This window comes from Methanobrevibacter sp., assembly GCF_030539875.1.
GTDB lineage: Archaea > Methanobacteriota > Methanobacteria > Methanobacteriales > Methanobacteriaceae > Methanocatella.
The window spans coordinates 57,672-115,342 of record NZ_JAUNXI010000003.1; the positions used below are offsets into that span (position 1 = coordinate 57,672).

56 protein-coding genes and 1 pseudogene (2 of these 57 cut by a window edge) are annotated in these 57,671 nt (G+C 32.0%); 38 read left to right on the forward strand and 19 right to left on the reverse strand.

Annotated features, from left to right (window positions below; genetic code table 11):
* Nucleotides 1–3,204, forward strand: partial view of a C1 family peptidase gene (locus Q4Q16_RS01710; RefSeq protein ID WP_303345747.1) — the 3' portion only. 438 nt of this gene lie to the left of the window's left edge; 3,204 of the gene's 3,642 nt are visible here — the last part of the coding sequence; the start codon falls outside the window, past its left edge; the stop codon is at nucleotides 3,202–3,204.
* A 14-nt stretch (nucleotides 3,205–3,218) separates the two neighbouring features.
* Here Q4Q16_RS01710 and Q4Q16_RS01715 read toward each other — a convergent pair whose 3' ends face one another.
* Nucleotides 3,219–3,917 (reverse strand): thymidylate synthase, encoded by a 699-nt coding sequence (locus Q4Q16_RS01715; protein ID WP_303345749.1) that lies wholly within the window; start codon nucleotides 3,915–3,917, stop codon nucleotides 3,219–3,221.
* 247 nt (nucleotides 3,918–4,164) lie between these two features.
* On the opposite strand from Q4Q16_RS01715, the gene Q4Q16_RS01720 reads away from it, so the two are divergent.
* The 11 genes from Q4Q16_RS01720 (at nucleotide 4,165) to Q4Q16_RS01770 (ending at nucleotide 14,018) form a co-directional block, all read left to right on the forward strand.
* Nucleotides 4,165–4,737: a helix-turn-helix domain-containing protein gene (locus Q4Q16_RS01720; RefSeq protein ID WP_303345750.1), complete on the forward strand. Its 573-nt coding sequence runs from the start codon at nucleotides 4,165–4,167 to the stop codon at nucleotides 4,735–4,737.
* A 168-nt stretch (nucleotides 4,738–4,905) separates the two neighbouring features.
* Entirely contained in the window at nucleotides 4,906–6,570 is a 1,665-nt protein-coding gene (locus Q4Q16_RS01725; RefSeq protein WP_303345752.1) for an AMP-binding protein, read from the forward strand.
* A 61-nt stretch (nucleotides 6,571–6,631) separates the two neighbouring features.
* The gene (locus tag Q4Q16_RS01730; protein ID WP_303345754.1) at nucleotides 6,632–7,474 is read left to right on the forward strand and encodes a pantoate kinase; all 843 of its coding nucleotides are present in this window, start codon (nucleotides 6,632–6,634) and stop codon (nucleotides 7,472–7,474) included.
* Nucleotides 7,467–8,009 (forward strand): SAM-dependent methyltransferase, encoded by a 543-nt coding sequence (locus Q4Q16_RS01735; protein WP_303345756.1) that lies wholly within the window; start codon nucleotides 7,467–7,469, stop codon nucleotides 8,007–8,009. Before Q4Q16_RS01730 ends, Q4Q16_RS01735 begins: the two co-directional genes overlap by 8 nt.
* Before the next feature lie 112 nt (nucleotides 8,010–8,121).
* On the forward strand, nucleotides 8,122–8,913 hold the full coding sequence (locus tag Q4Q16_RS01740) for a 2-amino-3,7-dideoxy-D-threo-hept-6-ulosonate synthase (RefSeq protein WP_303345757.1): 792 nt from the start codon (nucleotides 8,122–8,124) through the stop codon (nucleotides 8,911–8,913).
* 8 nt (nucleotides 8,914–8,921) lie between these two features.
* On the forward strand, nucleotides 8,922–10,052 hold the full coding sequence (locus tag Q4Q16_RS01745; protein ID WP_303345758.1) for a 3-dehydroquinate synthase II: 1,131 nt from the start codon (nucleotides 8,922–8,924) through the stop codon (nucleotides 10,050–10,052).
* A gap of 9 nt (nucleotides 10,053–10,061) precedes the next feature.
* Entirely contained in the window at nucleotides 10,062–10,619 is a 558-nt protein-coding gene (thpR, locus tag Q4Q16_RS01750) for an RNA 2',3'-cyclic phosphodiesterase (RefSeq protein ID WP_303345760.1), read from the forward strand.
* Nucleotides 10,620–10,623: 4 nt separating this feature from the next.
* Nucleotides 10,624–11,988: a CCA tRNA nucleotidyltransferase gene (gene cca / locus Q4Q16_RS01755; protein ID WP_303345762.1), complete on the forward strand. Its 1,365-nt coding sequence runs from the start codon at nucleotides 10,624–10,626 to the stop codon at nucleotides 11,986–11,988.
* Nucleotides 11,989–12,285: 297 nt separating this feature from the next.
* Entirely contained in the window at nucleotides 12,286–12,837 is a 552-nt protein-coding gene (locus Q4Q16_RS01760; RefSeq protein WP_303345764.1) for a DUF2284 domain-containing protein, read from the forward strand.
* Nucleotides 12,838–12,845: 8 nt separating this feature from the next.
* Nucleotides 12,846–13,532, forward strand: a complete 687-nt coding sequence (gene npdG / locus Q4Q16_RS01765; protein ID WP_303345766.1) for an NADPH-dependent F420 reductase — start codon at nucleotides 12,846–12,848, stop codon at nucleotides 13,530–13,532.
* Nucleotides 13,533–13,541: 9 nt separating this feature from the next.
* Nucleotides 13,542–14,018, forward strand: coding sequence for a hypothetical protein (locus Q4Q16_RS01770; protein ID WP_303345767.1), 477 nt, complete (start codon nucleotides 13,542–13,544; stop codon nucleotides 14,016–14,018).
* 6 nt (nucleotides 14,019–14,024) lie between these two features.
* On the opposite strand, the gene Q4Q16_RS01775 is transcribed toward Q4Q16_RS01770, so the two are convergent.
* Nucleotides 14,025–14,648 carry a CatA-like O-acetyltransferase gene (locus Q4Q16_RS01775; protein ID WP_303345769.1) on the reverse strand — a complete coding sequence of 208 codons (624 nt, stop codon included), beginning with the start codon at nucleotides 14,646–14,648 and terminating at the stop codon, nucleotides 14,025–14,027.
* Nucleotides 14,649–14,722: 74 nt separating this feature from the next.
* Here Q4Q16_RS01775 and Q4Q16_RS01780 point away from each other — a divergent pair, with 74 nt between their 5' ends.
* Both Q4Q16_RS01780 and Q4Q16_RS01785 read left to right on the forward strand, forming a co-directional pair.
* Nucleotides 14,723–16,054 (forward strand): FAD-dependent oxidoreductase, encoded by a 1,332-nt coding sequence (locus Q4Q16_RS01780; RefSeq protein WP_303345770.1) that lies wholly within the window; start codon nucleotides 14,723–14,725, stop codon nucleotides 16,052–16,054.
* Nucleotides 16,055–16,079: 25 nt separating this feature from the next.
* Nucleotides 16,080–17,060 (forward strand): Mrp/NBP35 family ATP-binding protein, encoded by a 981-nt coding sequence (locus tag Q4Q16_RS01785; protein WP_303345772.1) that lies wholly within the window; start codon nucleotides 16,080–16,082, stop codon nucleotides 17,058–17,060.
* Between the two features lie 110 nt (nucleotides 17,061–17,170).
* Here Q4Q16_RS01785 and msrA read toward each other — a convergent pair whose 3' ends face one another.
* Nucleotides 17,171–18,031 carry a peptide-methionine (S)-S-oxide reductase MsrA gene (gene msrA / locus Q4Q16_RS01790; RefSeq protein ID WP_303345774.1) on the reverse strand — a complete coding sequence of 287 codons (861 nt, stop codon included), beginning with the start codon at nucleotides 18,029–18,031 and terminating at the stop codon, nucleotides 17,171–17,173.
* Nucleotides 18,032–18,110: 79 nt separating this feature from the next.
* Between msrA and Q4Q16_RS01795 the strand changes: the two genes are divergently transcribed.
* Together Q4Q16_RS01795 and Q4Q16_RS01800 are read left to right on the forward strand one after the other, a co-directional pair.
* A complete protein-coding gene (locus Q4Q16_RS01795) occupies nucleotides 18,111–18,305 on the forward strand; it encodes a hypothetical protein (protein ID WP_069574740.1) in 195 nt (64 codons plus the stop codon).
* Between the two features lie 9 nt (nucleotides 18,306–18,314).
* Complete coding sequence (locus Q4Q16_RS01800) at nucleotides 18,315–18,590, forward strand: hypothetical protein (protein WP_303345781.1); 276 nt, start codon at nucleotides 18,315–18,317, stop codon at nucleotides 18,588–18,590.
* On the opposite strand, the gene Q4Q16_RS01805 is transcribed toward Q4Q16_RS01800, so the two are convergent.
* The 4 genes from Q4Q16_RS01805 to Q4Q16_RS01820 form a co-directional block, all read right to left on the reverse strand.
* The gene (locus Q4Q16_RS01805) at nucleotides 18,582–18,860 is read right to left on the reverse strand and encodes a hypothetical protein (RefSeq protein WP_303345782.1); all 279 of its coding nucleotides are present in this window, start codon (nucleotides 18,858–18,860) and stop codon (nucleotides 18,582–18,584) included. The genes Q4Q16_RS01800 and Q4Q16_RS01805 overlap by 9 nt on opposite strands.
* A gap of 8 nt (nucleotides 18,861–18,868) precedes the next feature.
* The gene (locus Q4Q16_RS01810) at nucleotides 18,869–19,312 is read right to left on the reverse strand and encodes a hypothetical protein (RefSeq protein WP_303345784.1); all 444 of its coding nucleotides are present in this window, start codon (nucleotides 19,310–19,312) and stop codon (nucleotides 18,869–18,871) included.
* A 2-nt stretch (nucleotides 19,313–19,314) separates the two neighbouring features.
* On the reverse strand, nucleotides 19,315–19,803 hold the full coding sequence (locus Q4Q16_RS01815) for a hypothetical protein (RefSeq protein WP_303345786.1): 489 nt from the start codon (nucleotides 19,801–19,803) through the stop codon (nucleotides 19,315–19,317).
* A gap of 195 nt (nucleotides 19,804–19,998) precedes the next feature.
* Nucleotides 19,999–20,949: a ketopantoate reductase family protein gene (locus Q4Q16_RS01820; RefSeq protein ID WP_303345787.1), complete on the reverse strand. Its 951-nt coding sequence runs from the start codon at nucleotides 20,947–20,949 to the stop codon at nucleotides 19,999–20,001.
* 386 nt (nucleotides 20,950–21,335) lie between these two features.
* Here Q4Q16_RS01820 and Q4Q16_RS01825 point away from each other — a divergent pair, with 386 nt between their 5' ends.
* Nucleotides 21,336–23,069, forward strand: coding sequence for a Na+/H+ antiporter NhaC family protein (locus Q4Q16_RS01825; protein ID WP_303345789.1), 1,734 nt, complete (start codon nucleotides 21,336–21,338; stop codon nucleotides 23,067–23,069).
* A 22-nt stretch (nucleotides 23,070–23,091) separates the two neighbouring features.
* Here Q4Q16_RS01825 and Q4Q16_RS01830 read toward each other — a convergent pair whose 3' ends face one another.
* Complete coding sequence (locus Q4Q16_RS01830; RefSeq protein ID WP_303345791.1) at nucleotides 23,092–23,799, reverse strand: PD-(D/E)XK nuclease family protein; 708 nt, start codon at nucleotides 23,797–23,799, stop codon at nucleotides 23,092–23,094.
* A 201-nt stretch (nucleotides 23,800–24,000) separates the two neighbouring features.
* Between Q4Q16_RS01830 and Q4Q16_RS01835 the strand changes: the two genes are divergently transcribed.
* Nucleotides 24,001–24,543: a flavodoxin family protein gene (locus tag Q4Q16_RS01835; RefSeq protein WP_303345793.1), complete on the forward strand. Its 543-nt coding sequence runs from the start codon at nucleotides 24,001–24,003 to the stop codon at nucleotides 24,541–24,543.
* An 87-nt stretch (nucleotides 24,544–24,630) separates the two neighbouring features.
* Nucleotides 24,631–24,870, forward strand: a complete 240-nt coding sequence (locus tag Q4Q16_RS01840; RefSeq protein WP_303345795.1) for a hypothetical protein — start codon at nucleotides 24,631–24,633, stop codon at nucleotides 24,868–24,870.
* A gap of 81 nt (nucleotides 24,871–24,951) precedes the next feature.
* Here the strand turns inward: Q4Q16_RS01840 and Q4Q16_RS01845 are convergent, their stop codons facing one another.
* Entirely contained in the window at nucleotides 24,952–25,248 is a 297-nt protein-coding gene (locus tag Q4Q16_RS01845) for a putative quinol monooxygenase (RefSeq protein WP_303345797.1), read from the reverse strand.
* 121 nt (nucleotides 25,249–25,369) lie between these two features.
* Here Q4Q16_RS01845 and Q4Q16_RS01850 point away from each other — a divergent pair, with 121 nt between their 5' ends.
* Genes Q4Q16_RS01850 through Q4Q16_RS01860 form a run of 3 tightly spaced genes read left to right on the forward strand, consistent with a single transcriptional unit; the run spans nucleotide 25,370 to nucleotide 27,529 of the window.
* A complete protein-coding gene (locus tag Q4Q16_RS01850) occupies nucleotides 25,370–26,062 on the forward strand; it encodes an iron-sulfur cluster assembly scaffold protein (protein ID WP_303345799.1) in 693 nt (230 codons plus the stop codon).
* Between the two features lie 2 nt (nucleotides 26,063–26,064).
* Nucleotides 26,065–27,066 (forward strand): GGGtGRT protein, encoded by a 1,002-nt coding sequence (locus tag Q4Q16_RS01855; protein WP_303345800.1) that lies wholly within the window; start codon nucleotides 26,065–26,067, stop codon nucleotides 27,064–27,066.
* 43 nt (nucleotides 27,067–27,109) lie between these two features.
* Entirely contained in the window at nucleotides 27,110–27,529 is a 420-nt protein-coding gene (locus Q4Q16_RS01860) for an NUDIX domain-containing protein (RefSeq protein WP_303345801.1), read from the forward strand.
* Between the two features lie 20 nt (nucleotides 27,530–27,549).
* Here Q4Q16_RS01860 and Q4Q16_RS01865 read toward each other — a convergent pair whose 3' ends face one another.
* The gene (locus Q4Q16_RS01865) at nucleotides 27,550–28,347 is read right to left on the reverse strand and encodes an amidohydrolase family protein (RefSeq protein ID WP_303345802.1); all 798 of its coding nucleotides are present in this window, start codon (nucleotides 28,345–28,347) and stop codon (nucleotides 27,550–27,552) included.
* Nucleotides 28,348–28,613: 266 nt separating this feature from the next.
* Between Q4Q16_RS01865 and Q4Q16_RS01870 the strand changes: the two genes are divergently transcribed.
* The 6 genes from Q4Q16_RS01870 to ung all read left to right on the forward strand — a co-directional run bounded on the left by Q4Q16_RS01870 (nucleotide 28,614) and on the right by ung (nucleotide 34,084).
* The gene (locus Q4Q16_RS01870) at nucleotides 28,614–29,564 is read left to right on the forward strand and encodes a malate dehydrogenase (protein WP_303345803.1); all 951 of its coding nucleotides are present in this window, start codon (nucleotides 28,614–28,616) and stop codon (nucleotides 29,562–29,564) included.
* Nucleotides 29,565–29,643: 79 nt separating this feature from the next.
* Nucleotides 29,644–30,087: a D-aminoacyl-tRNA deacylase gene (gene dtd, locus Q4Q16_RS01875; RefSeq protein ID WP_303345804.1), complete on the forward strand. Its 444-nt coding sequence runs from the start codon at nucleotides 29,644–29,646 to the stop codon at nucleotides 30,085–30,087.
* Between the two features lie 101 nt (nucleotides 30,088–30,188).
* The gene (locus tag Q4Q16_RS01880; RefSeq protein WP_303345805.1) at nucleotides 30,189–31,331 is read left to right on the forward strand and encodes a toxic anion resistance protein; all 1,143 of its coding nucleotides are present in this window, start codon (nucleotides 30,189–30,191) and stop codon (nucleotides 31,329–31,331) included.
* Nucleotides 31,332–31,401: 70 nt separating this feature from the next.
* Nucleotides 31,402–32,112 carry an alpha/beta hydrolase gene (locus tag Q4Q16_RS01885; RefSeq protein ID WP_303345806.1) on the forward strand — a complete coding sequence of 237 codons (711 nt, stop codon included), beginning with the start codon at nucleotides 31,402–31,404 and terminating at the stop codon, nucleotides 32,110–32,112.
* Between the two features lie 205 nt (nucleotides 32,113–32,317).
* Complete coding sequence (locus Q4Q16_RS01890; protein ID WP_303345807.1) at nucleotides 32,318–33,397, forward strand: acyltransferase; 1,080 nt, start codon at nucleotides 32,318–32,320, stop codon at nucleotides 33,395–33,397.
* Between the two features lie 27 nt (nucleotides 33,398–33,424).
* Nucleotides 33,425–34,084 carry a uracil-DNA glycosylase gene (ung, locus tag Q4Q16_RS01895; RefSeq protein ID WP_303345808.1) on the forward strand — a complete coding sequence of 220 codons (660 nt, stop codon included), beginning with the start codon at nucleotides 33,425–33,427 and terminating at the stop codon, nucleotides 34,082–34,084.
* Nucleotides 34,085–34,090: 6 nt separating this feature from the next.
* Here ung and Q4Q16_RS01900 read toward each other — a convergent pair whose 3' ends face one another.
* Complete coding sequence (locus tag Q4Q16_RS01900) at nucleotides 34,091–34,657, reverse strand: hypothetical protein (protein ID WP_303345809.1); 567 nt, start codon at nucleotides 34,655–34,657, stop codon at nucleotides 34,091–34,093.
* 114 nt (nucleotides 34,658–34,771) lie between these two features.
* Between Q4Q16_RS01900 and Q4Q16_RS01905 the strand changes: the two genes are divergently transcribed.
* Nucleotides 34,772–35,800, forward strand: a complete 1,029-nt coding sequence (locus Q4Q16_RS01905; RefSeq protein ID WP_303345810.1) for an acyltransferase — start codon at nucleotides 34,772–34,774, stop codon at nucleotides 35,798–35,800.
* Nucleotides 35,801–35,863: 63 nt separating this feature from the next.
* On the opposite strand, the gene Q4Q16_RS01910 is transcribed toward Q4Q16_RS01905, so the two are convergent.
* From Q4Q16_RS01910 to Q4Q16_RS01920, 4 genes and pseudogenes are all read right to left on the reverse strand, one after another.
* Nucleotides 35,864–37,222 (reverse strand): MFS transporter, encoded by a 1,359-nt coding sequence (locus Q4Q16_RS01910; RefSeq protein ID WP_303345811.1) that lies wholly within the window; start codon nucleotides 37,220–37,222, stop codon nucleotides 35,864–35,866.
* Nucleotides 37,223–37,239: 17 nt separating this feature from the next.
* On the reverse strand, nucleotides 37,240–37,395 hold the full coding sequence (locus Q4Q16_RS01915; RefSeq protein WP_303345812.1) for a hypothetical protein: 156 nt from the start codon (nucleotides 37,393–37,395) through the stop codon (nucleotides 37,240–37,242).
* 36 nt (nucleotides 37,396–37,431) lie between these two features.
* Nucleotides 37,432–37,503: pseudogene (locus Q4Q16_RS09270) on the reverse strand (hypothetical protein); the annotation flags it as partial.
* Nucleotides 37,503–37,676, reverse strand: a complete 174-nt coding sequence (locus Q4Q16_RS01920) for a hypothetical protein (RefSeq protein ID WP_303345813.1) — start codon at nucleotides 37,674–37,676, stop codon at nucleotides 37,503–37,505. The pseudogene Q4Q16_RS09270 and the gene Q4Q16_RS01920, both read right to left, overlap by 1 nt.
* Before the next feature lie 152 nt (nucleotides 37,677–37,828).
* On the opposite strand from Q4Q16_RS01920, the gene Q4Q16_RS01925 reads away from it, so the two are divergent.
* The 3 genes from Q4Q16_RS01925 (at nucleotide 37,829) to Q4Q16_RS01935 (ending at nucleotide 40,364) form a co-directional block, all read left to right on the forward strand.
* A complete protein-coding gene (locus tag Q4Q16_RS01925) occupies nucleotides 37,829–38,137 on the forward strand; it encodes a hypothetical protein (RefSeq protein WP_303345815.1) in 309 nt (102 codons plus the stop codon).
* 87 nt (nucleotides 38,138–38,224) lie between these two features.
* Nucleotides 38,225–38,905, forward strand: a complete 681-nt coding sequence (locus tag Q4Q16_RS01930; protein WP_303345816.1) for a hypothetical protein — start codon at nucleotides 38,225–38,227, stop codon at nucleotides 38,903–38,905.
* Between the two features lie 4 nt (nucleotides 38,906–38,909).
* Nucleotides 38,910–40,364 carry an NAD(P)/FAD-dependent oxidoreductase gene (locus tag Q4Q16_RS01935; protein WP_303345818.1) on the forward strand — a complete coding sequence of 485 codons (1,455 nt, stop codon included), beginning with the start codon at nucleotides 38,910–38,912 and terminating at the stop codon, nucleotides 40,362–40,364.
* A 100-nt stretch (nucleotides 40,365–40,464) separates the two neighbouring features.
* Here the strand turns inward: Q4Q16_RS01935 and Q4Q16_RS01940 are convergent, their stop codons facing one another.
* Both Q4Q16_RS01940 and Q4Q16_RS01945 read right to left on the reverse strand, forming a co-directional pair.
* Nucleotides 40,465–40,941 carry a GNAT family N-acetyltransferase gene (locus tag Q4Q16_RS01940; protein WP_303345819.1) on the reverse strand — a complete coding sequence of 159 codons (477 nt, stop codon included), beginning with the start codon at nucleotides 40,939–40,941 and terminating at the stop codon, nucleotides 40,465–40,467.
* 66 nt (nucleotides 40,942–41,007) lie between these two features.
* Nucleotides 41,008–42,345, reverse strand: coding sequence for an NCS2 family permease (locus tag Q4Q16_RS01945; protein ID WP_303345820.1), 1,338 nt, complete (start codon nucleotides 42,343–42,345; stop codon nucleotides 41,008–41,010).
* A 401-nt stretch (nucleotides 42,346–42,746) separates the two neighbouring features.
* Here Q4Q16_RS01945 and Q4Q16_RS01950 point away from each other — a divergent pair, with 401 nt between their 5' ends.
* Nucleotides 42,747–43,172 (forward strand): universal stress protein, encoded by a 426-nt coding sequence (locus Q4Q16_RS01950; RefSeq protein WP_303345821.1) that lies wholly within the window; start codon nucleotides 42,747–42,749, stop codon nucleotides 43,170–43,172.
* A 70-nt stretch (nucleotides 43,173–43,242) separates the two neighbouring features.
* Here the strand turns inward: Q4Q16_RS01950 and Q4Q16_RS01955 are convergent, their stop codons facing one another.
* Nucleotides 43,243–43,473: a hypothetical protein gene (locus tag Q4Q16_RS01955; protein WP_303345823.1), complete on the reverse strand. Its 231-nt coding sequence runs from the start codon at nucleotides 43,471–43,473 to the stop codon at nucleotides 43,243–43,245.
* 198 nt (nucleotides 43,474–43,671) lie between these two features.
* Here Q4Q16_RS01955 and Q4Q16_RS01960 point away from each other — a divergent pair, with 198 nt between their 5' ends.
* The 5 genes from Q4Q16_RS01960 to Q4Q16_RS01980 all read left to right on the forward strand — a co-directional run bounded on the left by Q4Q16_RS01960 (nucleotide 43,672) and on the right by Q4Q16_RS01980 (nucleotide 50,222).
* The gene (locus Q4Q16_RS01960) at nucleotides 43,672–45,054 is read left to right on the forward strand and encodes an MFS transporter (RefSeq protein ID WP_303345825.1); all 1,383 of its coding nucleotides are present in this window, start codon (nucleotides 43,672–43,674) and stop codon (nucleotides 45,052–45,054) included.
* A gap of 397 nt (nucleotides 45,055–45,451) precedes the next feature.
* A complete protein-coding gene (locus tag Q4Q16_RS01965) occupies nucleotides 45,452–47,101 on the forward strand; it encodes an AarF/ABC1/UbiB kinase family protein (RefSeq protein WP_303345826.1) in 1,650 nt (549 codons plus the stop codon).
* A gap of 330 nt (nucleotides 47,102–47,431) precedes the next feature.
* Complete coding sequence (locus tag Q4Q16_RS01970) at nucleotides 47,432–48,874, forward strand: ATP-binding protein (protein ID WP_303345828.1); 1,443 nt, start codon at nucleotides 47,432–47,434, stop codon at nucleotides 48,872–48,874.
* Between the two features lie 286 nt (nucleotides 48,875–49,160).
* Nucleotides 49,161–49,601 (forward strand): thioredoxin family protein, encoded by a 441-nt coding sequence (locus Q4Q16_RS01975; protein WP_303345830.1) that lies wholly within the window; start codon nucleotides 49,161–49,163, stop codon nucleotides 49,599–49,601.
* Between the two features lie 9 nt (nucleotides 49,602–49,610).
* Nucleotides 49,611–50,222: a cytochrome c biogenesis CcdA family protein gene (locus Q4Q16_RS01980; protein WP_303345832.1), complete on the forward strand. Its 612-nt coding sequence runs from the start codon at nucleotides 49,611–49,613 to the stop codon at nucleotides 50,220–50,222.
* Nucleotides 50,223–50,914: 692 nt separating this feature from the next.
* Here the strand turns inward: Q4Q16_RS01980 and Q4Q16_RS01985 are convergent.
* A protein-coding gene (locus Q4Q16_RS01985; protein WP_303345834.1) for an isopeptide-forming domain-containing fimbrial protein crosses the window boundary here: on the reverse strand, nucleotides 50,915–57,671 show its 3' portion. 3,560 nt of this gene lie beyond the right edge of the window; 6,757 of the gene's 10,317 nt are visible here — the last part of the coding sequence; its start codon lies beyond the right edge, outside the window; its stop codon occupies nucleotides 50,915–50,917.

A 57,671-nucleotide genomic window follows, 5' to 3' on the forward strand; every position in this document is an offset into this window, starting at 1 on the left:
TCATCATCAAATGGAGTTTTAACTTTGAATTCAAAAACATTTCTTAATATAACTAATTGTACATTTACAAATAACTCTGTAAGTGATTATGGAGGAGTTATATGTGCAAACAATTCAAATATAAATATTTTCAATTCAGTTTTTGATGGAAATTCTGCAGAAAAATTTGCAGGAGCCATTTATTGCGATAACCGGTCAATGGTGACAATTAAAAATTCAAATTTTACTAATAATCATGCGAAAAATGATGCAGGTGGGGCAATATATGCTATAAACTCAACCATTGTAGCAGATTATTTAAATATTTCAAATTCTTCAGCTACTTTTGGCGGTGCAATAACTTCCCTTAATTCCAATCTGCATCTGACTAATTTCAAATCTTCCAATAATAAAGCAAAATATCGTGGAGGTTCTATTTATTCAATTTACGCCAATCAGACAATTGTAAATTCTACATTTGAAAATAACACTGCATTGGACGGCGGCGCCATATTTATTAATTATCCTTTTTTACTAAATCTAACTTCAAATAAACTGATTAAAAATAATGCTTTTAACATTGGCGGAGCTATTTACATATTGTCTGATAAAAATAATTCTATTTTCAACAATACCTTTTTAAATAATTCTGCTGTATTTAATAATGATTCATATGAAACTGAATTGCCTAACTTGGCAATTGGAAATGGTGACTATATTCTAATTTATCATAATCAGCCTTTCATTGGCGATTTGCCAAGTAGCTATGATTTAAGAACTCTAAATCAGGTAACTCCTGTTAAAAATCAGGGTAGCGGAGGTAACTGTTGGGCATTTGCAGCATTGGCCAGTTTGGAATCTTGCATTTTAAAAGCAACAGGTAAAACTTTTGATTTATCTGAAGAAAATATGAAAAATTTAATGGCATTATACTCTGATTATGGATGGAATATGAATCCTAATAATGGAGGTTTTCCTTCAATGGCAATTGGATATCTCACTTCCTGGTTAGGAGCTATAAACGAAAGCGATGATAAATATTATAGTTTATCTGCATTATCTTCAGTATTTAACAGTTTTATTCATATTCAAAATATTTTATTTTTAAACAGAAAGAATTATACTGATAATGATGAAATAAAAAGGGCAATTATCGAACATGGAGCTGTTTCAACCAGTATTTATTGGAAAACTGATTATCAAAATGGTAAAAGTTACTATAATGATAATGTTTCCAGTGCTAATCATGCAGTAGCCATTGTTGGATGGGATGATAATTATTCAAGAGATAATTTTAATAAACCTGCTCCTGGTGATGGTGCATGGATAATTAAAAACAGTTGGGGCAAGTATGCAGGAGAAAATGGATTTTATTACGTTTCATATTATGATTTAAGTATGGCCCGTATTAACGATCCATCAAAATCATATACTTTTGTTTTATCAGATTCAATTAAATATGATAAGAATTATCAATATGATATTTCAGGACAAACAGATTACTTATTTAGTTCATCAAGTTCAGTCTGGTATAAAAACAGGTTTACAGCAACTGATGAGGAATATCTAACTGCTATTTCAACATACTTCCAAAAAGAAACATCCTGGAATCTATATGTTTATGTAAATGGCGAGCTTAGATTAACTCAGTCAGGCAGTGCTGGTGCAAGCTATAAAACAATTGAATTGGACCAATTTATTCCTCTTAAAAAAGGGGATGTTTTTGAAGTTGCAATTAAATTAACTGCTGATGGTGATGTAGGTGTTCCAATTTCAGAATACTTCTCTTTAAGTCATTTGCTTTTTGGTAAAAATGTTTCTTATATAAGTTATGATGGTGAAAACTGGTTTGACCTGTTCGATTTTAAGGGAAAATATCTTAGTCATACATATCACGGCTTACAAGTGGCTTGTATTAAAGCATTTACTGTATTGAACAAAATCAATTCAACAATTGCACTGATTGTTGATGATTTAAATCCTGTTGAGTTAACTGCTATAATATTAAATCAATATGGAAATCCAATAAAAACAGGTAAGGTGACCTTCAATATTGAAGGAACCGACTATGCTGCTGATGTTATAAACGGTATCTCGAAGTTTTATTATAAATTTAAAAATAATGAAAGTAAAGTAATATCCGCTAGTTTTAGTGATGTAGGATATATTGGGTCTTCTTTTAATATGACCATTATTCCAAGACAAGGTTCAATAATGGCGGATGATTCTGTTTATTATTATAATGAAACCATTTATTATTCGGCTTTACTGCTTGACAATAACATGAAGCCTGTTTCTAATAGGGAAATTAAATTTAAAATTAATAATACTGAGTATGTTGCTTTAACTAATAATGAAGGTATTGCAACTGTTTCTCTTAAATTAGATTTAAACAGTTACGATATTGAAATTGGTCTTAAGCATGATGAATTTAGCTTAGCTAAAAAAATTACAGTCAAATCTTCAATTAAACTTCCAACCAACAAAAGATATGCTTACAATTCAAAATATTATGCTGCTCTTTTTGATGCAGAGGGCAATCCTATGTCCAATTGCAATTTAAAAATGATTATTAATGATGCATCTAAGTATGTAACCACTGACAGCAACGGTTATATTAACTACAATATTGCTTTAAATCCTGGGTCCTACTCAATCATTATCATAAATCCAAAAACCAATGAGCAGTCAACTCAAACAATCAGTGTTGTTTCAAGAATAACTCAGAATAAGGATTTGACAATGTATTATGGTGCCGGAAGCTATTATAAAGTTAAGGTTGTAGACGATAATGGAAAAGTTAAGAAGAATCTTAAGGTATCTTTTAAAGTAAATGGCAAGACATATTATAAATACACTAATGAAAAGGGATATGCATCAATTAAAATTTCGCTAAAATCGGGAAAATATACAATTCTAACTACATATAAGGGATATAAGGTATCTAATAAAATCACTGTTAAGCCAACAGTCATAACAAAAAATATTAAAATCAAAAAAGGAAAAACAGGCAAATTCACAGCTAAATTAATCAGCAGCAAAGGCAAAGTTTTAAAATATAAAAAGATCACTTTTAAATTTAAAGGCAAAACATACATTATTAAAACAAATAAATATGGAATAGCTACTTTAAAGATTCCTAAAATAAAATCGATTAAGAAGTATTCAGTAACTACAAGTTATGGTAGTCAGAAATATAAAAACACGATAAGCATTGTAAAATAAGGTTGGATATAACCCTATTTATTTGCTTTTATTAATTTACGGGCTGCTTTTAAGTCAGTATTGTAAATGTGGCCGGAGGTTGAGTGGTAGTGAACTCCGCCGAAGTTTAATTTTTCACCGACAATTTCTTTGTTGACCTCTTCTTTCATTTTAAGGCCCAAATATGCGATGAAAAACATGTTTGAGTAAAAAGCACCAAAAATGTCATTGCTTCTAAATATGCAATGGATAGTCAATTCATTGTCACGAACAATACATTGTAAAAACTGAAGGCATGGAATATCTTCTCTATCTGCATCAAGTTCAGGGTCAATTGTAACTGCAACTGCACGATTGGAACCGGTAGCAGTTAATATTCTTTCTTTCATGGTGTTAAATTGATCAACATCAAAATGTGCAAAAATACGGTTGGGATAAGTATAAACAAATCCCTGGTCGTCAGGATTTTCAGCAGATTTTACATACTCATAAAGAGCATCACTTTTAATGGGACAACCTTCTATGTCGAATTTGCCAGATTTAATATCACTTAACATCATGTCGGTAGTATAATGTTGATATTTGGCTCTAAATTTCAAATCTAACGGGTCATCAATAATATAAAAGTTACCTAAGCTTTCAATTAAGTGATGATTAGAGTCTTTATAAGTTTCATTTCCTTGTTTTAAGATTTTACTTACAAAATCTAAATAACATTGATTAATGGTTAGCATAATATCAGTCCTTTATTAAATAAATTTATGTTTTTAATAGTATAAATTAATATCTAGACAGACATGTGACAAAGCACTAACTAATCTATTTTTCAATGACAATTTTTGATAGAAAGTGAATATTTATTTTTTTATTATCTCGAAACCGATTATTTGTTTAGTTTTAAGATATGTTTATATATAGAATTGAATATAATTATAAATACTTAAATCTTTTTAAGTAAATCCAAATTTAAGATGTGAAAATATGACAAATGAAGATTTTGCAAAAAAAATTAAAGACATAAGAGATAGGCAGAATATGACTATTGAAGAACTTGCTGAGAGAAGTGGGGTAAAACTTGAAGTTTTACAAGCTATGGAATCTGGAGAAGTTATTCCCTCACTTACACCATTAACTAAAATGGCTAGAGCGCTTGGTGTACGTTTAGGTACTTTCCTGGATGATACTCCGGAACTCGGGCCGGTTGTTACCAGAAATGGTAAAACTGAAAATTCACTTTATTTCTCAGGAAGAGAAGATGTAACAAATTCATCTAATTTAGAATTCCACTCATTAGGTGCAGGTAAAATCGATAGAAACATTGATCCTTTCATAATTGATATTGATTATGAAGAGGGTGATAAGGAATTATCTTCTCACGAAGGTGAAGAATTCATTTATGTATTGGAAGGAGAAATTGAAGTAATTTATGGAAAAGACTCATATATTATTGGAAAAGGAGACACAATATTTTATGATTCAGTAGTGCCTCACCACCTTCACGCAAGTGGGGATGATAAGGCAAGAATCCTGGCTGTATTATACACTCCATATTAGATTAGAATAGATAGGACTTGGTAAAATGTTTGAGATAGTATTAAAACAACAAAAAATTGAAAAAAGGTTAATTGGATTTTTCACTCGTAGTTTGGATTTGCGTTATTTGTTGTTGTGTTTGCAAGAATATTTTACAAGTTTAAATGAAATTAAAATGGAGGTTTTCCAATGAGCGAATTATTTACAGAACTCCCGCTAGGGAAATTTTTTGAATCAATGGTTGAAAAACAACCAGATCATGAATTTATTATTTATCCGGATAGAAATTTAAGATTTACATATAAAGAATTTGATGAAAGAGTTGACGATTTAGCAAAAGGAATGCTGGCTATTGGGATTGAAAAAGGAGATCATGTTGGTATATGGGCTAAAAATGTGCCTGAATGGTTAACTTACATGTTTGCAACTGCAAAAATCGGTGCAACAATTGTTACAGTCAATACTGCTTATCAATCACATGAATTGGAATATGTTTTAGGTCAGTCTGATATGAAAGCATTGGCTATGACTGATGGATTTAGAGATACAAGCTATTTTGATATTATAAATGAGCTTGTACCTGAACTTAAAACTTGTGCTAGAGGTCATTTAGTAGCTGAAAAATTCCCTCATTTAAAATTTGTTTTCCATGTAGGTCAGGAAAAGCATCGTGGAATGTTTAATACAAATGAATTATTACTGCTTGGTCAAAGCTATGATGATGATAAATATCAGGAAATTAAAGATTCAGTTACTCAAAATGATGTAATCAATATGCAGTATACTTCCGGAACTGAAGGTTTCCCGAAAGGCGTAATGTTAACTAGCCGCAATATTGTAAACGACGGTTACTACATTGGGGAAAATATGAATTACACAGAAGAGGATAAATTACTGTTACAGGTTCCTCTTTTCCACTGTTTCGGAACAGTTCTTGGGGTAATGGCTATTATAACTCACGGTTCTACAATGGTTGTTCTTGAAGAGTATGATCCGTTATTGGCTATTTCTTCAATTCAAAAAGAACAGTGCACCTCCATTTATGGGGTGCCTACAATGTTTATCGGCATGATGAACCATCCGATGTTTGACATGTTTGACATGTCTTCACTGCGTACCGGTATTATGGCAGGTTCCACTTGTCCTGTTGAAACCATGAAAGATGCAATCGAAAAAATGAACATGAGGGAAATCACAAGTGTATACGGGCTTACTGAAGCTGCACCAGGTTTTACACAAACCAATGCATCTGATTCATTTGATAAAAAAATCAATACTGTTGGACGTAAATTCCCGAATATTGAAGTAAAAATCGTTGATCCTGAAACTGGTGAGGAAGTAGGTGTTGGTGAAACCGGTGAGATTATGTGCAGAGGATTTAATGTTATGAAGGGATATTATAATATGCCTGAAAAAACTGCAGAAACAATCGAACCAGACGGATGGCTTCACTCAGGAGACCTTGCAACTGTTGATGAAGATGGATATTACTCAATTGTTGGCCGTATCAAAGATATGATTATTAGAGGCGGGGAAAACATCTATCCTCGTGAAATTGAAGAATTTTTATTTACACATGAATGTGTGCAGGATGTTCAGGTAGCTGGAATTCCCGATGAAAAATACGGTGAAATCGTTGGAGCATTCATCATTAAAGAAGAAGGCTTTGATGATGTTACTGAAGGAGATATTCGTGATTTCTGCATCGGGTCTATTGCAAGGTATAAAGTGCCTAAATATGTGTTTTTTGTTGATGAATTCCCACTTACTACCAGTGGTAAAATCCAAAAATACAAATTAGGAGATATTGGCCTTAAATTATTAGATGAAAGGCGCCAGAGAGGAGAGTTATAAACTCTCTTAAACTTTTTTTTAAATAATAAATTTTAATTATTTTAATTTACAATTAATAATTATGAGTGTTTTTGTCCCCGGCCATATTACCGGTTTTTTTGATATTGAAAATCACGAGTCTAAATTAAAAAATGGATCTTGTGGTGTTGGTTTTTTAATAAATAGTGGTGTTAGAACCACAATTTCGGAATCTGATAACTTCAGTTATGAAGTTAATCAAGGCAATGGCATTATTATTGAGGAAGTTTTAAATATTTTTAATTTGGATGATATTGATTTTAAAATTGTTCAGGATATTCAGCTTCCTGTCGGAGCAGGTTTTGGAACATCAGCTGCTTCAGCCTTAAGCCTGGCCCTTGCTTTAAATGAATTTTTAAATTTAAACTATTCTAAGGAGTTGTGCGGTCAGATAGCTCACATGGCCGAAGTTAATTTAGGTGGAGGTTTAGGTGATGTTATAGCTCAAACAGGTCATGGATTGGTTTTAAGAACAATGCCGGGGGCTCCGGGAATCGGGGAGATTGAGTCATTTAATGAAGATGTCTATGTTGCTTTTAAAACATTCGGTTCAATTGAAACTTCACAAATCATCACCAACCCGGAACATAAAAAAATTATTTCAGATGTCGGATTAAAATATTTGGAGCTGTTTAAAAAAGACCCCTGTTTAGATAATTTTTTAACTTTTTCTAACAAGTTTTCTCATGAAACCGGCCTGGTGTCAGACGAAGTGAAAAATCAAATTGAGTATTTTAATTCTATAGATGATATTCTGGGAAGTTCCATGGCCATGCTTGGAAATACTGTATTTGCATTTGCATATGATGAAAAGGTATTTGAAAATTTAAATATTGATGGATTGCATATAGATAAACTAAACAATAAAGGTATCTTTTATGATTAAACTAAGTTATGATGTAATGGAATACAGATTACAAATCCTTGATTTAACAAAAAATGGAGATACAATAATAGAATTGGGATGTCATATTGGAAATACAACTAAAATACTGCTGGACAATTTTAAAGATTCAAAAATAATCTCTCTTGATAATTCTCCTGAAGCTTCTAAAAATATGAATAAACTGTCATGCGATAATCTGGATTTTATTAACGCAGATGTGCGGCTTCACGAAACACTTCTTGAAGTGTTTAAAAAGATTCAGAATTGTGATATTTTAGCTATTGATTTGGGCGGAGGATATCATCCGGATACAGTTTTTAAGGTTTTTTACATATGGTCCTCTACATTCAAACCAAAGCACACCATAATCAGAAACAGGGGAATTTTAGAATTTTACAATTCTGCCGACGGCAGCGGTGAAAAATATAAATCCTGCGAAGGTTATCTTGATTCATACCACGATTCCGGAATTCCTCCGCAAATCAAAGAATTTGAATTGTGGACACCATCACTTAAAAGTAAGCAGAACCTTTGAATTCAATTTTAATTTTAATAAAAACCATTGTTTAAATGGACTTTTTTTCTATAATTAAAATTATATACTTTAATCAAGAGATATATTATTCATAGTTAATGAGGTTAAAAAAATGATAGGTAAAAAGATTCGTTTAGAAAGAATCATAAACAGAAACACCGGAAGGACTGTAATTGCTCCAATGGATCACGGAGTATCAAACGGTCCGATTCCAGGCATAATAAACATGGACGAAACTGTTGATGAAATCTCTAAAGGAGGAGCAGATGCAATATTGATGCACAAAGGTATTGTACAGCAGGGACACCGTGGTTACGGTTGCGATATTGGGCTGATTGTACATTTGTCAGCAAGTACTTCTCTTGCACCTGACCCAAATGATAAGGTAACTGTAACTAGTGTTGAAAAAGCTATTCAGCTTGGAGCCGATGCAGTGTCAATCCATGTAAACCTCGGAAGTGAAACAGAAAGTCAAATGCTGCAGGAATTAGGTGAAGTTGCTGAAACATGTGACTACTGGGGTATGCCTCTTCTTGCAATGATGTATCCTAGAGGACAGAAAGTAGAAAATGAACATGATGTGGAATTTGTAAAACACGCTGCACGTGTAGGTTCTGAACTTGGAGTGGACATTGTAAAAACTAATTATACTGGGGATCCTGATTCATTTAGGGAAGTTGTTGAAGGAGCTATTGTGCCTGTTGTTATTGCTGGCGGCCCTAAAGTTGATACTGATGAGGAGTTATTGCAGATGGTTAAGGATTCTCTTGAAGTTGGAGGAGCAGGTGTTGCATTTGGACGTAATTTGTTCCAGGCTGAAAATCCAGGTAAAATTACAAGAGCCATATCTGAAGTTGTTCACCATGATCTGGATGTAGAAGAAGCTTTGGATTTCTTAAAATAGGTGGTTGAATGCAAGAGAAGTTCGCTTGGATAAGCACTCCTGATGAATTATGGGAAACCAAAAAAGAAATGATTACCACTGCGTTGGAATCAGGCATTAACTATGTTTTGGATTTGGATGACATTGAACAAATCAGAAAACTTGGAAATGTAAAAATTATTGCAAATACTGATGATGCAGATATCTTTTTGGTAGGCATTAATAGTGAAGGAGATGGCTTTGTTGAATTAAATGAGGATTTTAAAGATTCTATTGACATTGCCAATGCAAAAAAAGCAAAAAGCGAAGGAAAAACAGTTTGTGCATTTATAAAAATCACTGATAAAGCTCATGAACAATTGGCTGTTAAATTAGGTTCGATTGTAGATTATATTATACTTGTTGCAACTGACTGGACAATAATTCCTCTTGAAAATATTATTGCTGATTTGCAGAAATCAGACGTGGAAATTATTGCGGCAGTTCGTGATTTGGATAGTGCCCGTGTTGCTCTTGAAACATTGGAGCATGGAACTGACGGTATAATATTTGAAGCAAATGACTTTAACACAATCAAAAAAATAGCACAAAATGTTGTTGAAGCATCACAAGAAAAATATGAATTGCAAATAGCCACCATAACTAAAGTAAAATCTCTCGGTTCAGGTGATAGAGTATGTATCGATACTACTGACATGATGAAGCCTGGAGAAGGAATGTTAGTTGGTTCTTATTCAAAATTCATGTTTTTAATACATTCTGAATCACTTGAAAGTGAATATGTAGCTTCAAGGCCGTTTAGAGTAAATGCAGGACCGGTTCAGGCATATGTGATGGTTCCTGGAAACAAAACAAGATATCTGTCAGAATTGGTTGCCGGTGATGAAGTGCTAATCGTTAACAGCGAAGGTGAGACTAGAACTGCATATGTTGGAAGAAGTAAAATTGAGAGAAGACCTTTAATGCTAATTGAGGCTGAATATGAAGGCCAAACTATCAGGACACTTCTGCAAAATGCAGAAACTATCAGGATAGTTGATGAAAATAATAATCCTCTATCAGTAGCTGATGTAAAAGAGGGCGATAAAGTTAAAGTATATATTGAAACTAACGCGCGTCACTTTGGAATAGCTATTGATGAAACAATTATCGAACAGTGAGGTTGTAATATGTCGCAGGTACGGGCATTTTTAGCTATAGACTTGGAAGATGATTTAAAACCAAAAATTAACAAATTAATTAAAGAATTTAAAAAAATTGATACCAGAATTAATTATGTCGAATTAACAAACCTTCATTTAACCTTGAAATTCTTTGGGGAAATAGACACTAACGGTTTGGAATTATTGGAAAATAGAATAGCTAAGGTCATGTCTGAATTCAAACCTTTCAACATTAAAATTAAAGGTTGCGGAGCTTTTCCAAATAACAATCATATTAAAGTGATTTGGGTTGGAATTGATGAGGATTTCCTAATAAAAGAATTGCATGATAGGCTTGATAAGGAATTTGTTAAATTAGGTTTTGATAGTGACAAAAAATTTTCAACTCATTTAACCATTGGACGCATGAAATCAGCTAAAAATAAGAATCAAGTCAAATCAACCATTGAAGAGTATAGTGACTTTGAAATCGGTGAGATGACAGTTAACAGTATTTCATTAAAAAAATCCACTCTAAAACCTTCCGGACCAATATATGAAGATTTAACAGTATTTGAATTGTGATTTCATGGATTATAATTTAATTTTAAAAGATATAAAACCTACAATAGATGAAACAAACCAGATTGGTGAAGTTTCATCTGAAATTATTGATTTTTTACAGAACCTGTGTGACGATGATAATTTAAATGCTAAGGTAAATCTGGTAGGTTCGGTTGCAAAAAACACAGCGCTTAAAGGAAAATCTGACATAGACATTTTCATTGCTTTTCCCCTTGAAACTGATAAATATTATTTAAAAAAAATGGGTCTTGATTTGGCCCATAAATGTTGTGAAAACTTCAATAGCACTCCAGAACATCATTTTGCATCACATCCTTATGTTACTGCCCACATTAATGGATATGAAGTGGATATAGTACCTTGCTATGCAATTGATAACGGAAGCCAGATTAAATCTGCAGTGGATAGGACAATTTTACATACACGTTATGTAAAAGCAAATTTAGGCAAAAATCAGGAAAATGAAGTTTTACTCCTCAAACGGTTCATGGCAATGACTGGAGTATATGGTTCTGAATTTAAAACCGGAGGATTTGCTGGTTATTTATGTGAATTATTAATTATTAATTATGGCACTTTTGAAAACACTCTAAAAAAAGCTATCCATTGGCAATATGGTCATAGCATTGATTTGGAAAGTTATGACACATCAAAAAATTTCAATGACCCGTTGATAGTGATTGATCCAACTGACAGGAATAGAAATGTGGGAGCTGCTTTAAGATTGGACAAACTGGCAGAATTTATTCAATCAGCCCGTAATTATTTATTTTCAGATAATAAAAAAGATTATTTTTATCCATTGAATAGAAATTTAAATAAAAATGATATTATTAATGAACTTGAATTAAGAAATAGTGATGTTATAGCTATCAAGTTTAATATTCCCGATATTCCTCTTGATACTCTGCATCCTCAGCTTAGAAAAACAACCGAAGCTCTTGCCCGCAAATTAAATGAGGATGAGTTTAATGTTTTTAAAGCAGATTATTGGAGTGATGAAGTATCCGATTGTGTAATTTTACTTGAAATGGCTTCATCAAATCTCAATGATATTAAAATAAACATAGGTCCCAAAGTTTTCTTTAATAAGGCCTGTGAAAACTTTGCAGAAAAATATGGTCGTGAAAACTGCTATATTCAAAATGACTTTTTAGTCCACACGCAAAAAAGGGATTTTAATAATGCTTTAAGTTTGGTAGAATATATCTTTACCCGGGAGCATATTGGTCTAATAAAAGTTGGAAAAAACCTTAAAAACAATATAATCAATACATTTGAGTTTATCAGTATTGATGAGATTAATAATGATGAATTTTTAGAATTTTTAGATGATTTTATAAATCCCGGACAGCACATCGTAAGGTGAAGGCAATTAATAAATTGGTTTTGCCATTCATTACCACTAACTTCTTTATAATATATTTGAATGTATTTGTTTCAGATTTTTCCCTGTGGTCTCAGGTTTATGATACAGAGTTTTATCCGTATACTTTTTTTATATTTTTTCTAAAAGGTTTAATATATTTGACATTATATGTTGTTGGAAATAACAGAGATTCATACTGAATAAGTCTGTTGTCATCATTTTTTATCTGAACAAAGATTAGAATTAATTAAATTTACTTAGAAAGTTTTATAATGTCATTTTTATATAATAGTAATTATGTCTGAGATAACTAAACTCACTGCTGATGTTGATGTTCAAGAGTATTATGAGGAATATGTTGATTTTGAAAAGTTTTCAAAACTCTGTATAGAAGAACAGGAACTCTTGGGATATAACTGGAATTATCCTCCATTTGATTTTGATGTAGACGAGTTGTGGAACTCATATAATAAACTTAAGATTATTGCTTTTAAAATTGATTTTTCAAAAGAGGAATTGGATCATACTTTTGAAGAAAGAGAATTGGAAGCTATTTTAAAAAGGTTTGAACGTATTAAAGGCAGATTTATGAATGAAATCTACATGCTTGAAAATGAAGACTCTTTAGGATTATACATTGGGAAATGTAATTTATGTATGAGATGTACAAGAGATTTTGAAATGCCTTGTAAAATGCCTGTTAAAATGAGATATGCTATAGAAGGACTTGGTGCGGATATAGATAGAACTATTGAAGATTTGTTTGGATATAAAATTCTTTATGCTCATGATGGTAAATTACCGGAATATTTGATATTTGTTGGTGGTTTGCTGTATGATAAAAGATAGGTGATAATATGATTGTAAGTATTATTGGAGGAACAGGACCTCAAGGACTTGGAATTGCAGAAAGATTAGCTATCGCTGGTGTTGAAGTTATTGTAGGTTCTAGAAAAGAAGACAAAGCATTAGATGTTGTCGCAAAAGCTAAGGAAGAATTAGCAGATTATGACTTAAATATGAAAGGTATGGCAAATGAAGATGCAGCAAAAGAAGGGGACGTATTAATAATCACTGTACCGCTAGCAGCTCAAAAGCCAACAGTAGAGGGAATCAAAGAATTCTGTAAAGACAAGATTGTTATGGATGCAACAGTACCTCTTGAAACAGCAATCGGCGGAAAACCGTTTAGATTCATTGATCTAATGGAAGGTTCTGCTGCTGAGAGAACTGCTTCAATTCTTGAAGGCACTGGTGCGAAGGTAATCTGCGCATTCTGTAACATTTCAAACTCACACCTTTCAAACATTCCAGAAGACATTGACTGTGATTGTTTAATTGCAGGTGATGACAAGGAATCTAAAGAAATCGCAGCAGAAATCATTGATAAGATACCAGGTATAAAAACTATTGATTGCGGTATTTTAGAAAAAGCACGCATAATTGAGAAAATCACCCCATTGTTAATAGGATTAAACATCAAATACAGATCCCATTATGGTGGTTTGAGAATTACAGGAATTCCGGCTTTGGATAAAGAATAGCTGATCAACATGGATTCATTTGAGACATTATTGGATAAGAATATTAATGATGTCTCTTTTAATGAATCTTCTAATTTTTTTGTTGCGGCTATTGGATATTCCACAAAACTCTGCGGCAGAAAATATCCTGCAGTCAAATTTAAACTTGGAGTTATTGATTATTTTAATTTAATCTCATTTTCTGATTTGTTTAAACACGAAGCCATTCTGATTGTCTGGCATAACAATGACATCATCACTGATTTGGAACTATACTATCTAAGCAATGATTTTGATGTTTTGTTTAATGATTACATATTTATTAAAAAAGCTATTGATAATGGTGAAGCCCATAAATTAAGAGAAGGAGACACTTGCTATTTAGGCGCTTCAAGATTAAATGATAAAGTTTCCCAACCAAATTCAGACAAACTGGCTAATAAGCGTGAATTTGTCCTTAAAAAGAAATATTTGCAAAAAATTATTAATGAAATTGATTTTAAATAGGTTTGATTAAAATTTATCAAATTCCTTTTGAGCATTTTCATAAAAATATCCTAATTCTCTGCCATGGACAAAAATATGGCTGACTGTAATTGAAATGCTCATCTCATAATTTTCATTTACTTTTCCCCATGTAATCAACGGTTGAATGGCCTGTCCTTCAACAGTACAGGTAGTAACCATATCGAAATCAACCCAGGGGATACATGAGAAGTTTGCAATATTTTCCAAATCCCTCTTTTCCATCTCAACTGTAAATCCTTCCTTTTTACCATTTAAAATATCTTTTGAGAGGTCTTTTACATAATCATGCCATTTTATAATATCACTGAATTCTTGTGGCGTTTTGACTCTCATTTCATGATAACTAGAATTGTTTTCACCCATTATTGGACATACTCCGTCAAGATAGTCATATTCAATTGCTTTTTCATTAATTATTCTTCTTTTAAGTTCACTAACTGAATTAACGGAATTCATTAAGCAACCAAGACTCATTATAAAAAATGATTTATTGTTTTCATGACACCAATTCCATAATTTTTCCACATTGATTCTGGCATTCATTGCATAACGGGCAGATAAAAAATTAATAAAGGGATTTCCATCCAAATCAAATTCGATTTCTTTCATTTTAAAACCTTAATCTTTTTATATTATTTTTTAATATATATTATATTGTATAAATCATATGTGGTTATGTTAAAATGAAAGTTGTTATTGTAGGTGGAGGAGCTGGTGGAATTTCTACGGCTTCAAATATTCGTAAATTAAGTGAAGACATTGAAATTACTGTTCTCACAAGAGATAATAAGGTTGCATATTCTCCATGTGCCATTCCTTATGTATTGTCCGGTACAATCGAATCCTTTGATGATATTGTAATGAAAACTCCTGAAGATTATAAAAATAAAAACATTGATGTTATTATTGAGGCAGAGGTAACTGCTGTTGATTCTGATAAAAAAACTGTTACCTATCAAAAAGATGGTAAGGAAATAGTTATTGATTATGATAAATTGGTTCTTGCAACTGGCGGAAATCCTTTTATTCCTCCAATGCAGGGTGTTGAGTTGGACGGTGTATTTAGAATACGCAACATCGATGACGGTATTAGAGTTCAGGAAGCAATGAAAGATGCTAAAAGTGCAATTGTCACCGGTGCAGGTTTAATCGGAATCGAAATTGCATTCGCTCTTAAAAAACGTGGATTAAATGTTATTTTAAGTGAGATGCTGCCTCAAATTGTTCCAAGATCTCTTGATAAGGACATGTCTGATATTTTAGTGGAATACCTTGAAATGGAAGGTATTCAAGTAGTTTTAGGAAAACCTATTACTAAATTAATTGGAAATGGAAAAGTCGAAAAGGCATGTTTCGGTGATGAAGACATCTACGATGCAGATATGGTCATTATGGCTACCGGTGTTAGAGCTGAATTGGATTTAGCTGAAATGGCAGGATGTGAAATTGGAAGATGGGCAATTCTTGTAAATGATAGGATGGAAACTTCAGTTGAAGATGTATATGCTGTTGGAGACTGTGTCGAATCTAAAGATTTAATCTTAGGTTCAAATACTATTTCACAGTTAGGTACAACTGCGGTTCGCGAATCTAAAACATTGGCACGTACAATCTGCGGTAAAAAATCCAAATTCAATCCTGTTTTAAACTCTATGGTTTCTAAAGTGGGCAAACTGGAATTTGGTGCAGTAGGATATACAACTAGCTTTGCACAGCAAAATAGAATCAGGCCTGTAGTGCAAAAGGTACAGGCACTTACAAGAGCCCGTTATTATCCGAATGCTAAGCCAATGGATATTAAGGTTATATGTGACGGTAATGGAACTATTATAGGTTGTCAAATCATAGCAGAAGAAAGAGTGGCCGAAAGAATTGATACAATGACCTTGGCAATTACTGAAGGTTTAACCTGTTTTGATTTAAGCAATATGGAATTTGCTTATGCACCACCAGTTTCAATGGTTACAGACCCATTAATACTTGCTGTTGAAGAAGTAAGTAAAAAATTCACTTAAATAAATTTATTTTGGAGATGATAAAATGGCAGAACATGGACACGGTCATCATGGTCACGGAGGTCAGATGACACCTGAACAGCAAAGACAGATGATAGAGCAAGAGTTAAGACTTGCTAAAAATTTAGGACAAATCAAGCATAAAATTGTTGTTATGAGCGGTAAAGGTGGAGTTGGAAAATCTACCGTAGCAGCAAACATTGCTGAAACCTTACAGAAATTAGGTTATAAAACAGGTATTTTGGATGCTGATATACACGGTCCTAACGTCCCTAAAATGTTAGGTATTGAATTATACGGCGAATCTTTTAATGAATATCAGTTTAATGTATTTAAAGAAGTTACTGAAGAAGGACTTGAAAATCAGAATTTTGAAGATGATGAGGAAAAATTAGCATTTATCGAATCTAAAAAAGAGGAATATAAACATGCAATGTTTCCTGTAGAAGCTCCTAGCGGTCTTAAGGTAATGTCTATGGCATTTTTACTAGACAGTATTGATAGGCCTATTATTTGGAGAGGTCCTCAAAAAACCGGTGCCATAAAACAGTTAATTTCTGATGCCCACTGGGGATCACTTGATTATTTAATTATTGATAACCCTCCCGGAACCGGTGATGAGCCATTGACAGTTTTACAGACTATTCCTGATGCAGATGCAGTTATTATGGTAACCACCCCTAATATCGTATCTCAGGAAGATGTTTTAAAATGTGTAAAAATGGTTGAAATGATGAACATTAAAAAGATAGGTCTTATTGAAAATATGGCTTATTACGTTTGCCCACATTGCGGAGAAAAACTCAACATATTCGGTGAAGGCAACGGTAAGAAATTTGCAGAAGAAATGGAAATTACTTATTTAGGCGATTTGCCGATTGAAGAAAATGTTTCTGATGCACCAAATAAAGAAGGATCTATTTCAACAATTAATCCTGATGATGTGGTTTCAAAAAGATTTATTGAGATTGTTGAAGATATCCAAAACGAGTTTATTAAGGAGTAGGTTGATAATAACTTACTCTTACAGTTTTTATAGTGTATCCTAAGAAATTGGGATTTATTCTTATTTTTTTAAAATAATCTGTTTTTCAGTTAGTATTTAATTTTGATTGATTATTTTTTTGGTATGAATTTAAGTGCAGCTGAGTTTATACAGAATCTTGGAGATCCTCCTGGCCCATCATAAAACAGGTGGCCCAAATGAGAATTGGATTTTGCACTTCTAACTTCTATACGAGTTGCGCCATGGGAAAAATCTCTGTTTTTTATAATCACATCATCGGATACTGGTTTTGAAAATGCAGGCCAGCCGCATCCTGAATCGAATTTGTCTTCTGAAGAAAATAGAACTTCACCATTTACAACATCCACATATACACCATCTTCAAAAAAATCATCATATTTTCCGCTAAATGGTGGTTCTGTCATGCCAAGTTGTGTTATTTCGTACTCCTCTTTGGTTAAGTGGTCGAATTCTTCATCATCTATTAAATTTAAATCAACATGACAATAGCCGTTGGGATTTTTTTCAAGATATTTTTGATGATAATTTTCAGCTGTATAGAAGCATTTTATTGGTGAGGCTTCAATAGCTATTTCTTTTGCGGCATCTTTTTGTTTTTCTTTTAAGAAATTTAATACAGTCTCCTTTTGGGAATTTTCCTGCCAATAGATGCCTGATCTGTATTGAGTTCCAACATCAGGCCCCTGGCGATTTTTACTGTAAGGGTCAATTATTTTATAAAAATTTTCCAGTATTTCCTCTAATGAGATTATTTCTGGATTGTATGTTACTTTAACAGTTTCTGCATGGCCTGTTTTGCCGCTGCAAACCTTCTCATATGTTGGTGTTAAATCATTACCGTTAGCATATCCGACTTCGGTTTGATTTACTCCTTTTAATCTGGATATGAATGCTTCAACACCCCAGAAACATCCTCCTGCTAAATAGATAATTTGTTGATTGGTGAACATAATTATAGTTATATTGTTAAACATAAAAATATTTTTATTAGGTAATCTAAAGTTATATTATAGAATTGGAGGAAACTCTATGTTTTATAGTACAATAATGAAAATTGATTCAATTGATAGATTAAGAGATATTAGGGATGCATTACTTGTTGAGCAAGGTATTAATCCTACTCGTCAAGGAGAACAGGCAATTAAAGTTGTTGTTGAAAGAATTGATGAAATTCAAGCTACTTTAGACAAATCTGCAACAAAAAATTTAAATAGAAACAGATAAGTGATTTTTGTGTTAAGACGTGTAACTAGTGGTCGGCGTTTACTTAGAAAAAAAATGTACAAAGCACCACATAACCGCCATAAAAATACAATTTATTATCGTGAAAATAAGAATTATAATAAAGTTCATCAAAAAGAATTTAAAGACATGAATGGACCCAACATAAAACGTAAAAGAAGACCTAAACGTGAGGTTATTGAGGGTTTTAAAATGTCTTATAGATATAAATATTATAATAATGATATTGTAGAAGAAACAGATGAATCGGAAGAAGAATTAGAATAATTCTTCCAGCAACTCTTTTTTTGTAATAATTTTATTTTCACTGTGTATGTCTACAATAATTCCTGAGAAAGCATCATCATTTTTTGAAAGTTCTGTAAAAAGTTCCTTTGAAACTTCACATGGCTTGTGTTCGGTTAGTTTCAAATACTTAAAACCTTTTTCATATTGGTCCATATTTGAAAATACTATTATTTTAAAATCATCAATACTTCCAGTGACAAGAAAATCTTTCTTATAATCTTCACCGATTGCAGGACAAATAAAATTCATTTTAACACCTAAAAGCTTCCGTCCCTATCCATATTAAAGTTTTGTGAATGGGGATTGATTACAAAACCATGGAAATATTCATCTTCCTCGGCTATTTTTGATATGTCTTTTGCAGACAGGACTTTCATTTCCAGCTTATCTAAGAATAATTTGGAGATTTTTGCACTTCCGATTGCATATTCGCGAATATCTGTAAAAAGGGGAATAATATATTCTTTGCTTGATTCTGTTAAAGTTAATTTCACAGGTTTTTCAACTTCATCAACTAATGTAAAATAGATTTCATTAGGATAAGTTTCTCTGATATTTCCCTTTACGGCTTCAAGCTCAAGAGAATCTTCGCTCTTGAGTTTTTTAGCCATATCTGCATATATCTGAATATACTCTTTTAATTGACTTTTTGAAGCTTTAACATTGTGTTTTTGATAATCTTCATAATCTTTTGGATTCATATTTATTCACAGCAATCGTGGACATCTTCACTTGCAATTACAAAGTCCCATTGTGGAGCGTTGACTGCAACACCAATGAATTCTTCGTCTTCAGTGTGGTCTGCTACAATTTCGCTGCCTATTTTTTTCTCAAGTTCAAACTCAATATCTCCGAATTGGTTTTTAAATTCTTCAATAGCAATATCTGCTTCTTTTTCATCGGTAAAGATTGGAATTACAAATTCTTCACCTTCATCTTCCTCTTCAGAGATTATCAAAGCAACAATCTCTTTTTCTTCATTATTCATGTTGTAAACAATAAAGAACTCTTCATTATGCACTCCATGCTCAATTTCATGGTAAAGTTCATTTAATTCATCAATCTGTGCTTCATTTTCTTTTTCAAATTGTTCATCGATGTCTTCTGAAGTTTCGAGATATTTTTCTATTTTTTCACTTAAATCATCGTCAATTTCAATAAATTTTTCTATTAATGCTTTAATTTCGCTCATAATATCACCATAATGTCATAATCTTTAAAATAAGTATTTTTTTAAAACAAATGAACATTCTCTTCCTAAACACCACTAAAGGAATACAAACGAATGCTCATTTCAACCATCACCATTGTTCATATTATAAAAAAATAGTATATAACAATATGAACAATAATTATTTTTATTTTCAACCTATATAAAGGTTAAGGTTCAAAATTCACTTTCAATAGCTTTAATTAGGTTATAGATAATTTTATTTGTACTTACATCAACATTGTTTTCCTCACCAAGTTCAATGACTTTTCCAGTTAAAGAATCGATTTCTGTTTTTATTTTCTTTTGAATATCTTGATGGGTTGATGAAAAATGGTTATATGTGTCGGGCACAAGTTTTGAGTAGAATATATCCCGATATTCTTCCGGTTCATTCCAAAGGGTCGAATAACCGGAGGCTTTTATTACATTAAATATTTCAGTTATGATTTTGTTCATTAGTTCAATTGTATAATCATTTTCTGTAAGTTTTCCATAATTCACATTTAAAATGGCGCCCAGCGGATTTAATGTGCAATTATAAAGCATTTTTGCCCATAAATATTTGTCTATGTCATTTGTAAGTTCACATTTAATCCCTGATGAAGTTATCATATCGGCTATTATTTGAAGTTGTTTTGGATTTTCTTTTTGAAGTGATCCGATTAAAATGGGTTCTGTATAAACGGTAATTTCACTGATATTTCTTTCAGGCCGTCTAAATCCTGTAATTACACGTGCGCTGAATACATTTTTTTTATCAAAGTATCTTAAATAGTATTCATCATTTCCAAATCCGTTCTGGAATATTATGATTTTAAAGTTTTCCTTTAAGATTTCTTTGTTTTCATTTAGTTTTTGTGAAATATCTTCATTGGATGTGGTTTTTGATGTGATGAACACATAATCGAACGTATTTTTTGGAATTTTTGAATAATTGTCATATACAGTAATGTCGTCCTTTGAAAATGCATAATGTTTGAATAATCCTATTCTTTTAATTCCGTCTTCACGAATTTTTTTTGCAGTTTCGCCCCTTGCATAAATAGAGACATTGGCTTTTTGTGATAATATGGATGCGGCAAGTCCAATTCCCACAGCTCCAGAACCTATAACTAAAATATTCATTTTAAAAATCCCTTTATCTTATGATAATATATTTCATGAAAATATGATTTAAAGATTTATTTTTATTTAAGGAAGAGGATTATCAAAAGCAAATATTAAAATTATGTAAATTAAACAAAAAATCATTTATATTTTTGAAAAAAGTAATAATAAATTTGAATTTAATATAACTATTTCTTCTTAATTTCCATCTTTAAGGTATAATTTTCTTTAATATCTATCAGTTTATATAATAAATCTTTTTATATTATTAAAAACAATATAACTTTGTACATAATAAGATAATTTTAATTATTTCACATTAAAATCTATCTTATTAATACAAAATAGATTTTAAATTATATTAAAAATCTTTAATGGAATATTATAGGAAAATGGTGTTTTTTATGAATATTAATAATAATATGAAATTGGGTTTGGTTGCAGCTGTATCGATTATAGCTTTTTTTGTCTTATCCTTATTTATTTCCCAAGCACCTGCCGATGGTGATAATGCCATTCGCTTCGGTATTTTAACAATATTGCCGCCTCTTGTAGCTATTGGTTTAGCATTTATTACAAAGGAAACCGTATTGTCATTATTTATGGGGGTATTTGTTGGAGAGTTCATGTTATGTGTAAATGATTTAAATATTATTTCCACTGCAATTAATGCATTTCTGCAATTAGGTTCTCAAGTAATTTCTTGTATGGCGGATCCTTGGAATGCCGGTATTATTCTTCAATGTTTGCTTATTGGAGGTATTATCCAATTAGTAACAAAAATGGGTGGGGCAAAAGCTCTGGCAGATACATTTGCTAAGAAAGCTGATACTCCAAGAAAAGCTCAATTAGTCACTTGGTTTTTAGGATTATGTGTATTTTTTGACGATTATGCAAACTCTTTGATTGTTGGCCCTATTATGAGGCCAGTTATGGATAAACTTAAAGTATCTAGGGAAAAATTAGCATTTGTTGTAGACGCAACTGCTGCTCCGGTTGCAGGTATTGCTATTATTTCTACTTGGATTGGTTTGGAAGTCAGTTTAATCGCTGCAGGATTCCAGTCTATCGGCGTAACTAATGTTACTGGTTTCGGTATATTTTTACAGACCATTCCATATAGGTTTTACAATATTTTCATTTTACTTTTCATAGTTATTTCTGCAATAACATTATATGAATTTGGTCCGATGAAAAAAGCTGAACAAGCCGCACGTAAAAGGAAAAAAGATGAAGAAATCATTGTTCCTAGTGCTCCGGGTTTTGATGAAATCAAACCGGTTGAAGGAATCAAATTATCAATTTGGAATGCAATTATTCCTATTGGTACACTGATTATTGGTGCTCTTATTGCATTCTATTGGAGTGGATACACTGCTATTCTCGGTGGAGAAGATCAGGCTCTTATTGCACTTATGAACACTGCTCCTTTATCATTTAATGGTATTTTTACTGCATTATCACAATCCGATGCGTCTGTTGCTCTTTTCCAAGCCGCACTTCTTGCTTCTATAGTAGCTATTGTAATGGCTGTTGGTGAGAGAATACTCAGTCTTGAAGATGCTGTATCTGAATGGATTGGAGGTATGAAAACCATTGTTATTACCGGTGTAATCTTACTTCTCGCTTGGTCTTTAGGAGGAGTAATTGGTGAGGTTGGAACTGCTTCTTATTTAGTAGGTGTTTTAAAGAATACCTTGCCTCAATTTATTGTACCTGCATTAATCTTTATTTTAGGCGCTTTAATTTCATTTGCAACAGGTACTGCATACGGTACAATGAGTATCTTAATGCCTTTGGCTATTCCATTGGCCTGGGCAGTAAGTACCGGTGATATGGGATTCACTATTGTTTCTACAAGTGCAGTATTGACTGGTGCTATTTTTGGTGACCATTGTTCTCCGATTTCAGATACAACAATTCTTTCGTCTATGGGATCTAGTTGTAACCACATTGATCACGTTCAAACACAAATTTACTATTCAATCTTTATTGCTGTTATTACTGTTTTCTTAGGTTACATTCCTGCAGGTTTAGGAGTTCCATGGTACATTTGTATCCCGATTGGTGTAATTGTAACAATTATTGGACTTAGAATTTTAGGTGAAAAGGTAGACTTTGATGAAGTTGAGGGTTAATCCTCTTAACTTCCTATTTTTTTCAATATTCGTCACAAAGATGTTTATATGTGCAGTATTTGCATAAAAATTGTCTTTTTGCAGTGAAATTTCCGCTGTTTATTTCATTTCTAACTTCATGAAGTGTGTCTATAGCATTTTGAATTTCACTATCATTTAAATACTTGCGCTTGTTGTCTTCATTACATACTTTAAGTAATCTCAAACGGCCGTTTTTAGTAAAAAATATTCCTACACGTGAAACATTTTTTCCGTAAACATTTTCAACAAGCAGTTTATAATAGCAAAGTTCACGACGATATTTTGAAAAAGAACTTGATTTTGAAGTTTTATAATCAATTACGATTAATTCTCCGTTTTCATCTTCTAGAATAATATCACAGATTCCTGAAAAGCGATTTTTTTCATCAAAGAGATATTCCTCCTGTGAATATAGTTTAAAGTCATTTTCAACAAACGCTTTATTAAAAAAAGAACCTAAATTATCAAGATGTTCAGTTAAATCATATCCAATGTCTTCCTCATGAGCTATTTTTAAAAGTTCATTTTCAATATTAACTTCAGCCAAATCATCGCCGAATTTCTCAGCAAACCTCTCAGCTACCAAATGAACATCGCTTCCAAGCGCCATGAACTTATTCTGAGGAACATCAATCTCATCTATATATTGAAATTTAAACTCAAGGGGACATTTAAGATAGGTGTTAACTTTTGATTTTGATAATTTCATAGGTAATCATTTATTGAAACTTTTTTAAATAAATTATTATCAGTTTTAAATACTTTAAATTAAATAAATATAAATTGGTGATTTTATAATGGAGAAATTATATGCACCTCTAAGCATTAATTCTTAGTTAATGTTGGAATTTAAATTTTAAAATTAGATTCAATTATTAATAATAATAAAAATTTTTGGAGGAATAACTAAATGAAAATTGTAGCACTTCAAGCAAGTCCTCGTAAAGGCGGAAACTGTGATGTTTTAATGGATGAAATGATTAAAGGCATTGAAGAAAATGGCGGGGAAGTAACCAAATATTACCTTGAAAAAGAAGAGATTGCACCATGTAAGGCATGTATGTACTGTGCTGAAAATCCTGAATGTGTCCGTGACGATGACGGAAACAAGATTTTAGATGAAATGATTGAAGCTGACGGAGTAATATTTGCAACTCCTATTTATTATGGTCAGATGAGTGCACAGGGTAAATTAATCATTGACCGCTTCTACGGCATTGGTCAAAATCCTGATAAAAGCTTGTCTGGAAAAGCAGCATTAATATTTACTGAAAATCAGCCTGAACACACATACGATACTTACATCGAACTTACTAAAGCTTCTCCATTCGGATTCATGGGTTATGATGTAATCGGCCATGTTGATGCAGGCAGTGCAGGTCCGGCAGGCATCGTTGCTGATGAACAGCCTGACAAATTAAAAGAAGCTTATGAACTTGGTTTAAAATTCTAAAACATTTATATTTTGAAGTTGGTTTTTTTAACTAACTTATCCTTTTTTAGATAAATTTTAATTACTCTTTTTGATAAATAATATTGTATGGGTTTAATATCATTTCTTAAAGGGGATAAAAAGGACTGTAAAAAAGAGGATATTGCTGAATGTCACATTGATGTCAATACTGTTGATTGCGATGGATGTGAAAAATGCGGCATTGCATGTCCGAATAATGTTTTTATACTTGACGGGGATGTAATTGTGGTGCGTGATTCTCAGGTTTGTAAAAGTTGTAAAGTATGTATGGCAATTTGTCCTAATGACTGCATTACAGTTAATTAATCATTTAATGTTTATTATCTCTTTTTAAATAGTTAAAATAAATAAAAATTAAAGCAATGATTTTGATATCATAAAAATAGATTAGAATTCGGTTTTGGTAGCTTCAATAATTTGGATATCACTGCTTTTTATAAATTCTTCAGAATCAGAATTGAAGTTTAAGAAATGCGGTGAAGCCATATGTTTTCTGAGATATTCTTTTGATTCCCATTTTTCAACAAATGTTAATGCATCATCCTTACTGGATTTTAATAATTGATAATCAATATTACCTTCCTCAAGTAAAGATTCATAAACCAATTCTTCAGACAGTTCTATGATACTGTCGCGGCATCCTTCTTTAGGTTGAATTTTAGCTAATACAAGTATAAAATCCATATATATACACCAATTGATAGTATGATTTTCATATTACTTAAATCATTTTACTTGATTTTTCATAAAATACATTAATTAAAAAACAGATATATTAAACCAGTAAATAGCTTGGTGAAAAAAGATGATTTATTCAACAGAAATTGAAAATATGTGTCTTGTTCGCAAAGGTGCAAATCATGACCCTGCGCCAATTCCTGAAGAGGGTAAATGGGTTAAAGCAAAAGAAATAGGTGATATTTCAGGTTTTACTCATGGTATCGGGTGGTGTGCGCCGCAACAAGGATGCTGTAAATTAACTTTAAATGTTAAAGAGGGAATTATAGAAGAAGCATTGGTTGAAACATTAGGTTGTTCCGGTATGACTCATTCAGCTGCAATGGCTGGTGAAATATTGGTTGGAAAAACCATACTTGAAGCATTAAACACCGATCTTGTTTGTGATGCCATCAACACTGCAATGCGTGAATTATTCTTACAAATTGTTTATGGAAGAACACAGTCTGCATTTTCAGAAGGGGGCCTTCAAATTGGTGCAGGACTGGAAGACCTGGGAAAAGGCCACAGAAGCCAGGTTGGAACAATTTACTCAACTAAAGAAAAAGGTCCGAGATATTTGGAATTGACTGAAGGTTATATAATAGAAATCGGCCTTGACAGTGACAATGAGATTATTGGTTATAAATATATCAATATTGGTGTTATGTTGGATCAAATCAAAGATGGTGTTGACCCCTTAGAAGCTATTGAAAAGGCAACTGGTCAATACGGCAGATTTGATGATGCAGTTAAAAAAATAGACCCGAGGAGTGAATGAACATGAGTTTATTTGAAAGTTATGAAAGAAGAATCAACCAAATCACTCCAGTTTTAGAAAAATACGGAATTGAAAATCTCGAAGAAGCAAAACAAATTTGTCTTGACAAGGGATTTGACCCTCATGAAATCGTAAAAGGGGTTCAGCCTATTTGTTTTGAAAATGCATGTTGGGCATATACCCTCGGAGCGGCAATAGCTATTAAACAGGGATGTCTTAAAGCTAGTGATGCTGCAAAGGCTATTGGTGAAGGATTGCAGGCATTTTGTATTCCCGGAAGTGTTGCTGATGACAGGCAGGTTGGTTTAGGTCATGGTAACTTAGCATCAATGCTTTTAAGTGACGAATCCGAATGTTTTGCTTTTCTTGCAGGTCATGAAAGTTTTGCAGCAGCTGAAGGCGCAATAGGTATTGCAAACTCAGCTAATGAGGTACGTGAAAAACCTTTAAGAGTCATTTTAAATGGTCTTGGAAAGGATGCAGCATTAATTATTTCCAGAATCAACGGATTTACTCATGTGGAAACAGAATTTGATTATTTCACAGGTGAAGTAAAAGTAGTAAAAGAAAAAGCATATTCTGATGGTGAAAGGGCAAAAGTAAGATGTTATGGTGCTGATGATGTGCGTGAAGGTGTGGCCATTATGCATTTGGAAGGTGTCGATGTGTCAATTACTGGTAATTCAACTAATCCAACACGTTTCCAGCATCCGGTTGCCGGAACATATAAAAAAGAGTGTATCCTTCAGGACAAGAAATATTTCTCTGTTGCATCCGGTGGAGGAACAGGTAGAACATTACACCCTGATAATATGGCTGCAGGTCCTGCCTCATATGGTATGACCGATACTCTTGGGAGAATGCATTCCGATGCCCAATTTGCAGGATCATCTTCTGTACCTGCTCATGTGGAAATGATGGGATTGATAGGTATGGGCAATAATCCGATGGTTGGAGCATCTGTTGCAGTTGCCGTTGCAGTTGAAAAAGCAATGAAACAATAAAAGAGAATCTGTTTCTCTTTTATTTTTTATTGGAGGTATTTTTATGGATACACGATGGGGATTGACTGTAAGGGGAATTTGTGAATTCAATAATAAGGTTTTACTTTTAAAAATCAGATCCCGTTCTGCTCATGATGCAAAAAAATGGGAAATACCTGGAGGTAAAGTAAAAAAAGCCGAATTTTTCGATGATGCTCTAAAGAGAGAATTTTTAGAAGAAACAGGTCTGAAAATTGATGTTAAAGAGTTATATAATGTAGTTAGAAATGACTATACTGCCTGTAAAACAAATGAAGAAGTTAAATCAATTCAGTTAATCATGAAAGTCTCATCCAATAGTGGTAAAATAACTATTAGTGAAGAACATGATGAATACGGTTGGTTTAGCTGGGATGAAATAAGTGAAATGATTGCAGATGAGCTATTGACCCCTCCTGCAATTGAAGCATTTAATAAAGACTAGTTCTTTACTTTTACTTTTTTTTAAATTAACCCCAGTATTTTAGCGGCATTGTCATATAGAATCTGTGACTTTTCTTTTTTGGTTAAATCAAGTTTGTTGAAGTATTCCATTTCACTAACTGAATCCCACATTGGATAATCTGTTCCCCATAAAACTTTATCGCTACCGTAGGCATGAATTAAATCCAGGGCTGCTTGCGGGCTTAAATCATATAAGCTGGAGCTTAAATCAACATATAAATTTGGAATTCCCGCTAATTTTTCAGTAGCTTCTTTCCATATGCTCCAACCTGCAAAATGAGCGCCAATAAATGTTATGTCTGGAAACTTCTCTAAAAATGGTTTCAATTGGTCCGGATTGGAATAATTGTATCTAAAGTCTCCACAATGAACAAGCATAGGTACCTGACCTTCACTTACGACTTCTCCAATCTTAAATGCACGCTGACTGTCCATTGGAAACTGCTGAAAATCAGGATGCAATTTGACTCCTTTAAGACCCAGTTCAATCAAATAATCAAAATCACCTTGAATATCGTCACTATCCGGATGTAATGTTCCAAAACCGGTAAATAAATCTGAATGTGAATTTACAGTTTCTGCAATAAATTCGTTAATTGATTTGACCTGTTTTGGTGTTGTTGCAACAGAATGAATTAGATAATGGGTAACTCCAACTTTACTGCCGTCTTTAATTAAATCACTTACCTTTCCGTTTAGAGACATGTCCAAATCATAAAATTTTCTTATTCCCTCCACTGCTTTATCTGCTATTTTTTCAGGATAAATATGACAGTGTGCATTTATAATTTTTTGCATATTCTTTAGCCACCTTGCAATATAGTTTTGTTCATATTCTGATTATTCTATTATGGTGATAATTTTTTTAGTGAATCTATGTTTTAATCTCTTTTTGTTATAAATTAACTTGTTTTTAATATATAAATATTGTTAGTATTCAATTTTTATGAAGAATTTCGTTAATTAAATTAATTTTGTTTAATAATATTAAATTTTGGTAAATTATTTTTAATTTTTTAAAAGGTTAGTAAAATATTTTTATTATAAAAACATATTTATTATGCATGGTAAAGGTAACTATTATTGGCTCAACTGGAACAATTGGTAAAAATGTTGCATTCACATTAGCAAGGGAAGATACAGTTGATGAAATTATTATGTTTTCAAGGCCTGAAAGTCTTGACAAGGCTAAAGGCGAAACTTATGATATGTATGATGCATTAGCTGCAAGAGATATAGACTGTAAATTAATTCCATCAGCCGATTTTAATGACATTAAGGGATCTAATGTAGTGTTGATTGCTGCTGGAATTCATCGTGAAAAGGGAATGGACAGACTTGATTTGGCTCTTCCAAATGCTAGAATCGTTGAATATTATTCAAAGCAAATAGCTAAATACGCTCCAGATTCCATTATTCTTGTTGCTACAAATCCTGTTGATGTTATGACAACAATTGCCCTTGAAGCCTCTAATTTCAATAAAATGAAAGTTATTGGAATTGGAAATCACTTGGATTCACTTAGATTAAAAAACTATTTCTCAAAACAAATCAATATTAATAGTTCCGAGGTTCACACAAGGGTTGTTGGCGAACATGGAAATAATATGGTTCCCCTTTTAAGTTCAACAACCATCGGAGGAATTCCATTAAAATATTTCGTTGAATATGTTGAGATAGATGTCAGGTCACTGATTCACCAGCTTAGAAATGCCGGAAATACCATTATTTCAAAAAAAGGGGCAACTGAATATGGGCCTGCTTTTGCAATCTCAAATCTGATTTCAACCATTATAACTGACACACATAAAGTTTTAACTGTTAGCTGTTATTTGGATGGTGAAGTTGAAGGTGTTGAAGGCATATCATTAGGTGTTCCTGCTGTCATATCTAAAAATGGAATTGCATTGATTGCTTCCATTCATATGAGTGAATTTGAGAGAAATGCTTTTATTAAGGCGGCTGAAACTGTTCGTGAAGCAACTGAGGAAGTAAAAAAACAGTTAAGTAGCTAATCTATTTATAAAACAAGTTGATTTTTTATAATGGTTCTTAGGAACTGTCCAATATTTTTCTATTTTACAGGGTGAATAAATGAAATTAGTTGTTCAAAGAGTGAGTAGCGCAAGCGTTGAAGTTGATAAAAAAATTGTGGGCGAAATTGATAAAGGATTAATGGTTCTTGTTGGATTTGGGGAAAATGATACTCAAAAAGAAGCGGACTATCTTTCTCAAAAACTTATAAAATTAAGAATCTTTCCTGATGAAAATGGACGTATGAATAAATCTGTTAGGGATATTGGGGGAAAGTTATTGTTAGTTCCTCAATTTACGTTATATGCTTCAACTAAAAAAAACAGACCTTCATTTCACAAGGCATTATCTCAGGATATTGCAACCGGTCTGTTTGATTATTTCACATCTAAATGCAGCCGGGAAATTGATGTTGAAACCGGTGAATTTGGAGCTTATATGAAAGTAAATCTGTTAAATGACGGTCCTGTAACAATAATCCTTGAAAAAGAATTTAATGATTAATAACAATTTTAATACATACATATAATAATTATAAAATTAATATATTTATTTAATTAGGTTGTACTGATTTTAAAAAGGACTGTTTATGATAAGGTGATTTTATGGCTGAATTTTCATTAAATGTAGATGAAATAAAACAAGATGTTGAAACAACTTTAAAAGAAGAAGAAAAGAAATTGGAAGATTCAAATATTAAAAATCAAGCTCAGGATAATGCTGTTGCAATATTTGGCACTGATTTAAATAATCCTAAAGAAAGAGAACAAATCTTAAAACCGCTAGATGAATTCGGTTTAAATGAAATGTCAAGATCAGCAGCTCATAATGAAATGTTGGCTACTAGATTTGTTGATTTAACAAAAGGCGGTAAGGAATCCGACAGTATTAGTGAGAATTTACTTGAGTTAAATAGGCAGGTCAAGGATTTGGATCCGAGTAAAGTGGATTTTGCAAAAAAAGGAGTGCTGGGCAATTTAATGAATCCTGTTAGAAAATACTTTGCCAAGTATGAAAAAGCAGAAACTGCAATTTCCGATATTGTCGCATCTCTTGATAAAAGCAGTAAGATTCTTCAAAATGACAATACAACTCTTTTAAATGAGGAAAATTATCTAAGGGAAGTTACAAAAAAACTCCTTGCAGATATTGAACTTGCAAAACAAATGGATCAATCTATTGAATCACAGATTCAAACTGCTGAAATTGAAGGAGTTGACGAAGAAAAAATTGTATTTGTTCGTGAGGAAATTCTCTTCCCGCTTAGGCAAAGAATTATGGATATGCAGCAGATGATTGTAGTAAACCAGCAGGGTATTGTATCTCTTAATGTAATTAGGAGAAACAATAAAGAGTTAATTAGAGGCGTTAATCGTGCACAGAATGTAACTGTTTCAGCCCTAAGAACTGGTGTAATGGTTGCAAGTGCTCTTTATGATCAAAAAATCGTCATGGATAAAATTAACATTATAAATTCAACAACAGAACATATAATTGAATCTACTTCCCACATGCTTAAAGAACAAGGAAGTGAAATACAAAAACACAGTGCTGAGGCTATGATTTCTCCTGAAGTTTTAAAAACCTCATTTGCAGAAGCAATTCAGGCAATTGAAGATGTAAGCAATTACAAGAAACAGGCACTTCCTCAAATGAAAGAAACAATTGTATTGTTTACCGACTTAGCTAATGAAGGTCAAAAAGTTGTTGAAAAAATAGAAACAGGCAATGACCATATATTAAAATAGTAGGTTTAATACCTGCTAAATTCTTTTTTTATAATATTTTTTAAATACTGGCTGTTTTTTAAATATATTTATGAATAAAAAAGTTAAAATCACCATATTGATTGCTGTAGCAGTTTTAGCATTATTTTTCATATATTATGTAACTGATTATTATCCTGCTGAAAGGATAGCTACTGACAGCTTAAATAATGACAGTAATGTATCTGTTGTTGAAATATCAAAAGGATTATTATTTGACGGACCTGGAAATGAATCTGCATTAATATTTTATCCTGGTGCTAAAGTGGAATATACTTCCTATGCACCGTTACTTAAAAACCTATCAAGTCAGGGCGTTGATTGCTATTTACTTCACATGCCTTTTAATTTGGCGTTTTTTGGTCAAAACAGTGCTGATGACATAATAAAAAATTCTTCTTATAAACATTATTTCCTCTCAGGTCATTCTCTGGGGGGCGTTATGGCTTCATCATATATTAATAGTACAAATGCAAGTGATGGCCTAATATTATTTGCTTCTTATCCAAGTTCTCAAATTGAAAAGCCTGTATTGTCAATTTACGGATCTGAAGATAAAGTATTGAACATGGATAATTACTTCAAATCAAAAGGGTTAGTTAAAAATAATTTCACTGAATTTGTAATAAATGGTGGAAATCATGCACAATTCGGGTATTACGGCAATCAGTCCGGCGATGGAATGGCTCAAATTCCTGCAGACATACAACAAAATCAGGCTATAGATAAAATAATTTCCTTTATTGATGAAGTGTTAGCATGAAACCTTTCTGAAATATTGCTTTTAGTTGTTAAAAATCATGAGGTTAGGGGTTTAATATCTAAATAGATTTATTTATTAGTTTTTTTAAATTATTAATCATGTTTAGATATGGGGTGTGTAAAACAACAACTAAACAAGAATCTCTTCTCACAGATATGGTCGTTGGTGAAATTAACCAATACTGATAAACTGAAATTGGTGTTTTATGAACAAATCAAAACGAATTTTTTATTATGATGTAGTGCGGGCAATCGCAATAATTGGAATAGTTTTTTGCTATGTTTCAATTTATTTTGTTTTAACAGGTGTAAAAACACCAAATTTCTATATATCTGCTTTTTTTGATTGTTTTAGGGAATTTTCAGTTCCTCTTTTTGTCATGCTTAGCGGTGCTCTGCTGATTAATAAAAAAGATTCATTAATTAAATTCTTTAAAAAGAGACTGTCCAGGCTGTTGATTCCGTTTCTATTTTGGGTTTTAATTTATATTTTATACTCATCACTCTACATTACAAAAGGATTTAATTTAGTTAATGCATTAAATATCTTTCTTGGGTCATCTGGAACATTGGGAGTTGCATTCTGGTTTATTTGGATGATAATAATATCATATATGGGGATATTCGCTGTTAATAAATTAATTGAATTCGGAAATAAAAGAAAAGAAAATTTTGATGAGAAATTTATCAATTTGCTGGCTTTATTGTCTTTTATCTATATTCTAATTTCACAATTTGGTTTATTTAATCCGTATTCATCTAAACTGATTTATTTCATTTCATTCATGTCGTATATTGTAATTGGATATTTTATAGCCAATAATGATTATATTGGAAATAAATTTGATTCAAAAATTATTCTTGCTGTTGCATTTTCAGTTTCAATATTACTGTATTTCTATTATATATTTGGTTTTGTAGTTCCTCAGTCACTTTTAAGCAATCATTTTGTTTATAAAGGTTATTTCAACCTTTTGATTTTAACCCTGTCTGTAAATGTTTTTGTATTTTTCAAATATCTCTCTAAAACAGATTATTTAAAACGTATTGAAGATAACAAACTGGGAAATGCATTAACATTAATCAGCGAATACAGTTTTGGAATATATTTATGCCATTACTTGGTGCTTCATATTTTAAAGTTAAACCTATTTAGCTTATATTATGGCCAAAACCCAATAATCTGGATACCTGTTTTAGTAATAACAACCACTTTGATTTCACTTTTGATTTTATGGATTTTAAATAGGATTCCTTATTTAAATAAATTTTCAGGAAAAAGTTAAAATAAATTAATATACAAAGTAATTTTCATGATTGGCAATGACTGGGATCTGGCTTTAAAAGATGAATTTGAAAAGGAATATTTCTTAAAAATTAAAGAATTTATCGAAGAGGAGTATAACTCAAAAACGATTTATCCTCCCTTTGAGGATGTGTTTAATGCATTTAAGTTAACTCCTTTAAGCAATGTTAAAGCGGTTATATTGGGTCAGGACCCTTATCATGAAGAAGGCCAGGCTCACGGCCTTGCATTTTCCACTCCGGACGGCAAACCTATTCCTCGTTCATTAAAAAATATTTTCAAAGAAATCAGTAATGAGTATTCATATCCTATTCCCGAATCAGGATGTTTGGAAAAATGGGCAGAACAGGGTGTTTTTTTATTAAATACAGTTTTAACAGTAGAGGAGAGCAATGCCAATTCTCATAGCAAGTGCGGATGGCAGACATTTACAGATAATGTGATTAGAATTTTAAACCAAAAAACACAGCCTGTTGTGTTTTTACTTTGGGGAAAACAGGCCGAAAAGAAAAAAGATTTGATTACAAATCCAAAGCATCTTGTGCTGATTACCTCACATCCATCTCCTTTTTCTGCAAGAAGAGGTTTTTTAGGTTCCAATCACTTCAAATTAGCAAATAAGTTTTTAAAAGAAAATGATGTTGATGAAATTAACTGGAAATTGTAAACTGTTTTAAATAACAATTTCATAATCTGTTTTCCGGTTATCTCTCATTCTGGAGTCCATATCTATTAAATCATAAACCAGGGGATTGGCTATTAACTTAGACCATATTTCATATGTTACTTGGATAAAATCATCGTTTAATTTTATATGCTGATCCACAATAGGGCATTTGTATGGAAATTCGCTTTCATCAAAAATCAGGTGAAATTCTCCTTTTTTATTTAAATGGGGAATTAATGGAAATGTTCTGCATTGAATCGGCCGGATACTTCTGTCACATTTTGGTGGATTGATGCATTTGACAAGATAGATTTGCCCTTTCCAGGAATGAGGATATTTAATTTCTGATGAATCAATGTAATATAGCTCAAAGCTATCGCTATTTTCATACATTAACTCCTCACCCGGCAGGAGATATAGTGCCAAATCTTCATTGTGATAGTCTTCAGCATCATAAACGCAGCATACCTCGCCGCATAATTTTCCACAATCAAAGTCAACAGGAGATACCTGATCGAGTCTTTCATAAATCTTTTTTATAGTTTTTTTCATTTCATCTGCTGTAATTTCCATATAGCTTCAACTCGTCTAGTTAATGTTTATTTTTCCTTGTATTTGAAAATTAGCATTAAGTTTATTAATTTTTAATTCAATAATATTATTAATTAAGTATAATCTGGGATTATTATGGTTTTAATGAAAGACAGGATTTTTTATTTTGATGAATTGAGGGCTTTAGCAATACTTTTTGTATTATTGGCTCATGTAATTCAATATTTCCCAATCAATATCAATTATATGACTTCACCTACTCTATTATCTTATCTTACAATATCCAGAATGGGTGTTCCATTATTTTTCATGTTAAGCGGGGCTTTACTCTTGAATAAGGAATATTCATTAGGCAGTTTTTTTAAAAAACGTTTTACAAGAGTGTTGATACCTGCAGCATTCTGGTATATTATTTTACTTATTAGCGTAGCATCAGCAAACGGATTTAATTTCGATTTGGCTTACTTATGGGGACAGGGTGCTGAATTCCCATGGTTTGTTTGTGCAATCATTGGTGTTTATTTGGTCATGCCTGTTTTCAATTCTTTTATTAAGGAATATGGTATGAAAGGTGTTGAATATTTTATCTTAATCTGGGTTATTCTACTTATTTTAACAAATTCATGTCTTGTTGAAAATTATTATATCGGTTTAATTTTTGCAAATGTCGGCATTTATATCGGATATGCTGTTTTAGGCTATTATTTGGCAAATAATGACTTTAATATTTATTCCTTGCCTATGGTTGTATTTTGTTTAATTATTTTCATCGCCACAATTGGATATAATATGTATAATGCATTTTATTTTGCTGTTCCTGTATATATTGAATCCATCTCAATTATTATTCAATGCTCCGCTTTATTCTTAATTTTTAGATATTTAAGTAAATTTGCAGTATTCAATCCTAAAAATTCATTATCAAAAGTACATAATTTTGTTGAAAAGTCCATAATCGGCAGGATTGTTTATATATTGAGCATTTCCAGTTATGCTATCTATCTAATGCATATTATTGTAGTTAATTTTCTGCTTCAATACTATCCTATCGAAACATTCAACTTGATTCCTGTTGTATTTTTATTATTGGCGATAATAACTCTTGCAATTGTATTTGTTTTATCTAAAATACCTGGTTTAAATAAAATAGTTGGTATTCATTAGATTTAAAAAGGTGGAAAAATTGATAGCTGCTATCAATTTTACCTGTCCGTATTGAATTTATCTCTAGATTTTATTCCAACAAGTGAAGCGAATATGGCTAGAACACATGCTAAAGTGGAGATTCCGCAAATGGTTTGTGAAGCATGTATAATCATGGATGCATACTGCGGAACTAATTCTAAACTGCCCATTACCCATGTAAATACCAATGTCAAGACCAAGACTCATTGTCTGGCCAAGTGTTCTCATTGTAGCCTGTGATGCAGAAGCGGTTGGAGCGTCTTTTGGAGGAACAGAACTCATAATGGCATTCATATTTGGAGATGAGAAAAGTCCCATGCCAACACCCTGTAAAATCATTGCTAAGATTACAAGATATACCGGTGTATTTCCGTTTAAGAATGTTAATATTGCCAGTGATGCTGTTGCAATTCCAATTCCTATTGCTGCTAATTTTTGAGGATGTATCCTATCAGATAGTCTTCCTGCATTTGGAGCCATAATGGCCATGATGATTGGTGTAATTATCAATATTAATCCGGACATCTGAGCATCCCATCCTCTTACATATTGGAAATGGTAGTTTAGGATGGTTGTTACTACCATTATTGCTAAATAGCTGCATAACGCAGCTACATTTGAGGATGCAAATTTTTTATTTTTAAATAGATGCATATCAAAAACCGGAGAATTCTGCCTTAATTCATAAAGGGCAAAAATCACTAGCAAAATAATCCCACAAACAGTTAATAATTTGCCAAGTGCAGTGACTAAACTGGTAAATCCATAAATGAATAATAAAATTCCAATACCATACAATACAGATCCAACTTTATCGATAGTCTCATCTTGATATGTCTTCCATTCTTGAGGTATTTTTAAAACAAGCAGTATGATACATAAAATCAAAAATGGAATTACAAAGTAAAACATTGCCCTCCAACCAAGATTATGCACTAAAAATCCGCATATAACTGGTGAGAGTGAAGTTGCCAAATAAACGCCGGTTACTATAAAACCCAATGCCTTTCCTCTATTTTCAGGTTTGACTGCCTGAACCACCATTGTCATTGCAGAAACATTTAAAAACGCTACCCCCACGCCCTGGATGATTCTGAAAACTAAAAATGATTCGGTTGAAAAAGCAACACATGCACCAAAAGAACCGGCCAAAAATACCAAAACGCCAGCAAGCAACGATTTTTTAACACCAAATTTACCTGAAATCTGCCCTGCCGGAACTGTAAATAACGCCACAACAAGGAAAAATATTGTAGGCACCCAATTTTGAATAATATTATTCATTGCAAATTCCTGTGCTATTGACGGAACCCCTATAATTATGCCGTTTGATAAAAACACCGCAAAAAATGAAGTTATAAATGATACAAATACTACATATGACTCAAGTTCAACTTCCATGATTCTTCCTTCTTTAGTTAATCAATTAATTTCATTGAGTTAACAGCTATTTTGTTCATTCTTTCTCTAAATTCACTGTCATGCTCATCAAGACCAACTTTATTTTCCCAATCAAGGATGAGTTCTCTAATTCTTGGAACAAGTTCGCAGGCTTTATCTGTAGTTTTTAACATATACTTGCGCCTATTTTCAGGATTTATTTCTCTTGTAATATATCCGCAATCTTCCAGTTTTTTAAGTGATTTGGCAATGCCTGCCTTACTTTCACCATAAACATTAATTAAATCATCCTGTGAACAGTTGGGATGTGATAAATCTGTAGGATATAGCGCACTTCGTGGCCTAAACCAAGATCTTTAATTTGTGATTTAATATATTTGATTTCATTTTTTGAAATAAGGTGTACCCATCCGATTAGAGGGGCATTTGCAAATCTCTTTTCCATGTCATCCATTTTTACCACCTATTATCATATATATCTATAGAAAATTTAAATGTTTGTAACAGTTAATAATGGATATAATATATGACAAATACTAGAAAATAATTTAAATGAAAATTACCATATATAATAGTAACTATCTTATGCTTTAATGAGGGATAATTATGAACAAAATTGAAATTGAATTAACTGATGAGCAATTAGAAAAGGTGGAGCACTTGCAATCCCAGGATATAAGTGTTGGTAAAGCTATCGATATGCTTTTTGAAATTAAAGAAAAGGCATTGCCTGAAATCGAACAGATTGATAAGGAAATAAGCTTATTGGAAAAAGTCAAAGAAACCACTTTTGATGTTGACAATAAAGCCGAAATCTTAGATGAAAATTATGGTGATTCTGAAAAGACTTATGAAATGAAAATTCAAGATGTAAAACATAAAATTAAATGGGGAAAAGAATTCTTTAAATTCTAATTTTTTTTTATTTTTTTTATTACTAATTATTTTTAAATTTTAATAGTTATTATTTAAATTCTTTTAGAATTAAATCAAGGTGAAAAATTGAAGATTAAAATAAAAATAATAATTATTTTAATTTTGGTTTTAATTCTAGGCATAATCATAATAGACAATAGCAATCAGATTACATATAAAACAATTGCAAATACAAGTATAGGCACTGTTGAAGTTGGTATTTCAGGTGATGAAAATGCAACAACCAGCATAGCCTTAATTACTGGAATGCATCCGAGAGAACCGAAATCAATAGGGCCTGAAATAGAAGCGGCTAAACGATATGGAAACGGGGATGTTAAAATAATTCATTATAAGGTAACAGTAACAAAAAATCCCAATGATTATGCAAAAGGACGGGCAAATGGTGAAAGTCTTGTTCATGATTATGTAAATCCCAATGTCACTGCCTCTGATGCAGATGCAGTTATAATTAGCCATTCACACATTCCGGAATATGGTCAGGGATTTTACATTGCCACTCCTGCAATGGATAATAAGTCTGTTGAAATAGCTCAAAATATTGAAAAAACAAGCGAGTTTAATTATTACCCGGTTAAAGGCAATGAAACCTACAAATCAACTTCTGCTGTTCTGGTTTCAAAACCTATTGCACAGGCGGGATATCCCACATTTGTCTATGAAGTTCCAGAAGATGTTTTTGACTTTACCATTACTTTTAAGACAAAGGATTTATTTAATTTAATTACAGAAAATATCAGAGGCTAAAATTATGGATTATGATGTTATTTATATTGGAAGCGGAAATGCCGCATGGCAGGGAGGCCGATTTTTAAGAAAAGAAGGCCTTAAAATATTAATCATTGAAGAAAGTTTATTTGGCGGAGCATGTGCAAATAGAGGTTGTAACTCAAAAGCATTACTTGACGCCCCATATGAAATCAAAGCCTTGGCGGATAATTTCGAAGGGGTTGGAAAAGCAGGCAACTTCGATGTGAATTGGCCGGATTTAATGAAACTTAAACGAAAACGCATTGCAGGGATGTCTGTATTTTTAGATAACAAATTCAAAGAGTATGATCTGGATGTGGAGCATGGAAAAGGAGTTATTGTTGATGAACACACTGTCAGAGTAGGTGATAAAACATTTACAACTGATAAGATTGTAATTTGTACAGGATTAAAACCTGTTATTCCGGATATTGAAGGAAAAGAGTATTTGCATGACAGTACGGACTTTTTAGATATTTCAGAGCTTCCAAAACATGCCATTATCATAGGTGCCGGTTTTGTAGGAATGGAATTTGCATCAATACTTGCAGAAGCAGGTCTCAAGGCGGATGTGATAATCAGGGGAGATATGGCATTAAAATATTTCCATCAGCCTTATGTTCAAAAGGTTATAGAAATTTTAAAACAGAAAAATATCCGTTTCCATTTTAACCAAACAGTTAAGGAAATCATTAAGGATGACGGTGTTGCCGCTGATGATGATGGTCTTAAAGTTTTAAATGTGGAAAATTCAATGAATTCCGATGAACTTTTAAGAGATCCCGAGTCAAAAATAGACAATAAAGCTTATGAAAACGGATTTACCGTTAATTGTGAAAGCGGACTTTCCCTAACCGGAGATTATGTAATTGCATCTATAGGAAGGGAAGCTAATGTTGCAGATATCGGTCTTGAAAATGTTGGATTAACATATACCAAAAATGGAATTAAAGTTAACGGACACCTACAAACTGAAGTTCCGAATATTTATGCTTCAGGAGACGTTGCAGATACAGGAATAGCCAAACTTGTAACCGTTGCGATTCACCACTCAAAATATCTTGCAAAAGAGTTACTGGGAAAAGCGGATGAAATTACATATCCTGTCATTCCTGCTGTAGCATATACCCTACCAAGAATAGCTACTGTAGGGGTTCCTGCTTATGTCGCAGATGAAAGTGATGAATATGATGTTCACACCATCAAATACGGCAAGTCATATTCTCTAGAGCTTAAAAATGATCCTACTTCTGAGGCTAAAGTAATTGTTGATAAGGATTTGCAGATTGTAGGTGCTGAAATATATGCTGCAGATGCAGAAAACATTGCCAATATGTTTGCATTCATTATTAACAAGAAAATAACCCTGGAAGAACTTGATTATATGATTTATGCATTCCCTTCAAGCAGTTCTGTATGTTTGTATAAATTGCATAATATCCATTATGAATTATAGTGTTTTATTAACACTATATTATTTTTAAAAACATGAAAATGAGAGAGGTGTTGGTTGTGGAGTCTGGTGAGGATAAATTTCGGCTAAAGCTCTGATAAAACTATTTGCCTAACTCTTTTAGTGTATCTCCACTGATTCTATATACTGTCCAGTCATCCATTGGTTCTGCTCCAATAGATAAGTAAAAATTAATACTTGGCTGATTCCAGTCAAGACACCACCATTCAACCCTTCCGCAGTTTCTCTCAACTGCGATTTGCGCTAATTTTTTAATTAACCCTTTACCGTATCCTTTTCCTCGATATTCCTCTTTTACATATAAATCTTCGAGATATATTCCTCCACGACCTAAAAATGTTGAGAAATTATGGAAAAATAATGCAAATCCGACTTCCTTGTCATCTTCAAGCGCAAATATCACTTCAACAATTTTTTTATCAAAAATCCAGTCACATAACAGTTCTTCGGTTGCAACAACTTCATCAAGCATATTTTCATATTCTGCCAATTCTTTTATAAAGTCTAAAACTAATGAAACATCTTCTTTCTGGGCAAATCTAAATGAACAGCCAGACATACTTTCACCTAAAAAATAAAAAAAGATAAGTGTTGATTTAACACTTATTGAATATAATAAATTAGTTTAAAGTCCGAAGAACAGGTAAATAATAAATACTATTACCATTATCCAAACTAACCAATTTAATTCTTTTGCTTTACCGGCAGCAATACTTGTAATTGCGTAGGTTACAAAACCAAATGCGATACCTAATGAAATAGAGTATGTTAAAAGCATCATGACAATGGTCATGAACACGGATGCAACAACAACAAGGTCGTCCCAATCAACTTCTTTTAATTGAACCATCATTAAGATACCTACAATTACTAATGCAGCAGCAGTTACAGAAGATGTAAATAACGCTAATACTGTAGGAGCAAACAATATTGAGATTAAAAAGAAAATACCTGTAACTACAGCAGTCAAACCAGTTCTACCGCCAAGACCAATACCGGTTGCACTTTCCACATATGCAGTTAAAGTACTTGTACCTAAAATAGCACCAATAATACCGCCGATAGCATCACCAAGGAAAGCTTTGTCAATTCCATCTGCATTACCATCTTCATCAACGAAACCACATTGATTTGCTAAAGGAATTAATGTTCCAGTAGTATCAAAGAAAGTAACAAAGAGTAATGAGAATAAAATCAACAATAAGTTAGGTATATTACTGAATAATTGACCAAATCCGGTTGCAAAAGCACCGAATACTGAAGTATCAATTGTTGTGGATATGAATTGGGCAGGAACACTAGGCATAGCCATTTCCCCAGCACCGAATCCGAATGCAGTAAAGATAACACCTAAAATAGCGGTGAAAACCAAACCGATAAATACAGCAGCAGGTACTTTTCTAACATATAATATTAATGTAACAGCAATACCGATTAATGCTAAAAGGGCAGGAGCGGAGAATAATGATCCTAAAGTAACAATAGTGGATGGATCAGCAACAATAATTCCAGCACCTTTTAATCCGATGAATGCCAAAAAGAAACCAATACCGGCACCGATTGCTAATTTTAAATTGTAAGGAATAGCATTAAGAATTGCTTCCCTAAGACCAGAAATAGTAATTAATAAAAATATAATACTTGAAATAAATACAGCAGCAAGAGCAGCTTCCCATGTGTTACCCATACCTAAGATGATGGTATAAGTAAACAATGCATTCATACCCATACCAGGAGCTAATCCGACAGGATACTTAGAAATAAGCCCCATGATAATACAAGAAATACCTGATGCAAGAGCAGTAGCAAAAAATACACCAGTAGCAGGCATTCCACCTTCAGCCAACATTCCAGGGTTTACTCCCAAAATATATGACATGGCTAGAAAAGTAGTAAGACCAGCAATAATTTCTGTCTTAACGTCCGTGTTGTTTTCAGACAGTTTAAATAAACCATTTAACATATAAAACCTCCAATAGAAAACTTCAAAAATAAAAAAATTCAATAGATTTTTATTTTGAAGGAAATGAATATTTAAAACAATATTCAGAAAGATTTATTATTTAAAATAAATTCTTCAATATTATATTTTTGAACAAATAATATTAAAGCTTTTTTATTATAATTGAAAATTAATGAAAGCTATTTTGAATTTAAATTCAAAAAAACTGAATTTAAAGCAGAATATTGTCATTTCATAATGAAAACACATTGGATATATAAAAGGTATTCATGCAAAATACTCTTAAAATTCATATAATCATGTCAATTTTGATAAAATAATTCATTATTCAATAGATTTTAAAATTTTTTCCATGTTTTTAAATAACATCAATTTCATATTAAATACTGTAGGTGGTTTACATGTTTAAAAAAATTTTACTCCCGACTGACGGATCAGATTATGCAAACCAGGAAATTGACCGCGTAACTAATTTAATTGACAGTGATGGTGAAATTATTATCTTATCTGTAGTTTCCGAATTGGATTCAAGCATATTTCAGAGTAAAAAACATGTTGCAGAAGTAAATGAAGGAATGATTAACGAAGCAATAGATAATGTTAATAAGATGAAAGCAAAATTCCCTGAAGGTTATAATATTAAAACAATAGTAAAAACAGGGGCTCCGGCTGAAACTATTAATGATGTTGCAAAAGATATAGGTGTTGAATTAATTGTAATTTCATCATCTGGAAAAAGCGGAATTCAGAAATTTATTATTGGAAGTGTATCTGAAAGGGTACTGAAAACTGCTGAAGTTGATGTATTATTGGTTCATAATAAATAAACCAGATGAAATTATTCTTATTTTAGTCATGATAGTCTGAGTGCGGTCTGTAAACAATGTCAATTCAGAATTATCCTTTTTTAATGTGTATCAATAAATAAGCTGCAAAGACTATTAGCCATATTGCTATTCCATATAATCCGAACACAGGTATGAATATTGCAAAGGAAAAGAATATGATTATAAAGATAATTGTTCCAAGTATTGAACTTCCGCTGCCTGATTTTGGATTGTTCTTTTTGTCACACTCTTGTTGTTCATTCATAATTGTTAGTAAAATTTCTTCCTCACTTAAAGGCATTAAAAAACCTCCATTATAAGTAATATTATTTTTCCTGTAAAATAAAATTTATTATAAATACAAATCTAATCAAAAATAAACCCCATTAAAATAAAATATTGGCCTCACATTTCTTTCTTTTTTAAAACAAAATAGAAAATTGCATATTATTTAAAAATGTAATATATAAAACAATTAAAATAAGGGAGTTGTTTTTTTATGAATTCAAATAAAAAAGAAGACATCATTGTTATAGTTGTAGCCTCTCTTGCCACATTTTACGGCGCATACATGGGGAATGTCACTCCAGTTGCATTGCCTAAAATGGCTGAGATTTTTGGATTAAGCAATATAATGCAGAATTGGGTTACAAACATCTTTTTACTGACTATGGGAGTATTGGCCATTCCTTTAGGAAAGCTTTGCAGCAAATATGGTGTTAAAAGGACATTTATTTATTCTGTAATTTTAATGTTGATTGGAAGTATCGGAACTCCTCTTTCACATACAATTCCGGAATTAATGATTTTTAGAGTAATTCAGGGAATTGGAGGTGCTGGTCTTTGTGTTGATTCAATGCTAATTATCGCAGAAGCAATAAGTCCTGAAAAAAGAGGCCAGGCACTTGGAATAACTGTATGTTTTACATATATTGGAATTGCACTTGCTCCAGTGCTTGGAGGAACATTAACCTATAATTTCGGATGGGAATCAATATTCTGGGTGATGATTCCTTTTATACTGTTAAACCTCATACTTCTTTTTACAATAAATGACGAATGGTTTAAATACCAAAATGAAAAATTCGACATAAAGGGTTCTCTAGTCTTTGCTGTGGGAATATTGCTATTGATATATGGATTTTCAATATTCAATACATTAATAGGCTTTGCAATAACTGTTGTTGGTGTGCTTTTGCTTATTTTATTCGGTAAAATTGAACTGGCTTCCAAATATCCGGCATTTGATATAAAACTATATAAAAATAAGAAATTTTTATCAAGTAATATTGCCAGCATATTAAGTTATGTAGCCACTTTTGTAGTAACCACAATTGTTAACTACAATTTCCAGTATGTTCGCGGTTTTGATTCCCAAATTTCCGGACTGATTTTAATCACTTTTCCCTTATTGATGGCTATTGTAGCCCCTACCGCAGGAAAATTATCTGATAGAATTGATCCTCAAAAGATTTCAACTATCGGGATGATAATTGTAACTGCAGGTTTGATTTTAATTATACCGTTAGATAAGAATACTTCACTTGCAGTCATATTAATCTCATTAGCACTGCAGGGTATAGGTTACGGATTATTTGCAAGTCCGAATATCAATACCATAATGAGCAGTGTTCCACCAAAAGACACTCCGATGGCCTCAAGTGCAGTAGCTACAATGAGAATACTTGGTCAGACATTAAGTACAGGAATTTTAACTGTAATTTTTGCAATAATGATGGGAAATGTTATAATTCAGCCCTCCAATTATCCGCAGCTAATTTATTGTTCGCAAATAACCCTATTGATTATAACCATAATCAGCGCTATCTGTTTTATTGTTTGTCATATAGGTTATAAATCCCAAGACGAATTGTACTTTTAAATTTGTTAAATAGCCATTTACTCGGCTATTTATTTTTACATTTATCTGCTTATTTTTAATTGTTTGAAATTAAATCCATTTTGTTTGCTAATGTTTAATTTTTTAATTGAATTTTTAAAATATTATGCAAAATGTAATTTAATTTGTATATATGCGAAAGGTTTATATAGTATCGAACATATTAATAATAATTAAGATGATTGTCTTAAAGTTAATCTCTAATATTATATCAACCTTTTTCCCGAACTTAATATTTTTTCTTTAGGATAATCCATCTAAAAAGAAAGATTGTTTGTCTTTTATCGGTTTACAAACCATAAATTTAAACAATCTTTCAATTTCAACCATTTCATTATATTCTAAAAAAATAAATACTATAATCTACTATTCTTATTTAATGAAAGTTATTGCTAGTGCTAAAAATGATGATCTTAAAAGATTAAATGAAATTTACAAGGTTCTAAAAAAGAATGATTTTGGGCATTTAATTGAAGAAAATACGTTTTTTAGAAAATTTCCATTTTTAAGAAATTATAAGATTGAAAATGAAGAGGAATTTCCAGACGAATCAGTTCCGTTAAGAGTTAGAAAGGTACTGGAAGAATTGGGTCCTGCATACATTAAATTAGGTCAGATGTTAAGTACAAGACCTGACCTTGTAGGCTTGGAGATTGCAGAAGAGCTTCAGCAGTTAAGGGACAATACTCCTGTAACTCCTTTTGATGAAATGAAAGAAGTCATTGAAGAGGAATTGGACCAGCCTATTGAAAATGTTTATAGTTATATTGACGAAAACCCGTTGGGATCAGCATCAATCGGACAGGTTTATAAAGCCAAATTGAAAAGCACTGGAGAAGAAATTGCAATTAAAGTTCAAAAGCCCAATTCTCGTGATATAATTGAATCTGATATTAAAATAATGAAATTTCTTGCAAAGAGAATAGACAAATTTATTTCAACAACAAAATCTTTTAATTTGCCTGCTATTGTCAGTGAATTTGAACGTTCCATTCTTAAAGAGATTAATTATTTGGAAGAAGTAATGAATATGCAGAATCTCGAGAATAACTTCAGAAACATTTCCTATGTTAGAATTCCAAAGGCATATGTTGAATACTGTGGTGAAAAACTGATTACGATGGAATTGATAAAAGGAGTAACAGTCACTGACTTAATTGAAGGGGATTATCCCCACATTAATAAAAAGGCAATTGCCAATTATGGCCTTAAATCTTATTTTAAACAAATAATGATTGACGGTTATTTCCACGCAGACCCCCATCCGGGAAATTTAATTGTAACGCAGGATAACAAATTGTGTTATATTGACATGGGTATGATGGGAATTTTAAGTGATGACTTTAAAGAAAACTTAGCTGAATTCATGCTGCTTTTGATAAATGGAAATACTGACAACATTATAAAACAGTTAATCTATATGGACATTATTTCCCAGTCACAAAATACGCCGGAATTGCGTGCAGACATTAATGATTTATTGAATTTGTATTATGGTGCAGAATTGAAAAATATGGACGGGGCTATGGAAGATTTACTTAATGCAATGATTAAAAATCATATAGTTCTTCCAAATGAATTTGTAATGATTGGCCGAGGGATTGCTTTAATTGAAGATACCGGTAAAAAGCTTGATCCTAATTTTAATGCTGCAGTTGAACTGAAGAAATTATCTAGAAAAATCGTGATTAACAAATATAAACCTGAAAGATTGGCAAAAATTAGTCTTAATTATCTTTTACAGTTGGAGCATCTGGCAAAAGACCTGCCCGATACAATCAATAATACTATTTCAAAATTGGAAGAAGGAAACATTGAAGTAAAATTAAAGCATGAGGGAATCGGTCAGTTAATCAATCAGTTATCCATTTCCCTAATATTGTCTTCCTTGATTATCGGTTCATCTCTTGCCATTATTGCTGATGCAGGTCCAATTCTATTTGGTTTTCCAATACTTGGATTAATCGGTTTTGTTTTCAGCGGAGTTCTAGGGGCATATTTAGTTTTAATAAATGTAATGAAACGATGATTAAATAAAATAATGTGTTTTTCAATACATGATGCAAAATGTGGCTGCAATAATTTAGATTTTCATGGATTTATTATTTTTTAAATTTTAATTTCATCTGATAAACAGTAGTCGATAAAATACAAACCACAACAACATTACCAACTAAATAGTAATTTTTTAAGGCATGAATATTAAAAGTGAGGATGTGATCAGTTATTTAACCATGAAAATCAACTATTGTGTTTTCATTTTATGAACAAGTATTTATATAAATTTGTTTTCATTTTATGAACAAGTATTTATATAATATTATTCAAAAATTATAAACAAATAATGTGAAGAGGCTAAATGATGGAAGATGTGATATATAACTATATAATAAAACAGCTGTCTGAAGTACCAATGATTCTAAACAGGAAACTATCATATAAAAACATCAAGTTCAATAACAAAAACGAATTTGATAAACTCAGATTAATGATTGACAGTTTTTTAGATGAGGAATCTGAAGAGAGATATTTTGTACTTCCAGGAATTAGAGGGGTTGGAAAAACAACAATATTATATCAATGCTATGAATACCTCCTAAAAGAAAAAAACTTTAATTCAACTGATTTGTTATACATTTCATGTGAAACAACAAATTTTGCAGGCCAAACAGATATCAAAAAAATAATAGAAATCTATTTGGATAAAATTCACAATACTACTCCTGCCCTTTTAGACAAGCCTGTTTTCATTTTCATAGATGAAGCACACTTTGATAAGAATTGGGCGATGAATGGTAAAACCATCTATGATGAATCACCATACATTTTCCTGATATTGACTGGGTCATCATCACTTCACTTAAATTATAATTCCGATGCTGCCCGAAGGCTAAATATACTGCCAGTCATGCCATTAAACTATTCCCAGCACTTGAGTTTAAAGTACAACTACCAAACAGATATTGGAAATGATCTGATTGATTTGATATTCACAGGAAATATTGAAACGGCGCAGGAAAAGGAATTGATAATCCAAAAGGACTTAATAGAATTAGATAATTATCCATTAAATGATTGGAACATTTACTTGAACTATGGAGGCTTTCCAACAACATTCAACATCAAATTCGAGGATATAATTGTATCTAAACTATGGACAATAATATCAAAAGTAATAACTGTCGATATGGCCAATGTATTCAATTTAAATAAGAACAATCAAAATTTAACTTATAAAACATTAGTATATCTGGCATCACAAAAGCCGGGAGAAATATCACATGATAAATTGTCAAACTATTTGGATTGTGGCAAAACAACCATAAACAATATTATCAACATATTGGAAAAGACACAACTGATATTTCACAGTGAAGCTTATGGTGGAGCTTCCAAGAAAGTCAAAAAACCATGGAAATATAATTTTGCAACACCCAGCATCAGAAACTGCATAAACAAAAAGTTTGGAAACACCGCAGGATCAAAAAGCGAATATGAAGGAATACTATTGGAAAATCTAATAGCATCTAATCTATTCAACCTAAACAACAATAATGCATCATTTGACTTCAATGTCCATTATGATTCTCAAAAGGGAGGCGTTGACTTTATCGTTAAAAAATTATTTGGCAGTGCAATACCAATAGAATCCGGAATAGGCCGCAAAACAAAAAGACAGGTAAAAAAAGCAATGAATAAATATGATGCAGAGTATGGGATTGTGGTTTCAAATAAAACAGATTTCATAGAAAAAGAAGATGATGTGATATTCATATCTCCAAAAACATTCTCTTTTTTATAAAACTATCAAAATTCTCATCATGTTGAAATAAACTATTTCAAATTATCTCTAAAGCAGTTATATCTTTTATTTCTCATCTAAGTTCTCCTATTTATTCATTTAATTTTTTTGTTTTCATTTTCCATTTCGATAAATCCTCTCTGAATTGATGATGTTTCTTAAGAGATTATTAAATATTAAAAACAAACTGTACAACATTTTTAAAAAAAGTTGGTGTTAAGTTAAATTATTTGTTAATTTTAAAAAATAGAAAATAATATATTAGATAATTTATTATAATATATTCATGAAGCGAAATAATATGTATTTCATTGTTTTCATAATTGTTGTTATCATTGCAGCAGGTGCATGGTTTTCAATGAATGGAGACTCTAAAAAACAAGAAACCTCAAATCAGGAATTTGATGCTGAGGATGCTCCTGGAAGTTTGTCTGAGGCACTTCAAACTGCTAAGACTAAAGATAAAAAAGTTTTTGCAGTATTTGAATCAGCCACCTGTATTTACTGTACCCAATTAAGGGAAAATACACTGAATAATGATCAGGTAATGGAAAAACTTAATGAAAGTTATGTAGTTGTCACAATTGATATAAATGACAATCCTGAAATCGCCAGTAAGTATGGAATTTTTTCAACTCCGACTATGCTGATTTTAGATGGTGAAGGTAATGAAATAAAATCTATCGAAGGGTATCATGGACCGGAAGATTTAATAAAACTGATATGAGGAGATTTTATGGAACTTGTTCTGTTTGTTTCTTTTTTTACAGGAGTAATTTCAATTCTCTCTCCTTGTATCTTACCTATTTTACCGATATTTATAGGATTCAATCTTAAAAAAAGAAAAAACACCGAGATTATCTCATTTATTTTAGGTTTATTTGCTATTTTTATAATAATCCTGTTTGCAACTGTGTATTTCACAATAGTTATTCATAAATACTTAAATTATATTAGAGTTATATCTGCGGTTTTCCTGCTTTTGATTGGAGGATTTTTATTAACTGATTATTCATTTAACTTTCCAACATTAACCTATAAAAATCAGGACAATGCATTTATTTTAGGATTTCTAACCTCCCTATCATGGGCACCATGCTATAGCGGATATCTGATTTCACTTTTAGCATTGCTTGTAAATTCAGGAAATCCTGCAGTTGTAGCAGTTAACATTTTAGTATACTGTTTGGGATTTGGATTGACATTATTGGTTTTAGGTTATGCCCTTTCTAAAATAGACTTAACCAGGTTTGTTGATAAATCTTTAAATATTCAGAAGATATTTGCAGTATTAATCATAATTGGAGCCGTTTATATGTTAATAACTGCTCTTGGAGGAGTACTGTAATAACCGATTTTTGATTTAAAAGAAGTTGAACTTGTTTTCATGGAGATGAATGCATGTTTGTCTTAAAGTTTTTAATATTGGTTATTGCAATTTTAATGCTCTGTTTAGTGTTGTCAGGTTATTACATTTATCCGATAATTTTCATGAGCATTATTCCTCTTTAAAAAACGCATGATGATGTTGGATATATCTGGATATTGGATGAAAAAGGGAATGCAAAATTGACTCCAACAACCGACAATTATCATGAATCTTCTGGAAGTGCTCCTGAATCAGCGGAAAATAGCTGATGAATAATAATTCTCAATTTTTTTCTTTTTAAACTTTTAAAGGATATTAAAATATCATTTAATTCATTTTTTTATAGCTCTTCTTGAAAAGTTAATGCATGGCACAAAATCATATTCCGGTTAAACGAAATAAAAACTTAGAAATTACAGCTTTGTAAATTTAAATATTAAAGAATATGAAGCAAAAAATATAACTGCTGAAATTCCAATCATGACAGAAACAAATAGATTTTAATATCGCTCAATAATTTGCTAATATATGTGTTAAAGCAACCAAAAAATCAAATGCAAATTCAATATTTTAAACATAAGAATTAAAAAAGTAAAAATTAATAGATGAAGTATATAGTTCAACTAAAAAATAAATAAAAATAAGGATTTTTATAAAAAAATCCTTTAAATTTATTTTTTCTTTCTAGAAACACCAAATCCGAAGATTGCAAAGATTAAAACAACTAACAATGCAAATAGTGGATTTCCTGTTTTTGGCATTGTTTCGGCACCATGTGTAGCCGGACCTACAGGATCAGGAACCGGAGATGGAACAGGATTTACAGTGATTGAAATATTATTATAATTATTGGACATATTCAAGTCAACTGTACTTCCATTTACAAATACTTCATTAGATATTGCCCCAGTTTTTAAAACAATAGAAGTAATTTCTAATGTGGCAGTGCTTCCATTAGTTAAATTGCCAATTTTCCAAATACCTGTTGTTGGATTATATGTTCCTACACTTGATTTATATGAAACAAATCTAAGAGCATCGGATAATTTATCTACTGCATAAACACCTAATGCTGTATCAGGACCATTGTTTTTAACAATTATTGTGTAAATTATCTTATCTCCAACAGTCGCTGTTTTAACATTTACTATTTTTACAACAGATAAATCTGCTGTTTGAGGAACAGTAATATTTACAGTTGCATTGTTGTTGGTTAAGTTAGGGTCATAACCTGTTCCATTTACACTAACATTGTTTTGGATGAATCCTGTTTTAACTATTTTTGCAGTAATAACCAGTCTGGCTGTTTCATTGTTAGTTAAGTTACCTACTGCCCAAATACTGTTTGTTAAATCGTAATGTCCTTTAGAAGCATCAGCTGAAATGAATTTGAGGTTGTCTGCCAATACTTCAGATACCTTGATATTTGTTGAGTTATCAGGGCCATTGTTTCTTACAGTTATTGTGTAAGTTATTTTATCTCCATAATTTGGAGTGGTGTTGTTTACTGTTTTAATAATTTCAATATCTGCAATGTTTACATGTATTGAAGTATTTGAAGTGTTTCCTTCAGGATGTTCATCACTAGTAACAGTTACAGAGTTGAAAACGTCCTGACCTGTTGTATTTAAGATTGCAACATAAATATCAACAACAGCCTGATTGCCGGTAAGCATATTTCCCAGAGAGATAATCCTGGTGTAGTTAGTTAAATCGCCACCGTTAATTCTATATGTTGCAGAATCGACATCTAACAAATTAGCATCTAAAATATCCTCCAGTTTGACATTTAATGAATCTGAAGAACCACCTGCAGTTACAGTAATTATGAAATGTGCTGTATCTCCAGGGTTAAGCGCTTTAATTTCAGCATCTTTAACTACAACCAATGTAGTATCGGCTATTATGTTAACAGTTTCATCATCACTAAAGTTGCCTCTGGCATCGTCAACGCTGGTGGTAATAATAACTGTATTTAAAACATCCCCACGGGCAGATCCGTTAACTTTAGCTTTGAAATGGACTGTCATGTCAGTTCCGGAGTTGATAGTTCCCAGGTTAATAGCTTCACTGTAATCAAACCAATCTTCACCATTTAAGGAATATTGGACATTAAGTAATTCCTTGGTGTTGAATATGTCTTTTAATATTACATCAGATGCATCGGAAGGTCCATAATTGGTTATAACAACTGTGTAACCAACATTTTCACCGGCTACAATAACTGTTTGGTTTGCAACTTTTGCAATGTTCATCAATACTGATTCAGGAACAGTTACGGTAGCAGAATCATTATTGTTGGTTGTGTTTTTGTCATGTCCTGTTCCAGTAACATTGACATTATTGGTAATGTTTCCTATTTTAATAACCTGTACAGTGATTTTTAAAGTAGCACTTTCTTGGCTGTTCAAATCACCAATAAACCAAACACCAGTATTGTGGTCATATTGACCGTCAGCGCTAATGAATTTCACACCTGCAGGCAACAAATCACAGACAGTAACATTAAATGATTTGTCAGGACCCTTGTTGATTACAGTAATTGCGTATTCGATATTTTCCAAATACTTAGGATTGGTGTTGTTTGAAGTCTTCTCAACACTCAAATCAACGATTCTTACATGAACAGTAGTATTGGAAACAATGCCCTTAGGATGCTCATCACTGGTAACATTAGCTAAGTTGAAAATGTCCTTATCGGCAGTACTTAAAACTTTAACCCAAATGTCCACAGTTAGTGTTGTACCTGTAGGCATATTTCCTAAATCAAAACTTCCAGTCCACATACCTTTATCTACACCATTAATTGAATAATGGGCTTCATTAACATCAAGCAATTCATTATTTAAAATATCTTTTAAGTTTACATTTAATGAATCAGATGACCCCTCAGCAGTTACGGTAATAATGAAGTGTGCTGTATCGCCAGGATTTAACTCTTTGATTTCAGCATCCTTGACTACGGTTAATGTAGTATCGGCAATTACATTAACTGTTTCATCATCACTGAATTTACCTCTTGCATCCTCAACGCTGGTGGCAATATTCACTGTATTTAAAACATCTCCACGGGTGGAAGCATTGACTTTGGATTTAAAGTACAAAGTCACATAATCATTTGCACCAATATCGCCTAGATTAATAGCCCCAGTATAATCCAACCAGTCGTTTCCGTTTAATGAATATTGCAATCCAATTAAATCCTTAGGATTGTAAATGTCTTTTAGAACAACATCTTTAGCTAGTGAAGGACCATTATTAGTAACAGTAACAGTATATTTAACACTTTCACCAGCAACGATAACGGTGGAATTGGCTATCTTAGTAACATCTAAAATAACACATTCAGGAACATTTACTGTTGCAGAATCATTATTGTTGGTTAAGTTTGTGTCATGTCCTGTTCCAGTAACATTGACATTATTGGTAATGTTTCCTATTTTAATAACCTGTACAGTGATTTTTAAAGATGCACTTTCTTGGCTGTTCAAATCACCAATAAACCAGACACCGGTAACTGGATCATAATTACCGTCAGTGTTAATGAATTTCACACCGTCAGGCAACAAATCACAGACAGTAACATTAAATGACTTGTCAGGGCCCTTGTTGATTACAGCAATTGTGTATTCAATATTTTCCAGATACTTAGGATTGGTGTTGTTTGAAGTCTTCTCAACGCTTAAATCAACGATTCTTACATGAACGGTAGTGCTGGAGGTACTGCCTTCAGGATGCTCATCACTGGTAACCTTAGCTAAGTTGAAAATGTCCTTATCAGCAGTACTTAAAACTTTAACCCAAATATCAACAACAACACTTGTTCCTGTAGTAATTTTTCCTAAATAAACATTGCCATTAAAATCATTTAAATTACCTCCGTTTATGGAGTATTTAGCTGAATTTATGTCCAATAATTTATTATCCAAAATATCTCTCAAGTATACCTCTAATGAGTCAGACAATCCTCCGGCAGTAACAGTTATAATGAAATGGGCTGTATCGCCAGGATTTAACTCTTTTGTTTCAGCATCTTTAACTACAACCAGAGTAGTGTCATATTTTACTTCAACAGTAACATCATCTTCCAATTTACTATTTTCTGTTAATTTAGTAGTTGAGTTGATAACTGCATTGTTTAAGATATTTCCACGTTTATCAGCCGGAATTACTCCTCGGAAGTATATTGTTTTACTTTCACCATCAGTTAGAAGACCAATGTTAATAGCCCCATTATAATCATGCCATACTTGACCATCAAATGAATATTTCATATCAGTTAATTCATTGGCGTTGAATTCATCTTTTAAGAATACTTCACGTGCATATGACGGTCCGTTATTAGTAATCACTACTTCATACATAATATTTGAACCGGCAATAGCTGAAGTTGTGTTAATTTTAGCAACATATAATTCGGCCAATGCAATAACATTTTTAATGTTTGTAGCTTCATTATCACTTAAGTCCAATTCACCGGTAGTGGTGTTGACTCTAACTGTGTTGTTTAATATTTCACCGTCAGCAGCACCGGCGTCTAAGTGTCCTCTAATATATACTGTTTTAGACTCTCCGGAATTAATGCTGCCTAAATCAATAGGGTTATTGTAAACATTCCAAATTTCACCATCAAAGGAGTATTCTAAATTAGTTAAATAATCTGAATAATAATATTCATTTAATTTGACGTTTTGAGCTTTATCCGGTCCGTTATTTGCAACAATAATTGTGTAAACAATGTCATTTCCAGCTATTGCTTCAATTTCAGTAGTTTTGCTTACACTAAGTTCAGCTTCAGTAACACGAATGCTGGCGGATGCAGAGCCACTATAAGTTCTATTATTTGATTCATTGATTGAATAATACACAATATTGGCCGTATTCTTAAATGATTTGCCTATTGGAGATTCTATAATTCCTCCTTGTGTATAATTAACAAATGAAACAACAAATTTAAAAGTAAATTCATCGCCTGCAGTTAAGTTAAGACCATCAATAATGAAGTTTCCTGACTCTTCATCAAATTCAACAACCCAACCTTCTGATTTGGAACTTGAATTAATGCCTGTGTATTTTAAACCAGACGGCAATACATCACGAATACTGATGCTGTAAGCTGCTCCTGATCCAATGTTTCTGATAGTAATTGTATAAGTTGCATTTTCATAATATTCATAGATTGTCTTATCTGAAGTTTTGAAAATTTTTATTTCAGGCTCAACTATTTTAACCTGAGCATCATCACTGTCTACTTTTGCATTGTTTAAATATAATTCAGCATGATTGTTTTTAAATACCAGTGCTTTGTTGGATGAATCGTCTAAAACAACAGCAGATAAATTAAATATAATATTATCCGGATGTTTGTAAGATGAAGTGTTGCCGAAGTTTATAGTTAAAATATTTCCATTTACACCAACACCACTAATTACTGTGCCGTTTGATAATATAACTGAATCTTCAAGGTATTTGAATCCTGTTGGAAGGATGTCTTTAACTTGTAAATTAGTGTAGTTACCTTTAGGCAGCACTACTGTAATTTGGTATGTTACATTTTCACCGATGGCGGGTGTAAACATGTCGCCGTCCTTATTGTCCAGTGTAGTTTCAATTACCAGTTTAGTAATAGTAGGCATTTTAGTTTTTAATGTATCTTCACTATAATTATAATAATTTCTACCATGGTCAGGTGCTGAAAATCCAACAACATGAGCAGTATTTACATATTGGCTGCCGATTTGAATGTCTGATCTTACAATAAATGAATATTTTACATGAATTGCATTTCCAGGATTTATTTTGGCTACATCAATTTCAACATGAGACCCTATCCACTTGATTTTAGCATCAATCGGTTCGCCATCAGCATCAGTTACTTTGATATCTACATTATCGGCACTTGGTATTTGACCAATAAATAAATCAAGCCCATCTAACTCATCAAAGATAATTACATTAAATAATGAGGATTTGCCGTTGTTTTTGACAATTACATCAAATGAAACATGATCTTGACCTTCAACTTCAGTTACATTGAATTTTTTAGTAATGTCAGTTGTAGGCTCAGTAATTGTGATTTTTGCACTGGATTTACCAATGTTTTTATCATTTAGGAATAAATCTGCATTATTAACTTTTATGGCTCCTGCTATATTTGTTTGGTCAAATATTGTAGCTCGGGCAGTTAAATTAATGGATAAAATGCCATCTGCAAAGTCACTGGAGTGAACATTGCTAATTGTAATAGTTATAATGTTATTATTCACATTTATTGTCCAGTCTCTACCATTTACTAATTTGGTGCCATTTGCATAAAATGCACTTCCGACAAGGTATTCAAATCCTTGAGGTAAAGTATCCTTAATTACTAATTTTGTATAATTACCTGTCGGTAAAGTTACATTAATGCCGTAAGTTATATTTTCACCAATAGTTACATAATCCTTATTGTGAGCAATAGATGTGTCAATAACCCATTTGGTAACAGCAGGAAGTTTGGTAGTGAAACTATCTCTTGCCGCATTAGTATAATTTCTACCTTCAGATAGTGCAGAATAACCTATTACATTAGCTATGTTAATATAAGTGTTGCCTATAACTACATCTTCCCTTATTTTAAGGGTAAATCTGTAAGTTAGTGATTTGCCCATATCCAGTTCTGCAATATTTATGCTTGCAGTATTGTTATTCCATGTAGGAGTTACAATAACTCCATTTGAGGTAACATCAACACTGCCATTGACAAACTTATTAATTAAATCACTTAAATCATCGCTGAGTGTTATGTTGAATAATGGAGATTTGCCATTGTTGGTTATGGTAATGTCAAAGTAGATTACATCTCCACCAACAACTGTTTCTACATTAAATTTTTTAGTAATATCAACTTTAGGCTCAACAACAGTAACGGCCGCATAAGATAATGATTCATGATCATTCCAAGTAAGGGATGCTTTATTATTTTTAACAGCACCTGCTTTGTTACTGTTAACATTTAATACAGTAGCATTTAAAAATACTTGGAATTTACCGCCGTATTCTTTAATAATTTCATCTGCAAATTCAGAAGTAAATGTCAGTTTTATAATGTTTTCAGTTACAGTTACTGTATAATCTCTACCTTCAATAGCTTTATTTTGAGTATTTCCTTTATAAACCACAATTGTGCCTTCACTGTATTTTAAACCTTCCGGAAGAGTGTCTTTAACTTCCAAAGTATTGTATTTTCCAACAGGCAATATTGCAGTAATACTGTAAGTTACATTTTCACCAATAGTGACCTTATCCTTTCCATTTGCAATAGTTGTGTTAAATACTGTTTTATTTACCTTTGCATCATAAGTAAATAGAGTGCTAGTTGCTTGGTTAGAATAATCCCTTTTTTCATCGAATTTGGTTTCATTGAAAATAGAATAATATTCTACTTTA

Bases quoted from the DNA above. Each gene is read 5' to 3' on its own strand.
- Q4Q16_RS01880 (WP_303345805.1), top strand. From the start codon at position 30,189: ATGGCTGAATTTTCATTAAATGTAGATGAAATAAAACAAGATGTTGAA.
- Q4Q16_RS01940 (WP_303345819.1), bottom strand. From the start codon at position 40,941: ATGTCTGGCTGTTCATTTAGATTTGCCCAGAAAGAAGATGTTTCATTA.
- Q4Q16_RS01910 (WP_303345811.1), bottom strand. From the start codon at position 37,222: ATGGAAGTTGAACTTGAGTCATATGTAGTATTTGTATCATTTATAACT.
- Q4Q16_RS01840 (WP_303345795.1), top strand. From the start codon at position 24,631: ATGGGTTTAATATCATTTCTTAAAGGGGATAAAAAGGACTGTAAAAAA.
- Q4Q16_RS01715 (WP_303345749.1), bottom strand. From the start codon at position 3,917: ATGCTAACCATTAATCAATGTTATTTAGATTTTGTAAGTAAAATCTTA.
- msrA (WP_303345774.1), bottom strand. From the start codon at position 18,031: ATGTTCACCAATCAACAAATTATCTATTTAGCAGGAGGATGTTTCTGG.
- Q4Q16_RS01740 (WP_303345757.1), top strand. From the start codon at position 8,122: ATGATAGGTAAAAAGATTCGTTTAGAAAGAATCATAAACAGAAACACC.
- Q4Q16_RS01730 (WP_303345754.1), top strand. From the start codon at position 6,632: ATGAGTGTTTTTGTCCCCGGCCATATTACCGGTTTTTTTGATATTGAA.
- thpR (WP_303345760.1), top strand. From the start codon at position 10,062: ATGTCGCAGGTACGGGCATTTTTAGCTATAGACTTGGAAGATGATTTA.
- Q4Q16_RS01785 (WP_303345772.1), top strand. From the start codon at position 16,080: ATGGCAGAACATGGACACGGTCATCATGGTCACGGAGGTCAGATGACA.
- Q4Q16_RS01795 (WP_069574740.1), top strand. From the start codon at position 18,111: ATGTTTTATAGTACAATAATGAAAATTGATTCAATTGATAGATTAAGA.
- Q4Q16_RS01975 (WP_303345830.1), top strand. From the start codon at position 49,161: ATGAAGCGAAATAATATGTATTTCATTGTTTTCATAATTGTTGTTATC.
- Q4Q16_RS01905 (WP_303345810.1), top strand. From the start codon at position 34,772: ATGGTTTTAATGAAAGACAGGATTTTTTATTTTGATGAATTGAGGGCT.
- Q4Q16_RS01955 (WP_303345823.1), bottom strand. From the start codon at position 43,473: ATGCCTTTAAGTGAGGAAGAAATTTTACTAACAATTATGAATGAACAA.
- Q4Q16_RS01865 (WP_303345802.1), bottom strand. From the start codon at position 28,347: ATGCAAAAAATTATAAATGCACACTGTCATATTTATCCTGAAAAAATA.
- dtd (WP_303345804.1), top strand. From the start codon at position 29,644: ATGAAATTAGTTGTTCAAAGAGTGAGTAGCGCAAGCGTTGAAGTTGAT.
- Q4Q16_RS01775 (WP_303345769.1), bottom strand. From the start codon at position 14,648: ATGAAAGAAATCGAATTTGATTTGGATGGAAATCCCTTTATTAATTTT.
- Q4Q16_RS01745 (WP_303345758.1), top strand. From the start codon at position 8,922: ATGCAAGAGAAGTTCGCTTGGATAAGCACTCCTGATGAATTATGGGAA.
- Q4Q16_RS01860 (WP_303345801.1), top strand. From the start codon at position 27,110: ATGGATACACGATGGGGATTGACTGTAAGGGGAATTTGTGAATTCAAT.
- Q4Q16_RS01980 (WP_303345832.1), top strand. From the start codon at position 49,611: ATGGAACTTGTTCTGTTTGTTTCTTTTTTTACAGGAGTAATTTCAATT.
- Q4Q16_RS01925 (WP_303345815.1), top strand. From the start codon at position 37,829: ATGAACAAAATTGAAATTGAATTAACTGATGAGCAATTAGAAAAGGTG.
- Q4Q16_RS01870 (WP_303345803.1), top strand. From the start codon at position 28,614: ATGGTAAAGGTAACTATTATTGGCTCAACTGGAACAATTGGTAAAAAT.
- Q4Q16_RS01820 (WP_303345787.1), bottom strand. From the start codon at position 20,949: ATGAATATTTTAGTTATAGGTTCTGGAGCTGTGGGAATTGGACTTGCC.
- Q4Q16_RS01735 (WP_303345756.1), top strand. From the start codon at position 7,467: ATGATTAAACTAAGTTATGATGTAATGGAATACAGATTACAAATCCTT.
- Q4Q16_RS01965 (WP_303345826.1), top strand. From the start codon at position 45,452: ATGAAAGTTATTGCTAGTGCTAAAAATGATGATCTTAAAAGATTAAAT.
- Q4Q16_RS01830 (WP_303345791.1), bottom strand. From the start codon at position 23,799: ATGAAATTATCAAAATCAAAAGTTAACACCTATCTTAAATGTCCCCTT.
- Q4Q16_RS01845 (WP_303345797.1), bottom strand. From the start codon at position 25,248: ATGGATTTTATACTTGTATTAGCTAAAATTCAACCTAAAGAAGGATGC.
- Q4Q16_RS01885 (WP_303345806.1), top strand. From the start codon at position 31,402: ATGAATAAAAAAGTTAAAATCACCATATTGATTGCTGTAGCAGTTTTA.
- Q4Q16_RS01725 (WP_303345752.1), top strand. From the start codon at position 4,906: ATGAGCGAATTATTTACAGAACTCCCGCTAGGGAAATTTTTTGAATCA.
- Q4Q16_RS01935 (WP_303345818.1), top strand. From the start codon at position 38,910: ATGGATTATGATGTTATTTATATTGGAAGCGGAAATGCCGCATGGCAG.
- npdG (WP_303345766.1), top strand. From the start codon at position 12,846: ATGATTGTAAGTATTATTGGAGGAACAGGACCTCAAGGACTTGGAATT.
- Q4Q16_RS01720 (WP_303345750.1), top strand. From the start codon at position 4,165: ATGACAAATGAAGATTTTGCAAAAAAAATTAAAGACATAAGAGATAGG.
- cca (WP_303345762.1), top strand. From the start codon at position 10,624: ATGGATTATAATTTAATTTTAAAAGATATAAAACCTACAATAGATGAA.
- Q4Q16_RS01890 (WP_303345807.1), top strand. From the start codon at position 32,318: ATGAACAAATCAAAACGAATTTTTTATTATGATGTAGTGCGGGCAATC.
- Q4Q16_RS01815 (WP_303345786.1), bottom strand. From the start codon at position 19,803: ATGAGCGAAATTAAAGCATTAATAGAAAAATTTATTGAAATTGACGAT.
- Q4Q16_RS01915 (WP_303345812.1), bottom strand. From the start codon at position 37,395: ATGTTAAAAACTACAGATAAAGCCTGCGAACTTGTTCCAAGAATTAGA.
- Q4Q16_RS01825 (WP_303345789.1), top strand. From the start codon at position 21,336: ATGAATATTAATAATAATATGAAATTGGGTTTGGTTGCAGCTGTATCG.
- Q4Q16_RS01945 (WP_303345820.1), bottom strand. From the start codon at position 42,345: ATGTTAAATGGTTTATTTAAACTGTCTGAAAACAACACGGACGTTAAG.
- Q4Q16_RS01760 (WP_303345764.1), top strand. From the start codon at position 12,286: ATGTCTGAGATAACTAAACTCACTGCTGATGTTGATGTTCAAGAGTAT.
- Q4Q16_RS01805 (WP_303345782.1), bottom strand. From the start codon at position 18,860: ATGAATTTTATTTGTCCTGCAATCGGTGAAGATTATAAGAAAGATTTT.
- Q4Q16_RS01855 (WP_303345800.1), top strand. From the start codon at position 26,065: ATGAGTTTATTTGAAAGTTATGAAAGAAGAATCAACCAAATCACTCCA.
- Q4Q16_RS01960 (WP_303345825.1), top strand. From the start codon at position 43,672: ATGAATTCAAATAAAAAAGAAGACATCATTGTTATAGTTGTAGCCTCT.
- Q4Q16_RS01970 (WP_303345828.1), top strand. From the start codon at position 47,432: ATGATGGAAGATGTGATATATAACTATATAATAAAACAGCTGTCTGAA.
- Q4Q16_RS01810 (WP_303345784.1), bottom strand. From the start codon at position 19,312: ATGAATCCAAAAGATTATGAAGATTATCAAAAACACAATGTTAAAGCT.
- Q4Q16_RS01850 (WP_303345799.1), top strand. From the start codon at position 25,370: ATGATTTATTCAACAGAAATTGAAAATATGTGTCTTGTTCGCAAAGGT.
- Q4Q16_RS01780 (WP_303345770.1), top strand. From the start codon at position 14,723: ATGAAAGTTGTTATTGTAGGTGGAGGAGCTGGTGGAATTTCTACGGCT.
- Q4Q16_RS01950 (WP_303345821.1), top strand. From the start codon at position 42,747: ATGTTTAAAAAAATTTTACTCCCGACTGACGGATCAGATTATGCAAAC.
- Q4Q16_RS01920 (WP_303345813.1), bottom strand. From the start codon at position 37,676: ATGGATGACATGGAAAAGAGATTTGCAAATGCCCCTCTAATCGGATGG.
- Q4Q16_RS01770 (WP_303345767.1), top strand. From the start codon at position 13,542: ATGGATTCATTTGAGACATTATTGGATAAGAATATTAATGATGTCTCT.
- Q4Q16_RS01835 (WP_303345793.1), top strand. From the start codon at position 24,001: ATGAAAATTGTAGCACTTCAAGCAAGTCCTCGTAAAGGCGGAAACTGT.
- ung (WP_303345808.1), top strand. From the start codon at position 33,425: ATGATTGGCAATGACTGGGATCTGGCTTTAAAAGATGAATTTGAAAAG.
- Q4Q16_RS01900 (WP_303345809.1), bottom strand. From the start codon at position 34,657: ATGGAAATTACAGCAGATGAAATGAAAAAAACTATAAAAAAGATTTAT.